The organism is Citrobacter sp. Cpo074 (assembly GCF_030332745.1).
Lineage (GTDB): Bacteria > Pseudomonadota > Gammaproteobacteria > Enterobacterales > Enterobacteriaceae > Citrobacter > Citrobacter portucalensis.
The window spans coordinates 1-57,671 of sequence record NZ_JAOWHG010000026.1 but is presented as its reverse complement, the minus strand read 5'-3'; the positions used below and the strand labels follow the sequence as shown (position 1 = coordinate 57,671).

Annotated in this window: 53 protein-coding genes and 1 rRNA gene (1 of these 54 running past the window's edge); 29 read left to right on the top strand and 25 right to left on the bottom strand. The window is 51.9% G+C overall.

Annotated elements, in window-relative coordinates; translation table 11 throughout:
• Positions 1-573 carry the final stretch of a cytosine permease gene (gene codB, locus OGX83_RS03960; RefSeq protein ID WP_032945130.1) on the top strand. It extends 678 nt beyond the left edge of the window, so only the last 573 of its 1,251 coding nucleotides appear in the window; the start codon falls outside the window, past its left edge; the stop codon is at positions 571-573.
• Entirely contained in the window at positions 563-1,843 is a 1,281-nt protein-coding gene (locus tag OGX83_RS03955; RefSeq protein WP_286587408.1) for a cytosine deaminase, read from the top strand. Before codB ends, OGX83_RS03955 begins: the two co-directional genes overlap by 11 nt.
• 58 nt (positions 1,844-1,901) lie before the next feature.
• Here OGX83_RS03955 and nanQ read toward each other — a convergent pair whose 3' ends face one another.
• From nanQ to nanR, 5 genes are all read right to left on the bottom strand, one after another.
• A complete protein-coding gene (nanQ, locus tag OGX83_RS03950) occupies positions 1,902-2,369 on the bottom strand; it encodes an N-acetylneuraminate anomerase (protein ID WP_057067638.1) in 468 nt (155 codons plus the stop codon).
• Positions 2,370-2,371: 2 nt separating this feature from the next.
• Positions 2,372-3,241: an N-acetylmannosamine kinase gene (nanK, locus tag OGX83_RS03945; protein ID WP_286587406.1), complete on the bottom strand. Its 870-nt coding sequence runs from the start codon at positions 3,239-3,241 to the stop codon at positions 2,372-2,374.
• 97 nt (positions 3,242-3,338) lie between these two features.
• The gene (gene nanT / locus OGX83_RS03940; RefSeq protein WP_048215451.1) at positions 3,339-4,829 is read right to left on the bottom strand and encodes a sialic acid transporter NanT; all 1,491 of its coding nucleotides are present in this window, start codon (positions 4,827-4,829) and stop codon (positions 3,339-3,341) included.
• A gap of 109 nt (positions 4,830-4,938) precedes the next feature.
• Positions 4,939-5,832 carry an N-acetylneuraminate lyase gene (gene nanA, locus OGX83_RS03935; protein WP_003828793.1) on the bottom strand — a complete coding sequence of 298 codons (894 nt, stop codon included), beginning with the start codon at positions 5,830-5,832 and terminating at the stop codon, positions 4,939-4,941.
• A 259-nt stretch (positions 5,833-6,091) separates the two neighbouring features.
• Positions 6,092-6,883: a transcriptional regulator NanR gene (gene nanR, locus OGX83_RS03930; RefSeq protein ID WP_008785946.1), complete on the bottom strand. Its 792-nt coding sequence runs from the start codon at positions 6,881-6,883 to the stop codon at positions 6,092-6,094.
• 359 nt (positions 6,884-7,242) lie between these two features.
• Here nanR and dcuC point away from each other — a divergent pair, with 359 nt between their 5' ends.
• Positions 7,243-8,610, top strand: a complete 1,368-nt coding sequence (gene dcuC / locus OGX83_RS03925; RefSeq protein WP_060683127.1) for an anaerobic C4-dicarboxylate transporter DcuC — start codon at positions 7,243-7,245, stop codon at positions 8,608-8,610.
• 55 nt (positions 8,611-8,665) lie between these two features.
• Here the strand turns inward: dcuC and sspB are convergent, their stop codons facing one another.
• The 5 genes from sspB to zapE all read right to left on the bottom strand — a co-directional run bounded on the left by sspB (position 8,666) and on the right by zapE (position 12,312).
• On the bottom strand, positions 8,666-9,169 hold the full coding sequence (gene sspB, locus OGX83_RS03920) for a ClpXP protease specificity-enhancing factor (protein WP_032945142.1): 504 nt from the start codon (positions 9,167-9,169) through the stop codon (positions 8,666-8,668).
• Positions 9,170-9,174: 5 nt separating this feature from the next.
• Positions 9,175-9,813, bottom strand: coding sequence for a stringent starvation protein SspA (sspA, locus tag OGX83_RS03915; RefSeq protein WP_003025132.1), 639 nt, complete (start codon positions 9,811-9,813; stop codon positions 9,175-9,177).
• Between the two features lie 316 nt (positions 9,814-10,129).
• Positions 10,130-10,522: a 30S ribosomal protein S9 gene (gene rpsI / locus OGX83_RS03910; RefSeq protein ID WP_003025138.1), complete on the bottom strand. Its 393-nt coding sequence runs from the start codon at positions 10,520-10,522 to the stop codon at positions 10,130-10,132.
• A gap of 15 nt (positions 10,523-10,537) precedes the next feature.
• Entirely contained in the window at positions 10,538-10,966 is a 429-nt protein-coding gene (rplM, locus tag OGX83_RS03905) for a 50S ribosomal protein L13 (protein WP_003025141.1), read from the bottom strand.
• 218 nt (positions 10,967-11,184) lie between these two features.
• Complete coding sequence (gene zapE / locus OGX83_RS03900; protein WP_032945144.1) at positions 11,185-12,312, bottom strand: cell division protein ZapE; 1,128 nt, start codon at positions 12,310-12,312, stop codon at positions 11,185-11,187.
• A 192-nt stretch (positions 12,313-12,504) separates the two neighbouring features.
• Here zapE and zapG point away from each other — a divergent pair, with 192 nt between their 5' ends.
• From zapG to degS, 3 genes are all read left to right on the top strand, one after another.
• On the top strand, positions 12,505-12,903 hold the full coding sequence (gene zapG / locus OGX83_RS03895) for a Z-ring associated protein ZapG (protein WP_003025147.1): 399 nt from the start codon (positions 12,505-12,507) through the stop codon (positions 12,901-12,903).
• A 168-nt stretch (positions 12,904-13,071) separates the two neighbouring features.
• Complete coding sequence (degQ, locus tag OGX83_RS03890; protein ID WP_008785951.1) at positions 13,072-14,439, top strand: serine endoprotease DegQ; 1,368 nt, start codon at positions 13,072-13,074, stop codon at positions 14,437-14,439.
• A gap of 89 nt (positions 14,440-14,528) precedes the next feature.
• Positions 14,529-15,596 carry an outer membrane-stress sensor serine endopeptidase DegS gene (gene degS, locus OGX83_RS03885; protein WP_008785952.1) on the top strand — a complete coding sequence of 356 codons (1,068 nt, stop codon included), beginning with the start codon at positions 14,529-14,531 and terminating at the stop codon, positions 15,594-15,596.
• 146 nt (positions 15,597-15,742) lie between these two features.
• Here the strand turns inward: degS and mdh are convergent, their stop codons facing one another.
• Complete coding sequence (gene mdh / locus OGX83_RS03880) at positions 15,743-16,678, bottom strand: malate dehydrogenase (RefSeq protein WP_008785953.1); 936 nt, start codon at positions 16,676-16,678, stop codon at positions 15,743-15,745.
• Positions 16,679-17,114: 436 nt separating this feature from the next.
• Here mdh and argR point away from each other — a divergent pair, with 436 nt between their 5' ends.
• Both argR and yhcN read left to right on the top strand, forming a co-directional pair.
• Positions 17,115-17,585 (top strand): transcriptional regulator ArgR, encoded by a 471-nt coding sequence (argR, locus tag OGX83_RS03875; protein WP_003025162.1) that lies wholly within the window; start codon positions 17,115-17,117, stop codon positions 17,583-17,585.
• Between the two features lie 377 nt (positions 17,586-17,962).
• Entirely contained in the window at positions 17,963-18,229 is a 267-nt protein-coding gene (gene yhcN, locus OGX83_RS03870; RefSeq protein WP_003828812.1) for a peroxide/acid stress response protein YhcN, read from the top strand.
• A 57-nt stretch (positions 18,230-18,286) separates the two neighbouring features.
• Here the strand turns inward: yhcN and OGX83_RS03865 are convergent, their stop codons facing one another.
• The 4 genes from OGX83_RS03865 to aaeX form a co-directional block, all read right to left on the bottom strand.
• A complete protein-coding gene (locus tag OGX83_RS03865) occupies positions 18,287-18,565 on the bottom strand; it encodes a barstar family protein (protein WP_286587404.1) in 279 nt (92 codons plus the stop codon).
• 119 nt (positions 18,566-18,684) lie between these two features.
• Positions 18,685-20,652: a p-hydroxybenzoic acid efflux pump subunit AaeB gene (aaeB, locus tag OGX83_RS03860; RefSeq protein WP_071444711.1), complete on the bottom strand. Its 1,968-nt coding sequence runs from the start codon at positions 20,650-20,652 to the stop codon at positions 18,685-18,687.
• A 5-nt stretch (positions 20,653-20,657) separates the two neighbouring features.
• Positions 20,658-21,590: a p-hydroxybenzoic acid efflux pump subunit AaeA gene (gene aaeA / locus OGX83_RS03855; protein WP_003828814.1), complete on the bottom strand. Its 933-nt coding sequence runs from the start codon at positions 21,588-21,590 to the stop codon at positions 20,658-20,660.
• A gap of 7 nt (positions 21,591-21,597) precedes the next feature.
• Positions 21,598-21,801, bottom strand: a complete 204-nt coding sequence (aaeX, locus tag OGX83_RS03850; RefSeq protein ID WP_003828816.1) for a p-hydroxybenzoic acid efflux pump operon protein AaeX — start codon at positions 21,799-21,801, stop codon at positions 21,598-21,600.
• A gap of 184 nt (positions 21,802-21,985) precedes the next feature.
• Between aaeX and aaeR the strand changes: the two genes are divergently transcribed.
• Positions 21,986-22,915, top strand: a complete 930-nt coding sequence (gene aaeR / locus OGX83_RS03845) for an HTH-type transcriptional activator AaeR (protein ID WP_008785957.1) — start codon at positions 21,986-21,988, stop codon at positions 22,913-22,915.
• 86 nt (positions 22,916-23,001) lie between these two features.
• On the opposite strand, the gene tldD is transcribed toward aaeR, so the two are convergent.
• From tldD to csrD, 8 genes are all read right to left on the bottom strand, one after another.
• A complete protein-coding gene (gene tldD, locus OGX83_RS03840) occupies positions 23,002-24,447 on the bottom strand; it encodes a metalloprotease TldD (RefSeq protein WP_286587437.1) in 1,446 nt (481 codons plus the stop codon).
• Between the two features lie 163 nt (positions 24,448-24,610).
• Positions 24,611-28,411, bottom strand: coding sequence for an AsmA2 domain-containing protein YhdP (yhdP, locus tag OGX83_RS03835; RefSeq protein ID WP_286587402.1), 3,801 nt, complete (start codon positions 28,409-28,411; stop codon positions 24,611-24,613).
• Positions 28,412-28,522: 111 nt separating this feature from the next.
• Complete coding sequence (gene rng, locus OGX83_RS03830; protein ID WP_003025190.1) at positions 28,523-29,992, bottom strand: ribonuclease G; 1,470 nt, start codon at positions 29,990-29,992, stop codon at positions 28,523-28,525.
• Positions 29,982-30,575, bottom strand: a complete 594-nt coding sequence (locus tag OGX83_RS03825; protein WP_153686708.1) for a Maf family protein — start codon at positions 30,573-30,575, stop codon at positions 29,982-29,984. The genes rng and OGX83_RS03825 overlap by 11 nt, the downstream gene beginning before the upstream one ends.
• Before the next feature lie 7 nt (positions 30,576-30,582).
• Entirely contained in the window at positions 30,583-31,071 is a 489-nt protein-coding gene (gene mreD, locus OGX83_RS03820) for a rod shape-determining protein MreD (protein ID WP_003025196.1), read from the bottom strand.
• Positions 31,072-32,094 carry a rod shape-determining protein MreC gene (mreC, locus tag OGX83_RS03815; protein ID WP_003828827.1) on the bottom strand — a complete coding sequence of 341 codons (1,023 nt, stop codon included), beginning with the start codon at positions 32,092-32,094 and terminating at the stop codon, positions 31,072-31,074.
• A gap of 66 nt (positions 32,095-32,160) precedes the next feature.
• Positions 32,161-33,204 (bottom strand): rod shape-determining protein MreB, encoded by a 1,044-nt coding sequence (mreB, locus tag OGX83_RS03810; protein ID WP_000913396.1) that lies wholly within the window; start codon positions 33,202-33,204, stop codon positions 32,161-32,163.
• 306 nt (positions 33,205-33,510) lie between these two features.
• Positions 33,511-35,451, bottom strand: a complete 1,941-nt coding sequence (gene csrD, locus OGX83_RS03805; RefSeq protein WP_048236872.1) for an RNase E specificity factor CsrD — start codon at positions 35,449-35,451, stop codon at positions 33,511-33,513.
• Positions 35,452-35,676: 225 nt separating this feature from the next.
• On the opposite strand from csrD, the gene acuI reads away from it, so the two are divergent.
• The 13 genes from acuI (at position 35,677) to OGX83_RS03740 (ending at position 46,993) form a co-directional block, all read left to right on the top strand.
• A complete protein-coding gene (gene acuI / locus OGX83_RS03800; RefSeq protein WP_286587399.1) occupies positions 35,677-36,651 on the top strand; it encodes an acrylyl-CoA reductase (NADPH) in 975 nt (324 codons plus the stop codon).
• A 119-nt stretch (positions 36,652-36,770) separates the two neighbouring features.
• Positions 36,771-37,775 (top strand): protein-methionine-sulfoxide reductase catalytic subunit MsrP, encoded by a 1,005-nt coding sequence (gene msrP, locus OGX83_RS03795; protein ID WP_286587396.1) that lies wholly within the window; start codon positions 36,771-36,773, stop codon positions 37,773-37,775.
• Positions 37,776-38,375, top strand: a complete 600-nt coding sequence (gene msrQ, locus OGX83_RS03790; RefSeq protein ID WP_032945157.1) for a protein-methionine-sulfoxide reductase heme-binding subunit MsrQ — start codon at positions 37,776-37,778, stop codon at positions 38,373-38,375.
• A gap of 392 nt (positions 38,376-38,767) precedes the next feature.
• Positions 38,768-39,238 carry an acetyl-CoA carboxylase biotin carboxyl carrier protein gene (gene accB, locus OGX83_RS03785; RefSeq protein WP_003025210.1) on the top strand — a complete coding sequence of 157 codons (471 nt, stop codon included), beginning with the start codon at positions 38,768-38,770 and terminating at the stop codon, positions 39,236-39,238.
• 10 nt (positions 39,239-39,248) lie between these two features.
• The gene (gene accC / locus OGX83_RS03780) at positions 39,249-40,598 is read left to right on the top strand and encodes an acetyl-CoA carboxylase biotin carboxylase subunit (RefSeq protein ID WP_003828838.1); all 1,350 of its coding nucleotides are present in this window, start codon (positions 39,249-39,251) and stop codon (positions 40,596-40,598) included.
• A 107-nt stretch (positions 40,599-40,705) separates the two neighbouring features.
• Positions 40,706-40,948, top strand: a complete 243-nt coding sequence (locus OGX83_RS03775) for a YhdT family protein (protein ID WP_003828839.1) — start codon at positions 40,706-40,708, stop codon at positions 40,946-40,948.
• Positions 40,938-42,389 (top strand): sodium/pantothenate symporter, encoded by a 1,452-nt coding sequence (gene panF / locus OGX83_RS03770; protein ID WP_020996361.1) that lies wholly within the window; start codon positions 40,938-40,940, stop codon positions 42,387-42,389. The genes OGX83_RS03775 and panF overlap by 11 nt, the downstream gene beginning before the upstream one ends.
• 11 nt (positions 42,390-42,400) lie before the next feature.
• Positions 42,401-43,282, top strand: a complete 882-nt coding sequence (gene prmA / locus OGX83_RS03765; RefSeq protein ID WP_003025221.1) for a 50S ribosomal protein L11 methyltransferase — start codon at positions 42,401-42,403, stop codon at positions 43,280-43,282.
• Positions 43,283-43,452: 170 nt separating this feature from the next.
• Positions 43,453-44,187 (top strand): carbonic anhydrase, encoded by a 735-nt coding sequence (locus OGX83_RS03760; RefSeq protein WP_233097447.1) that lies wholly within the window; start codon positions 43,453-43,455, stop codon positions 44,185-44,187.
• A gap of 298 nt (positions 44,188-44,485) precedes the next feature.
• Positions 44,486-45,451 (top strand): tRNA dihydrouridine synthase DusB, encoded by a 966-nt coding sequence (dusB, locus tag OGX83_RS03755; RefSeq protein WP_008785970.1) that lies wholly within the window; start codon positions 44,486-44,488, stop codon positions 45,449-45,451.
• Positions 45,452-45,476: 25 nt separating this feature from the next.
• A complete protein-coding gene (fis, locus tag OGX83_RS03750) occupies positions 45,477-45,773 on the top strand; it encodes a DNA-binding transcriptional regulator Fis (protein ID WP_000462905.1) in 297 nt (98 codons plus the stop codon).
• 88 nt (positions 45,774-45,861) lie between these two features.
• Positions 45,862-46,746 (top strand): adenine-specific DNA-methyltransferase, encoded by an 885-nt coding sequence (gene yhdJ, locus OGX83_RS03745; protein WP_032945161.1) that lies wholly within the window; start codon positions 45,862-45,864, stop codon positions 46,744-46,746.
• Positions 46,747-46,828: 82 nt separating this feature from the next.
• Positions 46,829-46,993, top strand: a complete 165-nt coding sequence (locus OGX83_RS03740) for a DUF2556 family protein (protein ID WP_003025279.1) — start codon at positions 46,829-46,831, stop codon at positions 46,991-46,993.
• A gap of 46 nt (positions 46,994-47,039) precedes the next feature.
• Here OGX83_RS03740 and envR read toward each other — a convergent pair whose 3' ends face one another.
• On the bottom strand, positions 47,040-47,696 hold the full coding sequence (gene envR / locus OGX83_RS03735; RefSeq protein ID WP_048225757.1) for an acrEF/envCD operon transcriptional regulator: 657 nt from the start codon (positions 47,694-47,696) through the stop codon (positions 47,040-47,042).
• Positions 47,697-48,108: 412 nt separating this feature from the next.
• Here envR and OGX83_RS03730 point away from each other — a divergent pair, with 412 nt between their 5' ends.
• From OGX83_RS03730 to OGX83_RS03700, 7 genes are all read left to right on the top strand, one after another.
• A complete protein-coding gene (locus OGX83_RS03730) occupies positions 48,109-49,269 on the top strand; it encodes an efflux RND transporter periplasmic adaptor subunit (protein WP_008785974.1) in 1,161 nt (386 codons plus the stop codon).
• An 11-nt stretch (positions 49,270-49,280) separates the two neighbouring features.
• Complete coding sequence (locus tag OGX83_RS03725; protein ID WP_008785975.1) at positions 49,281-52,394, top strand: efflux RND transporter permease subunit; 3,114 nt, start codon at positions 49,281-49,283, stop codon at positions 52,392-52,394.
• Positions 52,395-52,664: 270 nt separating this feature from the next.
• Complete coding sequence (locus tag OGX83_RS03720) at positions 52,665-52,886, top strand: lipoprotein (protein ID WP_003025292.1); 222 nt, start codon at positions 52,665-52,667, stop codon at positions 52,884-52,886.
• 460 nt (positions 52,887-53,346) lie between these two features.
• On the top strand, positions 53,347-54,372 hold the full coding sequence (locus OGX83_RS03715) for an amino acid ABC transporter substrate-binding protein (protein ID WP_008785976.1): 1,026 nt from the start codon (positions 53,347-53,349) through the stop codon (positions 54,370-54,372).
• A gap of 69 nt (positions 54,373-54,441) precedes the next feature.
• Positions 54,442-55,623, top strand: a complete 1,182-nt coding sequence (locus OGX83_RS03710; RefSeq protein ID WP_079934965.1) for an amino acid ABC transporter permease — start codon at positions 54,442-54,444, stop codon at positions 55,621-55,623.
• A gap of 9 nt (positions 55,624-55,632) precedes the next feature.
• Positions 55,633-56,736 (top strand): amino acid ABC transporter permease, encoded by a 1,104-nt coding sequence (locus OGX83_RS03705; RefSeq protein WP_191227193.1) that lies wholly within the window; start codon positions 55,633-55,635, stop codon positions 56,734-56,736.
• A gap of 7 nt (positions 56,737-56,743) precedes the next feature.
• Positions 56,744-57,502, top strand: a complete 759-nt coding sequence (locus tag OGX83_RS03700) for an amino acid ABC transporter ATP-binding protein (protein ID WP_286587393.1) — start codon at positions 56,744-56,746, stop codon at positions 57,500-57,502.
• 87 nt (positions 57,503-57,589) lie between these two features.
• On the opposite strand, the gene rrf is transcribed toward OGX83_RS03700, so the two are convergent.
• Positions 57,590-57,671, bottom strand: a 5S ribosomal RNA gene (gene rrf / locus OGX83_RS22840); the annotation flags it as partial.

Sequence of the window (57,671 nt, the reverse complement as noted above, 5' to 3'; positions counted from 1 at the left end):
ATCGCCATGGTGGCGTTTTTCCTTGGCAACTCCTTGATGTTCATCTTCGGCGCTGCGGGCGCGGCTGCGGTTGGACAGGCGGATATCTCTGACGTGATGATTGCCCAGGGACTGCTGCTGCCCGCAATCATCGTTCTTGGTCTGAATATCTGGACCACCAACGATAATGCGCTGTACGCATCGGGCCTGGGATTTGCCAATATTACCGGCCTTTCCAGCCGTACGCTGTCGGTGGCTAACGGTATTATTGGCACACTGTGCGCGCTGTGGCTTTACAATAACTTTGTCGGCTGGCTGACATTTCTGTCGGCAGCGATTCCCCCGATTGGCGGGGTGATCATCGCCGACTATTTGCTGAACCATCGCCGCTATGCCGACTTCAGCAAAGCGCAATTTATTTCCGTAAACTGGATAGCGATCCTGTCCGTTGCACTGGGCATCGCCGCAGGTCACTATATTCCCGGCATCGTGCCCGTCAATGCCGTACTCGGCGGCGTATTCAGCTATATCCTGCTGAATCCACTTTTCAATCGCAGCCTTGCTAAATCCCCGGAGGTCAGCCATGCAGAATAATAACATCACCATTCATCAGGCGCGTTTACAGGGACGTGAAGGGTTATGGCAAATCACGATTGAAAACGGGCGCTTTAGCCGTATTGAGCCTCAAGACGCAGCGACGTTACCACAGGGTGAAGTGCTTGATGCTGAAGGCGGTCTGGCTATCCCACCGTTCGTTGAGCCACATATCCATCTGGACACTACGCAAACCGCGGGCGAGCCGAGCTGGAATCAGTCTGGTACGCTGTTTGAGGGCATTGAACGCTGGGCTGAACGTAAGGCAATGCTCACTCACGAAGACGTCAAAGCGCGCGCCATGCAGACCCTGAAGTGGCAGATGGCCAACGGCATCCAGTATGTCCGTACCCACGTTGACGTTTCCGACCCTACGTTGACGGCGCTAAAAGCCATGCTGGAGGTGAAGCAAGAAGTCGCTCCGTGGGTAGAGCTACAGATTGTCGCGTTCCCGCAAGAAGGCATTCTTTCTTATCCCAACGGTGAAGCGCTCCTGGAGGAAGCCGTGCGTCTGGGCGCTGACGTCATTGGCGCGATCCCGCACTTTGAATTCACGCGTGAATATGGCGTAGAGTCGCTGCATAAGATTTTCGCTCTGGCGCAAAAATACGACAAACTTATCGACGTGCACTGTGACGAAATCGATGATGAGCAATCCCGCTTTGTTGAAACCGTTGCGGCGCTGGCGCATCGCTACAATATGGACGAGCGCGTGACCGCCAGCCATACCACGGCGATGCATTCCTACAACGGCGCGTATGCTTCCCGTCTTTTCCGCCTGTTGAAAATGTCCGGCATTAACTTTGTCGCAAATCCACTGGTGAATATTCACCTGCAAGGGCGCTTTGACACTTATCCTAAGCGTCGTGGTGTTACGCGCGTCAAAGAGATGCTGGAAGCGGAGATCAACGTCTGCTTCGGTCATGATGACGTCTTCGATCCGTGGTATCCGCTGGGCACTGCGAATATGCTGCAGGTGCTGCATATGGGATTACACGTGTGCCAGCTGATGGGATACGGACAAATTAACGATGGGTTGAACCTGGTCACCACCCACAGCGCGAAAACCCTGCATCTGCAGGACTATGGTCTGAACGTGGGGAATTCTGCGAATCTGGTGATTTTGCCTGCAGAAAATGGGTTTGACGCGGTTCGTCGCCAGACGCCTGCCCGTTATTCCATTCGTCATGGTCGAGTCATTGCCGAGACGGTCCCAAGCCAAACCACACTGCATCTGACGCAGCCAGAAACGGTGACGTTTAAGCGCTAGGACGTTACATTCCATGTCGGATGGCGTAAGCTTTGCCATCCGACACAGTCTCTCATTCTCAAGCTTGTAATAAGCTGGCGCGGACTTTGATCACCACCTTTTTGATGTCCATCGGGGTCTGCACCACACAACCCGGTTTATGCGGCTCGCCCGGCATAAAAATCACAAATTTTCCCGGCTTCAGTACCATAGCCTGTTCATCGGCAATCTGGCTGCACAGCTGATAATCATCCTCGATGTGCATCTCTTCGCAGTGACGAGCAGAATCGGTCATCCCGAACAGAATCCGTTCTTCGCCGGACAACAGCATCTGAATATCAATGTACTGCTGATGCAGCTCCGCTTTCTTATGCTCTGGGCTCTGCGTTGTAAATTGCATGACATTCATAAAAATATTCTCGCCCTGCAACGTGTAGCGCCCAGGCGTCTTCTCCTGCGGATTCGCCGCAATGGCAAGCGTTAACGCCTGCTGCAAGACCGGATGTAATCCGGCAGAAGGCAGTGAATTCAACGCATCTGATATCATCATCATTCTCCCTGGGCCAACAGCGCGGCCCCCAGTAATCCAGCGTCATGACGGTAATGCGCCGCCAGCAATTCCACGTGATAGGCCCAAGGCTCTTGTGCCAGATAATGTTCCACCAGCGCCAGATACCCTTCAGCCAGCCCAACGCTGCCGCCAATGACCACGCACTGACAATCAGTCGTGGCCTTCACATCGGCAACAAGCCTTGCCAAAGTACGCGCTGAGCGATGGATCAACCGGCTTGCCTGCTCATCCCCCTGCCCGGCACGGCTAAAAATAGTTTTGGCGTCGCATCCGGCAAGCGCGCCTTCGGCAGCAGCCGCTATTCCACGACCGGATGCGATCGCCTCAACGCAGCCCACACGCCCGCAGCCGCACATGGGTCCATGAGGATCGGCCAGCGTATGTCCCAGATGCCCAGCCAGACCGCCGACTCCGGTCAGCAGTTTCCCACCGCTGACGACTCCCCCGCCCACGCCTGTAGAGACGGTAATAAACACCAGATCGCGGTACTCACCACCAAGCGCATGGTACTCAGCCCACGCCGCTGCCTGTGCGTCATTGACGGCCAGCGTCGGCAGGCCGGTGATTTGTTCCAGCGTTTGTGTCAGCGGAAAATGCATCAACCCACCGAGGTTATGCGGATTCAGCGCCAGTAAAGCCCCCTCACGGATAATCCCCGTCGAGGCGATCGCCACCCGATTAGCACGCCCCTGTAGCGGTGCAACCAGTGTTTGTAACGCGGCGCGCAGCGCTTGCGGCGTTTTACTGGCAGGCGTCGGCAGTTCACGCCGCTCGCGGACTTGCAGATTGTTGTCTACCAGCGCGGCAGCCAATTTGGTGCCGCCAATATCAATCGCCAGTGTGGTCATGACGCCGCCTCATGCATCGTAGTGGCGCTCTGTAGCTCGAAGAACGACATATTCCTTCCCTTACGGCTATTGCCCGGTTCAGCACCGGGCAACTGGATTAACTTTTGGATTTCACCATGGTGCTTTTGTCACCGCCGAACGGCACGGCACCGCTAAACGGTCGACCATCAATGGCATCATGCGTACGCAACGCTTCAGGACGCAGCCAGCGCTGTACACGGGACGGCATATCAAGACCAATCAGCAGGATCACTACAAATGTCAGGCCGAAAGAGAGCGATCCCAGCGCGGTACCCAGATCCAGACGTTGGGCAATCAGTGCGCCGATGATCGGTGCCAAAGCCCCGCCCAGTGCGCCCACGTTATAGGTGAAGCCCAATCCCGCCGCACGCTGATCGGTATCGAAATAGCCGCCAATCAGTTTTGGTAAGATCCCGGAGATCCCCTGGCCGAGCATTTGTTGGAAAAACAGCAGCAAACCCAGTACCCAGACGTTTGAACCGCCTATCGCAAACACCGGAATAATCAGCAACTGCGAGGCCAACAGACTGCAGACATAAGCTTTACGCGTGCCCAGCCAGTCACCAAGAAAACCGCCGACGCAACAACCGACCGCCGCACCAAAGCCGCTAAAGAAGAGCACTCTGGCCACCGTGGAAGGATCGTACAGCAGTTCGGTTTTCAGATAGGTTGGCAACAGCGCCTGAATCGGCCACGAGTACAGGAAGGCGAATAGCACGACCACCATCAGCATCACGCCCGTCGGCCAGCGTTTCCCGCTGCTTTGCACCATAAAGCTAATGAAGATAAACGCGCATATCAGTCCAAGAACCGCCACGATAGCCGCATTTTGCAGGTTGCCAGCAAAGCAGAACCACAGCGCAGTTGCTGCGGCGAGCGTCATCAGAATATTAATTACCCGATGCTCGCCCCGGTAGAGAATGTCCACCATCGTGCGTACCGGCGCTTTGCCTTCGTGTTTCTCTTTCCAGTCTTCCGCTTCCGGAATATTTTTACGCAGCCAGAGGGCGAAGATAATTGGCAGGATGCCGATGAAGAACAGCGCGCGCCATCCCCAGACCGGGACCACCAGACTGTAGACCTGGGCGGCGATCACGGCACCAACGGAAAAGCCGGAAATCAGGAAACCACTGGCTTTGTTTCGCAGGTGTTTAGGCCAACTTTCAATAACATAGGTTGCGCTGGAGCCATACTCACCGGCCATTCCCATACCGATAACCAGGCGGGCGATAAACATGGTGGTGTAGCCCGGCGCGAAACCGCAGGCCAGCGTTCCCACAGAGAACAGAATGATGCTGGTGACCATTGCCAGGCGGCGTCCGTAGCGGTCGCCCATTGCCCCCAGCATTAACCCGCCAAACCAACGGGAGATAAAGGCGGCCGAGATCAGGCTGGCAGCCTGCACCGTCGTCAGTCCGAATTCGCCCTGCACTTCTGTCAGCACCAGAGCGATTAACACAAAATCGAAACCATCAAGCAAATATCCCAGCCAAGCGGCGGAAAATGCCCGCCATTGTGCCCGATTGAGATGGCGATACCACGGGATGCTTTGGGTAGAAGTACTCATTTTACTCTCCCGACGATTTTTGTTGTTGTGCCGGGTGGTGGCTTTGCCTTACCCGGCCTACGGTCGAAAATCCAGGCCGGGCAAGCGAAACGCCCCCGGCGACCCGTGATTACGCCTTTTCCGCCAGCAGTTGGTTTGCCAGCGCTTTCAGTTCCGGCAGATAGTGTTCATCTACCGGGGCAAAGGGTTTACGGCACAGTGGGACAGAAACCACATCCATATAGTGCAGTACCGTTTTCAGGCCGCGGAACACGCCAACCTTAATGAGCAGATCGATAACCTTATTGCACTCAGTTTGCAGCTTTTGCGCCGTGCGGATGTCACCTTCTTTGAGCGCTTTCACAATTCCCTGATAGCGCCACCCCATGATGTTGTAAGTGCTACCGATACCGCCATCTGCGCCCGCAAGCAGTCCGGAAGCGAAGATCTCGTCATAGCCGTTATAAAGCACCAGATCGGGATGAGCGCGGCGGATCTGTTCCATCTGATAGAGATCGCCTGAAGTTTGCTTCAGTGCGCCAACGCCTGGCAGCGTTACCAGCGTGTTGATCTGATCCAGCGTCAGTTTTACGCCGCTCAGCGCCGGAATGTTATAGACCACCATCGGTAAACCATCAGCGGAATCAATAATTGCGCGGTAGTGATCGCAATGTTCTTCAAAGCTGAACGGATAGTAAAACGGTGTAACGGCCGAAACGGCATCAAAGCCGTAACGATGCGCGGCGCTCGCCAGCTGCTGGCTCTCTTCAGTACTCACCGTGCCAACATGGGCGATCAGCGTCACCTTGCCTTTCGCCTCTTCGGCAACAATTTCCAGTACCTGCTCTCTTTCAACGCGGTTTTGGACAAAGGCCTCACCCGTTGAGCCACCGACATAGAGCCCGTCTACACCCTGACCAATGTTGAAACGCACCAGGCGGCGCAAACTCTCGATGTCCAGTCTCTGTTGGTTATCGAATGGGGTTAACAACGCTGGCATTACGCCTTTTAAATCTCTTGCCATAACGACCTCTGACGATGATTAGTGTTATCTAACTGCATACCTTTATACCTGTTATACCAGATCAAATAAGCAGCAATACAATACAGAACGCTTATAGTGCGATCTACTTCACTAAACACTTCATCCTTCGAGCCGCCTCTGCGTTAGCTGCGTTCGCTCACCCCTGTCACATAGTTATCTATGCTCCAGGGAACTCGCTCTCTTGCCGCCTTGATGCAACTTGAATGATTTTGTGTTTAAACGATCGTCGGGATCGCGATCACTTACGCAACTTTTTACTTTTGCTGAAGGCATGCCAGGTCGCGGAAACGCTATTGAGGTGTTCTTGCAGTGCGCGGTCAGCTTCTTCAGGATCGCGCTGGCGAATTGCGTCGACAATCGCGATATGCTGCTGATAACTCACGTTGTTGTGCTCATACAACTCTTGATCGGCGACGGTCGGACGGGCGGCAATCAGCCAGTCTAACAGCGCAACATGGATAGCCATAAAGATAGGATTGCCCGGGATCTCAGCCAGTACACGGTGAAAATCAACGTCCGAGCGGATGAACAACGTATTGTCATCGAGCGACTGGCTGTTGATCTCCAGTGCTTTAGCCAGTCTGTCGATTTGCTCATCTGTCGCATGTTCGGCGGCGTATCGAACCAGGCTGGATTCAAAGAACAGTCGCAACTGCTCGAAGTGGGCAATGCCGCCGGGATGTGCGAGGAAATCTTTCGCCATGCCAGACAGCTCGCTGATGATGGTATCAGCAGAAGGACGCGAAACGCGGGCGCGCTCGCCGTTGTTGATTTGAACCAGACCTTTGCGTTTTAACGCGGCCAGCGCTTCTCGTACAGAAGGACGGCCCACGTTAAAGAAGGCCATCAGCTCCCGCTCAGACGGCAACTGTTCGCCCTCGCCAAATTCCCGACGACGAATCATCTGCTCCAGTTCTTCTTCAACCATTTCAGACAGTTTTTTACGCGCCAACGGGCGATTGCGTAAGCTACGGCCAATGGTGGATGGAGAGTCTTCAGCTTGCGAATCAAATGCGTTCATAGGGTCCATTCAGCTAAGTCGTGGTGACAAACAACAGCGGGTTTATCCTAACACAGGATCGAAAGCAGGGTGAAATGATGGACGATCTGATCCGGCTGGCCTATTGATAATATACGTAACAGCAATATTATTTTAAGCGAGTATCTTCTGCCTCATTTTAATTGAATGGAGTTAAATAGCTTCATGAAAATTATGAATATGAACGTGATAATTTATCATAACCTTCTATTTTATAACGATAAATAATTACATCATCGAATTAAAAATAAGATATTCACTCCATAAAAAATGCCCAGAAAAATATAACATCCGTTTTGACAACAGCGTTATTACCGGATTTATCTTCTTCTCTGGCATGGAGTGAAACAATGTTCGGCATCATTATCTCTGTCATCGTTTTATTAACGATGGGTTACCTGATCCTCAAAAACTACAAACCGCAGGTCGTGCTGGCCGCCGCCGGGATCTTCCTGATGATCTGCGGCGTCTGGCTGGGCTACGGCGCGTTGGTCGCTAACGACAAAAGCAGTGGCTATCTGCTGGTCGATATTTACAACGAAATTTTGCGTATGCTCTCCAACCGCGCGGCCGGACTGGGGTTATCAATCATGGCGGTGGGCGGTTATGCCCGTTATATGGACAGAATGGGGGCCAGCAGAGCGATGGTTAGCCTGTTAAGCCGCCCGCTCAAGCTAATCCGTTCACCCTATGTAGTGCTTGCCGCCACCTATGTGATTGGTCAGATCATGGCGCAATTCATTACCAGCGCATCCGGGTTAGGTATGTTGCTGATGGTGACGCTGTTCCCAACGCTGGTTAGCCTTGGCGTGAGCCGTTTATCCGCTGTTGCGGTCATTGCCACTTCGATGTCGATTGAATGGGGCATTCTGGAAACCAACTCTATTTTTGCCGCGCAGGTCGCGGGCATGAAAATCGCCACCTATTTCTTTCAATACCAGTTGCCCGTCGCGTCGTGTGTCATTGTCGCCGTCGCCATTGCGCATTTTTTCGTTCAGCGTCAATTTGATAAAAAAGCCGCACCGGAAAGTAACGGATTTGCGGAACAAAAGACGCTGGAAAACGTACCCCCGCTCTATTACGCCATTTTGCCGGTGATGCCGCTGATCCTGATGCTGGGCTCGCTTGCCCTTGCACAAATGGGGCTAATGAAAGCAGAGTTGAATCTGGTGGTGGTAATGTTGATGAGCATGACGCTGACTATGTTTGTTGAATTCCTGCATAAACATAATCTGCGCGAAACGATGGATGATGTGCAGGCTTTTTTTGACGGCATGGGGACACAGTTTGCCAACGTTGTCACCCTGGTGGTCGCCGGTGAAATCTTTGCGAAAGGGTTGACGACTATCGGGACTGTCGATGCCGTAATAAAAGGCGCAGAGCATTCCGGTCTTGGCGGTATCGGCGTGATGATCATCATGGCGGTGGTCATCGCCGCCTGCGCAATCGTCATGGGGTCAGGCAACGCGCCGTTTATGTCTTTTGCCAGCCTCATTCCGGATATTGCCGCCGGGCTGCATATTCCTGCGGTAGTAATGATTATGCCGATGCATTTTGCCACTACGCTTGCCCGCGCGGTGTCACCCATAACCGCTGTAATTGTCGTGACATCGGGTATTGCCGGCGTATCGCCCTTTGAAGTGGTAAAACGTACAGCAATCCCGATGGCAGTAGGATTTGTGGTGAATATGGTAGCCACCATCGCGCTGTTTTATTGATACCAAAGCCAGAAAACAGAACAGGCCCCAAAGGGCCTGTTTTTCATTTCACTACTTATTTCACTACGCGCAGCGCTGGACGCCCACCGCGAGGCGGTGGCGGAGTATCATCCGGATCGTTGTCGTCGCCATTATCAGGTTTATCGCCATCAATGACCGACATGACCGTTTCACTCTCAAAACCAGACGTGTCGTTGTCGTCATCATTTAAGCTGGCAACATCTTCGTCGTAGGCGGCTTCCGGTTCAAACATCGTACCGGCGCCATTTTCACGTGCATAAATTGCCAGAACGGCAGCCAACGGCACAGACACCTGACGCGGCACACCACCGAAGCGCGCGTTAAAGCGCACTTCATCGTTAGCCAGTTCCAGGTTGCCCACCGCACGCGGTGCAATATTCAGAACAATTTGCCCGTCACGCGCATATTCCATTGGAACCTGCACGTCCTGGAGCGTCACATCCACCACCAGATGCGGCGTGAGCTGGTTGTCCAGCAACCACTCATAGAACGCGCGCAGCAGATACGGACGGCGTGGTGTTAGCTGTGGCAAATCCATACAGGTTAACCCCGGCCCAGACGCATTTCACGTTCAGGCTCAGTCAGAGAAGCCAGGAAAGAGTCACGTTCGAAGACGCGAGTCATGTACCCTTTCAGTTCTTTCGAACCTGCACCGTTGAATTCAATACCCAGCTGCGGTAAACGCCACAGCAGCGGCGCCAGGTAGCAGTCTACCAGGCTGAACTCATCGCTCAGGAAGTAAGGTTTCTGGCCAAATACTGGCGCGATTGCCAGCAGTTCTTCGCGCAGACGCTTACGCGCGACTTCGGCTTCAGAAGCAGAACCGTTCACGATGACGTTCATCAGCGTGTACCAGTCTTTTTCAATACGCTGCATGTACAGGCGGCTTTCACCACGCGCAACCGGGTAAACCGGCATCAGCGGCGGATGCGGGAAGCGCTCATCCAGGTATTCCATAATGATGCGAGATTCCCACAGGGTCAGCTCACGATCCACCAGTGTCGGTACGCTCTGATTCGGGTTGAGGTCGATCAGATCCTGAGGTGGATTGTCCTTCTCCACATGCTCAATCTCGAAACTAACACCTTTCTCAGCCAGCACAATGCGGACCTGATGGCTATAGATGTCAGTAGGACCAGAAAACAGCGTCATTACCGAACGTTTGTTGGCAGCGACAGCCATGAAAACCTCCAGGTATATTCAGAATTTTTACTGCTACCAGCCACTCAGTGGCCAGCCAGAAGTGATGTCACCCAGACTCGGGAAAGTCATTACTGTTCAAAATACAAACAAAAAATGAACGATACCGGACATTTGGGCAGAAAATTGGATGATAGTTTACCAGATTTTGTGACCTTTGTGGTGAGTCGATTCTTGAAATGGGGAAAAAGAGGTGGCAATCAGCGGATTACCGTGGATCTGAGGCGAGAAATAACGATAAAAAAACCCGCCGAAGCGGGTTTTTTCGCAAATTGTCGTCTGCCGAAGCAGAGTACAATTAACGTTTGGAGAACTGAGGACGACGACGTGCTTTACGCAGACCGACTTTCTTACGTTCAACCTGACGAGCATCACGAGTAACGAAGCCAGCTTTACGCAGTTCGCCACGCAGGGATTCGTCGTACTCCATCAGAGCGCGGGTGATACCGTGACGGATCGCACCAGCCTGACCAGAGATACCACCACCTTTAACAGTGATGTACAGATCCAGTTTCTCAACCATGTCGACCAGTTCCAGCGGCTGACGAACTACCATGCGGGCAGTTTCACGACCGAAGTACTGTTCCAGAGAACGTTGGTTGATTACGATTTTACCACTGCCCGGTTTGATGAAAACGCGAGCTGCGGAACTTTTGCGGCGACCAGTGCCGTAGTATTGATTTTCAGCCATTGCCTATAATCCCGATTAGATGTCAAGAACTTGCGGTTGCTGTGCCGCGTGGTTGTGCTCGTTGCCAGCGTAAACTTTCAGTTTACGGAACATAGCACGACCCAGCGGGCCTTTTGGCAGCATGCCTTTAACCGCGATTTCAAGCACACGCTCAGGACGGCGAGCAATCATCTCTTCAAAGGTCGCTTGTTTGATACCACCGATGTGGCCGGTGTGGTGATAGTACACTTTGTCAGTACGCTTGTTGCCGGTTACAGCAACTTTGTCAGCGTTCAGAACGATGATGTAATCACCGGTATCTACGTGCGGAGTGTATTCCGCTTTGTGCTTACCGCGCAGGCGCAGAGCCAGTTCGGAAGCCAGACGGCCCAGAGTTTTACCGGTCGCGTCAACAACATACCAGTCGCGTTTTACGGTTTCTGGTTTAGCTGTAAAAGTTTTCATTAAAAGCTTACCCAAATAAATAAGTTACACGTTGGTGAACACCCAAACGTTTTGTCAGTTGAGGTTCACACGACATTGTCCAGCAAACCTACCCCTTCGAATAGCCTATGCCGGCGCATAGAAAGTTTTGGGAAAAAAACTCTCTCGTAACGTGGGGTCGCAAGATTATAGAGAAGTCAGGGTCAAAGATCGACCCCTTTATGTGATTTGCGGCAGGTTTAACCGGCTAAATGTTCCCGCTTCAGATACTCTTCGCTTTGCATCTCCTGCAAACGCGACAAACAACGCTGAAATTCAAACTTCAGACGCTCGCCCTGATAAATTTCATAGAGGGGTGATGCCGCACTGACCACCAGCTTGACGTGGCGTTCGTAGAACTCATCCACCAATGCGATAAAGCGTCGCGCTTCACTCTCCATCAGCGGGGTCATGACCGGCACATCAGACAACAGCACCGTGTGAAACAGACGCGACAGCGCAATGTAGTCATGCTGACTCCGGGCATCGACGCAGAGCGTGGTAAACGACACCGCCAGCGTTTGGTTTTCGACGGCCAGCGTCTGCATCGGACGATGATTGATCTCCAGCGTTGGCGCATGTTCACCTTTGGTTCCCGCTAATGCCAGCCAAAGCTTATCCATCTGCTGGCGGGTTTCCTCATTCAATGGCGACAACCACAAATGCGCCTGCGTTAAGGTGCGCAGACGATAATCGACGCCGGCATCGACATTCATGATGTCGCAATGCTGTTTGATGGCATCAATGGCAGGAAGAAAACGCGTGCGTTGCAAACCGTTGCGATACAGCTCATCTGGCGGAATATTGGAGGTCGCCACCAGCGTAATACCGCGGGCAAATAGCGCTTTCATCAGGCCGCCGAGCAGCATGGCGTCGGTGATATCGGAAACAAAAAATTCGTCAAAGCACAGCACGTCCGTTTCGGCCTTAAAGCGGTCGGCGATGATTTCCAGCGGATCGCTCTGCCCCTGTAAAGCAGTAAGCTCTTCATGGACGCGCAGCATAAAACGGTGGAAGTGCAAACGCTGTTTACGTTCGCCCGGCAGGCTATGGTAGAACAGATCCATCAGCCAGGTTTTTCCGCGCCCAACTCCGCCCCACATATATAAACCACGCACCGGCGCGTTGATCGGTGACTCACGCTTGCCCAGCAATTTACCAAAACGCGCCATCAGTCCACTCTCCTGCGGCGCAGGACGTGCTGGCGTTGTAAGCGCCTGGAAAATTGTTTCCAGTCGATTCACGGCTTCGAGTTGTACGTTGTCGGGTTGATGACTGCCGTCGTTGAGGGCTTGCTGGTAACGCGATGTAGGGGAAAAGCTTTGCATGATGTTATTGTTATTCCTTGAGAATCGATGTGCCGTCGCTCACGGTTGACGAAAAAAAGGCCGTTCTACATTACGTGATATAAACACGGGATTCCACTTCTACGGGATTAGCGGTTATAGTGGCATAATCAGGCGCAGGCATGGAGCCTAAAGCCAACACCCTACGGAAACACAAGACAACGGGAGATGTTCATGACCTGGGAATATGCGCTAATTGGGTTAGTCGTCGGTATCATTATTGGTGCTGTAGCCATGCGTTTTGGTAATCGTAAATTACGCCAACAGCAGGCATTGCAGTACGAACTGGAAAAAAATAAAGCTGAGCTGGAAGAGTACCGCGAAGAGCTGGTGAGCCACTTTGCCCGCAGCGCTGAATTGCTGGATAACATGGCGGACGATTATCGTCAGATTTACCAGCACATGGCGAAAAGCTCCAGCAACCTGCTGCCGGGTATGTCGCCGGAAAACAACCCGTTCCGTAACCGTCTGGCAGAGTCTGAAGCAGGCAACGATCAGGCGCCGGTTCAGATGCCACGTGACTATTCTGAAGGGGCATCCGGCCTGCTGCGTAGCGGCGCAAAGCGCGACTAACCGCACATCGTTAAGAAATTTATTGGGCGCAGCAATTGCGCCCTCCGCTTCTCTTCCTGTCCCAGCTATTATTTAGTCGTTAGCCGCATTGTGACCTAACCGAAAATTCAATAACATCAACCTGTTTTGAATCATCTTCCGTTTACTCAAGGTACGAGAGCAGGATCCATGAAAAAACAAACCCAGCTGTTGAGTGCATTAGCGTTAAGTGTCGGGTTAACTCTCTCGGCGCCATTCCCGGCCGCAGCGTCTATCCCCGGCCAGGTTCCCGGTCAGGCTGCGCTTCCCAGCCTCGCTCCGATGCTGGAGAAAGTGTTACCTGCCGTGGTGAGCGTAAGGGTTGAAGGTACCGCCACTCAGGGGCAGAAAGTCCCGGAAGAGTTCAAAAAGTTTTTTGGTGATGAACTTCCCGATCAACCGTCACAACCCTTTGAAGGGCTGGGCTCAGGGGTCATCATTGACGCAGCCAAAGGCTACGTTCTGACCAATAACCACGTTATTAATCAGGCGCAAAAAATCAGCGTTCAGCTTAATGATGGCCGAGAGTTCGACGCTAAGCTTATCGGCAGCGACGATCAGAGCGATATCGCACTGCTACAAATTCAGCACCCCAGCAACCTGACGCAAATTGCCATTGCTGACTCCGATAAACTCCGCGTGGGTGATTTCGCGGTGGCTGTGGGTAACCCGTTCGGTTTGGGTCAAACAGCCACCTCCGGCATTGTATCTGCCTTGGGTCGCAGTGGGTTGAACCTGGAAGGTCTGGAAAACTTTATTCAGACTGACGCCTCTATCAACCGCGGTAACTCCGGCGGCGCATTGCTCAACCTGAACGGTGAGCTGATCGGTATTAACACCGCGATTCTGGCCCCCGGCGGCGGCAGCATCGGGATTGGTTTTGCAATCCCGAGCAACATGGCGCGCACGCTGGCACAGCAGCTGATGCAGTTTGGTGAAATCAAACGCGGTCTGTTGGGTATCAAAGGCACCGAAATGACCTCGGATATCGCCAAAGCGTTCAAACTGGACGTACAGCGTGGCGCGTTTGTCAGTGAGGTTCTGCCTAACTCCGGCTCCGCAAAAGCGGGAGTGAAATCTGGTGACGTCATTACCAGCCTCAACGGTAAACCGCTCAACAGCTTCGCCGAGCTGCGTTCACGCATTGCAACAACTGAACCTGGGACCAAGGTCAAACTGGGCCTGCTGCGTAACGGTAAACCGCTCGAGGTTGAAGTCACCCTCGATACCAGCACATCATCGTCCGCCAGCGCAGAGATGATTGCGCCTGCGTTGCAAGGGGCCACGCTCAGCGACGGTCAGTTAAAAGACGGCACCAAAGGCATCAGAATTGATAACGTAGAAAAAAGCAGCCCTGCAGCACAGGCCGGTCTGCATAAAGATGACGTTATCATTGGCGTTAACCGCGATCGCGTAAACTCAATCGCCGAAATGCGAAAAGTGCTGGAAGCGAAACCGTCGATCATTGCTCTGCAGGTGGTGCGCGGTAACGAGAGTATTTACCTGCTCCTGCGTTAACGCATGCAACCGGACATCAGCCCCTCGTGTGATGTCCGGTAAACTCGTGATATGCTGCTGCCGTTCCCTTTATTAATGACGCCGCCATCATGTTTGTGAAGCTTTTACGTTCGGTCGCGATTGGTTTAATCGTCGGCGCCATCCTGCTGGCCGCGATGCCCTCTCTGCGAAAAATTAATACGCTTACCGCACCGCAGTTCGACAGTGCAGATGAAACGCCCGCTAGCTATAACCCGGCGGTTCGCCGCGCAGCGCCTGCCGTTGTGAACGTTTATAACCGCAGTATGAACAGTACCGCGCACAACCAGCTTGAGATCCGCACGCTCGGCTCAGGCGTTATCATGGATCAGCGCGGCTATATCATTACCAATAAGCACGTCATTAACGATGCCGACCAAATCATCGTCGCATTGCAGGACGGCCGCGTATTTGAAGCGCTGCTTGTGGGGTCTGATACGTTAACCGACCTTGCGGTGCTGAAAATCAACGCCACTGGCGGGCTGCCAACAATCCCAATTAATAACAAACGCGTGCCGCACATTGGTGACGTGGTACTCGCCATCGGTAACCCGTACAACCTTGGGCAAACCATCACTCAGGGGATCATCAGCGCCACCGGTCGAATTGGCCTGAACCCGACAGGACGGCAAAACTTCCTGCAAACAGATGCTTCCATCAACCACGGAAACTCCGGCGGTGCGCTGGTCAACTCACTGGGTGAATTGATGGGGATTAACACCCTGTCATTTGATAAGAGCAACGATGGCGAAACCCCGGAAGGGATCGGCTTTGCCATTCCGTTTCAGTTGGCGACCAAAATCATGGATAAGCTGATTCGTGACGGGCGCGTGATTCGTGGCTACATCGGCATCAGCGGTCGCGAAATTGCACCACTGCACGCTCAGGGCGGCGGGATGGATCAAATTCAGGGGATTGTGGTTAACGAAGTTTCCCCGGATGGTCCGGCAGCACAGGCAGGCATTCAGGTTAACGATCTGATTATCTCGGTCAATAACAAACCGGCGGTGTCTGCGCTGGAAACGATGGACCAGGTGGCAGAGATTCGACCAGGTTCAGTTATCTCCGTTGTCGTGATGCGTGATGACAAACAGTTGACGCTGCAGGTAACGATCCAGGAATACCCAGCCACCAATTAACGTCACGTCTGGCGGCCTACTGACCATAAAAAAACCGGAGCATGTTGGCTCCGGTTTTTATTAGGCGATATCGTAGAGAGTTAGTACGTAATGCCTGATGGCGCTACGCTTATCAGGCCTACAAATACACGCAGGCCTCTCTCGCGTTACTTAACGAACTCTTCGCCCAGAGTAATATCTTTTTTCAGCGTATCCAGCATGCCTTCCAGCGAGCTTTGTTCAAACGCGCTCAGCTTGCCGATAGACTGACGCTCTTCTACGCCGTTTTTACCCAGCAGCAGCGGCTGAGAGAAGAAACGAGCATACTGGCCGTCGCCTTCAACGTAAGCACATTCAACCACACCTTTTTCGCCGCTCAATGCGCGAACCAGGGACAGGCCGAAACGTGCAGCAGCCTGACCCATAGACAGGGTTGCAGAACCACCACCGGCTTTGGCTTCCACAACTTCAGTACCCGCATTCTGGATACGTTTAGTCAGGTCAGCTGCTTCTTGTTCGGTGAAGCTTACGCCAGGAATTTGTGACAGCAGTGGCAGGATGGTCACGCCAGAATGGCCGCCAATAACCGGAACTTCAACGTCGCCTGGTTGTTTGCCTTTCAGTTCCGCAACAAAGGTGTTGGAGCGGATGATGTCCAGCGTGGTCACGCCAAACAGTTTGTTCTTATCGTATACGCCTGCTTTTTTCAGCACTTCTGCAGCGATAGCAACGGTAGTATTCACCGGGTTGGTGATGATACCGATACACGCTTTCGGGCAGGTTTTAGCAACTTGCTGCACCAGGTTCTTCACGATTCCGGCGTTGACGTTGAACAGGTCGGAACGATCCATACCCGGTTTACGTGCGACACCCGCAGAGATCAGTACCACATCAGCACCTTCCAGTGCAGGGGTAGCATCTTCGCCGCTGAAGCCTTTGATTTTCACAGCAGTAGGGATATGGCTCAAATCAACGGCCACACCAGGTGTTACTGGAGCGATGTCGTACAGGGAGAGTTCTGAACCTGAAGGCAGTTGGGTTTTTAACAGTAATGCTAGCGCCTGACCGATACCACCAGCAGCGCCGAGGACTGCAACTTTCATCCTAAACTCCTTATTATATTGATAAGCAAAATGTCTATTGCTCCGCGGCGGCGACCTTAATTCACAAATCCAATGAATACAACAACCACGCGTCAAGAATGCGTAGTCACGCAAATTTGGCTTTTATGCATTTAACTTACGTAAAATAAAACCTAAGTTACGTAATTCAAAACCACCCACACAGTAGAGCAACTTTCCAACAGGTGCTGACAATATACCCTACCCGCCTCTCAAAACAACATCAATTTGATAACATTTAATTTACTTTTAACCTTATTTGCGAGCCGTGACACAGGCATGTTTCTTGATAACGAAATTTGATAAAATTCCGCTCTTTCATAACATTATTTCAGCCTTGAACAAGGCAGGCTGTTTGCATAAAAATTCATCTGTATGCACAATAATGTTGTTTCTACCGCCATATTACGGGTGACTTATGCGAAGCTCGGCAAAACAAGAAGAATTAGTAAAGGCGTTTAAAGCGCTACTTAAAGAAGAAAAGTTCAGCTCTCAAGGCGAAATCGTCCTCGCGTTGCAGGATCAGGGCTTTGATAATATCAATCAGTCCAAGGTTTCACGCATGCTGACCAAATTTGGCGCCGTGCGTACCCGCAATGCGAAAATGGAAATGGTGTACTGCCTTCCGGCTGAGCTGGGCGTACCCACGACCTCCAGCCCGCTGAAAAATCTGGTGTTGGATATCGACTATAACGATGCGGTCGTGGTTATTCATACCAGCCCTGGCGCTGCTCAGTTGATTGCACGTCTGCTGGACTCATTGGGGAAAGCGGAAGGTATCCTGGGTACGATTGCCGGTGACGATACCATCTTCACCACCCCAGCTAAGGGTTTTACGGTAAAAGATCTGTACGAAGCCATTCTGGAACTGTTCGAACAAGAACTGTAATACCGCCTCCCCGTCGCCTCGCGGCGGGGGAAAACACTCTCTTTTCATCCCCCTCCTTCTCTTTTCCACTGCTATTGATTTAACAAATGGTGCGTTTAACCATCAAAACACATTCACATGGTGAATATGCAGCCTTAAAAACGCACATTTTGCAAAATAAAGCATCTACATGATTTAATTAAATTTATTTTGTATAAGCTGTTTGAAATGCTCTTTTTAATTCCATTGAGTTATAAAAAATCATTTTCTTAACACTCAAAACCCAGCGAAACAATTAGCGTGGTATTAATTTATTGGGTGATTAGTGTATACTTGATTTTGTGATGAGGGTCACGAAACACAGACCCCCAATAAAAGAATTCGACGAGGTAAATATCATGAAAATCAAAACTACTATTGCAACCTTAAGCCTTCTTTCTGTTCTCTCCTTCGGTGCAAGCGCCGCGGTTACTCAGGTGAACTCACAAGAAGCACAGAATCTGCAATCCATCGGTAGCGTCTCCGTCTCTCAGATCGGTAGTTCACCAATGGACATGCGTCAGGCCATCGCCGCTAAAGCTGAAAAAGCAGGCGCCAGCAGCTATCGCGTCACCGAACTCCGTGAAGGTGCTCACTGGCACGCTACTGCAGAACTCTACAAATAAACCCTCGTCGTCTAAGTCCGACGACTTGCCCCCGCCTGCCGGGGGCTTTTTTATGTCTTACATTGAGTGACGAACGTTAAAACGCAACTGCCCTTCCAGCTCTTCTTCCGCTTCATCGAACAGTAAAATCAACGCGCCGTATCGCCTGCGCAGCTTGTCCGGTAAATGGACAAATTCAATCTCCAGCGGCAGCGGCAAGACTTCCCCGATCACCACCTCCCACAGAGAATCCAAATCAACAACCTTTTCCCGGGCCAGACCGAATGTGCGCGTGAACTCGCGGTAGAAATCGACCTGATCTTCTATCTCGTCAAAATCAAATGTATAGATATTCATCTATAGCCACCATCCCGACGCCAGCTACTCTACAGACCGCCAATATCCAGGGGTCTCTCGCATTTTCAGGTAAGTATAGCCATAAAAAAACCGACGCTTTTAGCGTCGGTTTACAACTCTTAATTACTGACCAGCGCATGCTGGTATTTGTGCAGCATCCCACTGAGTCGTTTTACCGGCTCGGTCACCTGCGGCGGTGCTTGCCAGATAATTAATTTCTCCTGGTAGACCTCAAGCTCCTCCAGTAACTGGCTAAAGTAGCGTCGGCGCTTGTCGTCATTTCCTGCTGAAATTACGTGATCGGCAGTACGACGAAGCTGGCGATGGAATGCGGATAGATCCTCGTTTACCGGTACCGGTGCATCACGCAGGCGCTGGTGCGCGATGATCATCGTCAGCGCCAGGCGAAACTTCGCCAGATCGCCGGGAAACTTGTTCATCAGTAAAAACAGCTGCTGATAAAGTGCCGGAAGATGATTTTCTTTACGACGGACTACATTGGTGGTCATTGCTGAAACCGCCGCCGAAACAAACTGGTTGAGCAATACGCGGCCTGTTCTGTCACGAGAGTTATCACGCACCAGCAGAATGACGATAAACGCCAACACGCAGCCAACAATCTGCCCCAGCGCACTATCAAGGAACTGGCTAAAGTGGAAGGTCATCGGGTTATCCAGCACAATGATATTAATGGTGCTGGCCAGCGCCCCCATCGATCCCAGGCGTCGTTTCTGTACCTCAATCCCCAGAAAGAATCCCAGCACCGCCAGGCTCAGGCACAGTAACAGCATACTTTGTTGCGTATTAGGGATAATCACCAGGAAATAGAGCGCTCCGAGCGGTAACGCTGCCAACGTCCCATAGATAAAGTCTATCGCCACCATGCGAGGATTTGGCAAACGCATTGCCAACGAGGTGACGACCGCAATCATCACCATTGCACCGCTGCCGGAGGTCCATCCGGTCCATAGCCAGAATAAGGTCCCCAGCACACAAGAAAGCGTGGTACGCCAGAAGTTAACCATCGCATGATGACGCTCGGCAGACTCCACTTTCACCACCGGTTCACCTTGCAGGATCTCTTCTTCCGTAGCGCTAATCTTGGTATTACTCACCACACCACGTTTGAGCAGCAGGTAGCGCGTCGCCGCACCTGCCCAGCTATAAATCGTTACCGGTGTTTCACGTTCGCCAGTCCAGACAATAACCCGACGCATCCGCTTCAACTGTTTATGGACATCCTGCACCGTTTCAACCGGCGTATCGAACAACTCGCGGAAGGTGTCGGTGATAAGTTCCGGGCGGGTATTTTGAATAAGGTAAGTTTCACAGGACTGAGTAATGAGCGTGAGCGACAGCGTGTTCAATGCCTTAAGCCTGCGGTTAGCACGCCCCCAGCGTGAAGACTCCATATTCAGGTTACTGCGCATACCTTCCAGCGCTGCCGTACGACGGACTAAATCGCCCCAGGCTTTATCCACAACCTCGCTGTCGCCGTGCTTAATGCACAACTGCATCAGTTGATATTGCGCCACCAGCAGGCTGTCCAGCTCAACATCAATCTCTTGTTTTATCGAACGGGGAGAGAAAAGTAGATCGGCCACAATGGCACAGACAATCCCCATCACAATTTCACTGCAACGTTCGAGCGCAAATTGCGGCGTCAGCAGCGGTTCGGCCTGAATGGTAATGACGATGATCAGCGCCGTATAGCCCGAAAGCCCCCAGGCATAGGAGTTCTCGATCTTCACCAGTGACGAGATCCAGGTACAAAATCCGGCCCAGATACAGCACACCAGGATCATCAATAACGGAGCGCGGATCATACTGATGATAATGATCAGTCCGGCAATACAACCGATAAATGTCCCGACAATACGCAGCATGCCGCGATAGCGAATAGCCCCTGAATAGGGTTCCCCACCGGCAGCAAAGGCCGGGCCTGCCGCCACAATGGCTGCAGTCAGCACCGCCCAACGCGGAGTCTCAAGTTGGAAGTGAAAACCAACGAACAGCGCTAGTACAATCGCGCACGCCAGTTTTACCGCAAAGCGGATATGCTGATTGGCAATGGAGAAAATACCCATCGCGATTAACCAAACTCGCGCAGGCGGTGCGCCATTTTACGGAAGAAGGACTCCTGGCTTGCATCACGGTCCTGCTTACCGGTAATGACAACGGTAGCCGTTGTCCCGGCAGGCCACAGAGTTCCCTGCTGCTCATCAAGGCGGATTCGTACCGGTACACGCTGCGCCAGGCGCACCCATTCCAGATTTGAATCAATGGTCGCCATACCTTTTGCATCCTGCGTACTGCTGGCATTTGTTACCCCCGCCGCCACGCTATCAACGGTGCCTTTTAAGACATTATTACTGCCCAACGGGGTGATCTCAGCGCGATAACCAGGGCGAACGCCTTCTAGTTTGGTTTCTTCCATATAAGCCAGCACATAGAAAGAATGCTGTTTGACCAGTGCCACCGCTGTGGAACCACGCGTAATAAATTCGCCGCTATAAACGTTCAGGTTAGTGACCCAACCGTCTGCTGGTGCGCGAATGACGGTACGTTCCAGATCTAATTTTGCCAGGTCGCGGGTCGCTTGTGCTTTCGCAAGCTGGTGTAATACGGTTTGCAGGACGTTGTTTGACTGGTCAATCTCTTCACGAGACATGGCCTGCACGCCAAGGCGGTTACGACGGCCAGCCTCCTGGCGTTTTTCCTGGGCCAGAACCTGATAATAAGAAACATCAGCTTCGGCCTGCTCAAGGGCTTTCTTATAGCGTGGCTGATCGATGGTGAACAGAATCTGATCCTTTTTCACCAGTTGGTTATCATGGACGTTAACGTTGGAAATAAGACCCGCAACATCCGGCGCAATAGCGACAACTTCCGCGCTGAAACGCGCATCACGTGTCCATGGCGACTCGGTGTAATACACCCATGCGCGAAAAATAGCGATGAAGGCCAGAATGACCAGTACGAGAGTCGTGGCCGTACGGGAGAGTTTTTTTGTTAGTGTTTTCACTTCAACCTCAAACGAACAGGCGCGTTATTAAATAGAACAGGCAGCAATACAGCGCGGTGTTAAACAGAGCCGGATGCCAGACAAAATCATAGATGCCGGTTGGAACCAGCATCCGGCGCACCAGCCAGAAAATCGCCAGTGACAAAAGTAATTCGAAAAAAATCGGTGGGAAGGACAAACCAAACACCACGATAACGGGAAACAGACTCATGTTGACCTTGGTAACTTAAGAGAGTGCAGGTGATAGATTTTCTAGCGTATGTCACCGCAGAGAAGGGCAAGGATGAGCCAGGCGAGAGCGACATAGCTGTTATTTGAATAATAATATATTAACGTAACTGTTATGCTGTTATCTATATTATGTGATCTAAATCACTTTTAAGCCAGAGTGAACAATGGAACGATTAAAACGTATGTCGGTGTTCGCCAAAGTCGTCGAACTGGGCTCCTTCACCGCCGCCGCAAGACAGCTACAAATGAGCGTTTCATCGATAAGCCAGACGGTCTCCAAACTGGAAGATGAGCTACAGGTTAAGCTGCTAAACCGCAGTACACGCAGCATTGGGCTGACCGAAGCCGGTAAAATTTACTACCAGGGCTGCCGGAGAATGCTGCACGAAGCGCAGGATGTTCACGAGCAGCTTTATGCCTTTAACAACACGCCCATCGGCACACTGCGCATTGGTTGTTCTTCAACCATGGCACAAAATGTCCTCGCCGGATTGACCGCGACCATGCTGAAGGAATACCCCGGTCTGACGGTAAATCTGGTAACAGGCATCCCGGCACCGGATTTAATCGCCGATGGTCTGGACGTGGTTATCCGCGTCGGTGCGTTGCAGGACTCCAGTCTGTTCTCGCGTCGCCTGGGTGCCATGCCGATGGTAGTCTGCGCGGCTAAAAGCTATCTCGCACAGTTTGGTGCCCCGGAGAAACCCGCCGATCTCAGCAACCACTCGTGGCTGGAATACAGCGTGCGCCCGGATAATGAATTCGAGCTTATCGCTCCGGAAGGAATTTCCACCCGTCTGATACCAGAGGGGCGTTTTGTGACTAACGATCCGATGACATTGGTGCGCTGGCTGGCTGCGGGTGCGGGCATTGCCTATGTGCCGCTGATGTGGGTGATCAATGAGATCAATCGTGGCGAAGTGGAGATCCTGCTCCCCCGCTACCAGTCGGATCCGCGTCCGGTCTATGCGCTGTATACCGAAAAAGACAAACTGCCGCTCAAGGTCCAGGTGGTGATTAACTATCTGACGGAGTATTTTGTTGATGTAGCGCAGCTTTTTCAGGGGATGTACGGCCGGGGAAAAGAGAAATAAAAAGAGTATTGGCCGGATAAGGCGTTGACGCCGCGTCCGGAAAGATGCCCGATAGCGCTGGTGCTTATCGGGCATACATCATGATGTTATGCAGTACCACCCACCGTCAGGTTATCCACCTTCAGCGTCGGCTGGCCCACGCCCACCGGCAGGCTCTGCCCTTCTTTACCGCACACACCAACCCCGTTATCCAGCTTCAGGTCGTTACCTACCATTGAAATTTGCTGCATCGCTTCGATACCAGACCCAATCAGCGTCGCGCCTTTCACCGGTTTGGTTACTTTACCGTTTTCAATCAGATACGCTTCAGACGTCGAGAACACGAATTTCCCGGAGGTGATATCCACCTGGCCGCCGCCGAAGTTAGGCGCATAAATGCCGTATTCAACGGATTCGATGATTTCCTGCGGCGTGGATTTCCCCGGCAGCATGTAGGTGTTGGTCATGCGTGGCATCGGCAGGTGCGCGTAAGATTCACGGCGACCGTTACCCGTTGGCGCGACGCCCATCAGGCGCGCGTTCAGTTTGTCCTGCATGTAGCCTTTCAGAATACCGTTTTCGATCAGCACGTTGTACTGACCCGGTGTGCCTTCATCATCAATAGCCACAGAGCCACGACGGTCCGCCATTGTGCCATCATCCACAACGGTACACAGTTCCGACGCCACCAGCTCACCCATGTGACCGCTGAATACCGAGGTACCACGGCGGTTAAAGTCACCTTCCAGACCATGACCGACCGCTTCATGCAGCAGAACGCCAGGCCAGCCAGCGCCGAGTACTACCGGCAGCGTACCAGCAGGCGCTGCTACCGCGGACAAATTAACTAACGCCATGCGTACGGCTTCTTTCGCCCAAGCGTCAGCACGGACTTCACCATCAAGGCCGCCAAGGAAATAGTCATAGCCAAAACGACCGCCACCACCGCTGGCACCGCGCTCGCGCTTACCGTCCTCTTCGACCTGTACGCTTACGGACAGGCGTACCAGCGGACGAACGTCAGCGGCCAACGTACCGTCGGTCGCGGCTACCAGGATCAGTTCATAAACACCGGTCAGGCTGGCGGTTACTTCCTGGACGCGTTTGTCGGCGGCACGGGCCACGCTATCAACGCGACGCAGAATATCCAGTTTCTCTTCGCGGCTCATGCTCTGTAATGGATCAACCGAAGTGTAAAGCGCCTGATGCTCAACCGCTCCCAGCGTTTTTACTTTGCCGTCACCGCTGTCACGCACGATAGTACGGGCAGCATGAGCACTTTGCTCCAACGCCAGCAGGCTGATCTGGTCTGCATAGGCAAACCCTGTTTTTTCGCCGCTGATGGCGCGCACGCCAACACCCTGATCGATATTGTAAGAGCCGTCTTTAATGATGCGGTCTTCTAAAACCCAGGATTCGTGATAGCTCGACTGAAAGTAGAGATCGCCGTAGTCAAGACGGCGTTCGGCCAGTTGGCCCAGAATGGCGAACAGATCCTGATGTTTCAGGCCATTCACCGCTAGCAATTGTTCACTTACCAGGTTCAGACTCATCGTTTTGGTACTCATTAGTTTCTGTTGTAGGCCTGATAAAACGCGCCAGCGTCGCCATCAGGCACTTCAATGCCGGATGGCGGCGTGAACGCCTTTTCCGGCCTACGGACTGCGGTAGAAGATCACTGTACTGAGATTGGGGCAATTACTCGCCCCCGTCAAATCATTGCTGGCTTTCTTTGCGCGGCTGACGCAGAACTTCGTTAATCTGCGGTTTATCGACCGGACCGGTGATGCGATAGCGCAGAATCGAAACTTTGCTCCATAATGGCCCCAGAACCTTACTGGCAGCAAATACCGCCGCGCCGACAATCGGGTTGACAGCAAACGCAGCGGCAACCCCTACGGTGGCAGAAATTTCAGGCGCGACAATGGCTTCCATATCCAGCTCCCGACGGACCAGGTTCACTGAGCCTTTCATCGCAATGTCTGCCTCCAGACCATCCACCAGCGTGTCGTCGGTATGCATCACACCATCTTTGATCCACGCCGTGCTGCGAATCGAGTCGAAATAGAAACCTTCACTGAAGGTATCGCTAAAATCAAAACGCAGTTTACGTAGCAACGCATCAAAGCTCAGCAGTCGCAACAGTTGCCCCGCATGCCCGGTACTGAGTTCGGTAAGCTCACCTTTGCCCAACCGGGTACGCAAAATCCCATTCAGCGATGCTTCGTCCGGATCCCACGGCGGGTTACGCCAGTGCAGGTCATACTCCACGTTGAACGAAGAATTACGAATCGGGGTCGATACGCCAAAGAAACTGGCAGCGGAGTCAATTTTACTGCCGCTCAGTTTACCCTTCAGTGACGTTCGCTCTTTGCCCGGCGCATTCACCCACACGCCATCGGTGGTCAGTCTGGCAAAGCCCGTATCCAACAGACCGTTGCTCAACGTTAGCGTGTCGCCTTTAATTGCTACATCGGCATCAATGCGCCCATATTTCTGTCCCCACATCCAGCACTCGGCACAGCGTAACTGAAGGTCCGGCCAGCCGCGGAAGCTGAAGTTGTCCACGGCGGAAAACGGCGAGGCTGATGTGTTGCCCGGTGACGCTTTCGCCGCGCTAGGGTTGTAATAAAGATACTTAATATTGGCCAGCCATGGTGCATTATTGCGCATCGCCAGCGTGGCGTTAATTTCACGACCCTGCGCCTGTACGATGGAGCCATTGCTCGCAGGCTCAGACACAATACTCAAATTATTCCACTGCTGACCGCCCAGGGATAACGATGGCGTACGCACGGTGATGCGTTGTGGGAAGTTGGCATTAGTGCCAACGTTATCCGCTGCGCCTTTTTGGAACAACGCCAGCCATTGCGCGCCATCCATAGGGGGAAGATTAAGCTCAATGCCTTGCTGATCGGGTAACGCGGGCACAGTACGGCTTTCCGACGTCCAGATAGCGCGGTCAAGCGTCAGTTTCTGATTCAGCAACCAGCGGCTGTTAAAGTGGTTCTTACTGCCAGCATTACCGGTCAGTTCAAAGCTGCGCAGATTGCCGTTAGCCTTAACGTTTACCGGCAACGCTTCACCGGGCGCCTTATTCAGCGGAGCCGGTAAGTGACTACTTACATTCTTCAGGTCACCCTTAAGCTCAATGTCGTAGGTCGGCCCGGCATGATACGGAAGATCGATACCCACTTTGCCATTCCACGCCATGCTGCCACTTAACGCATCGTTGAGCTGCGCCGGTAAAATCCCCATGCGGGTTGGCTGCCAGTCGCCTTGCAGATTCACGGCTACCTGATAGGCTTTCGCCCCTTCGGTGGTGGAGAAGTCGACGTTCAGCGGCTGATTAAACCAGTTCGCCGTCATCGGCTCGCTCTTCAGATCGCCGTTGATAAAGCTGAATTTACCATTCAAATTCTTCAGCGAGCTGTCGAGTGGTTTAATAAACAGACTGTTATTACGCAGGTTGACGTCGCCTTTGGCGGTAACCAGCGAGCCGTCTAGCGGAATATCAAGATGTAAGCGAGCATTCACATCGCCGTCAATTTGCAACTGTTCCAGCGTGGCACCGAGAGAATCCTTCAACGGAGTCTCATCAAAATAAGGTCCAACCGCCTTGCCTGGCCCGTTGATATCGGCATCAATCAGCAGCTTTTCTTTTGCATAGTCGGGAATATTGGCCGTCAGGTTACTGGCCTTCACACCGCCTAAATTGACACTATCCGTCTTCATCCACAGGCCATCGTTAATGAAGTTTAGTTCGATATTAAGATCGGTTAGCGCAGGCCAGTCGGGCTGGAAAGCAAATTTCGCATTGCGTAGCGGCACCAGGACCTGAAACTGCCCTTCATTGTGCAGATACGGGAACAGACTCGGGTTACCGCCATACACCAGCGTGGCGTTATCCGCCTCGCCGCCTTGAATAGCGCCGCTGAGGTAGTCAACCAGATCCTTACCCATCAGGTTTTCCGGGAAATAACGCCAGGCCTGGGAGCCATCGTCGGTACTGATACCGGCCAGAATGCCCAACCATGGCTCATCATCAGCCGGTTGCAGATAGCGAAAACCACCGCGCGCATGTACCGCTTTCGCTTTAACATCAATGTTGCGCCCGTCTAACTGGAAGCCTTTATCATTCTTCAGCCAGCTTAGCGTCGCCACGCCGTTCTCTATTTCCAGCGGCGCACGGAAGACGGTTTCATACGGCATTTTTGCTTGTTTCATGGAGGCGGTGAGCGCCCCATTTTCAACGCTGCCCGCAAGCGTACCGGAGAAATGTTCTGCCCCCGGCAGCAGCTTCCACTGTTTCCAGGCCAAATCGGTCCACGAGGACAGGAAGCGGGTTTTTTCTGTCGCCTGTAACGGGATATCCAGCGCAAGCACATCTATTTTGCCGCTGGGTTGCGTGGCCCGCCAGATATCACCCAGCGCAGGCGATAGCCTGGACGCCATCGGACGCAGTCCTTCTAACCCAGCCAGTTCCAGATTACTGGCGCGAATGCGTAGCTCATCACTGCGTTTGTTATTCTCGCCACCGACTTCCTGCTCAGGGATCCAGGCCAGCGTTAATGCCCCGCTCGGCCAGGGCTTATCATCCATGGTGATACGCGTATCGGGAATAGAGAATTGCCAGCCCGGCTCTTCACGGCTGATGTGCGCCGTCAGATTATCGACGGAGAGCGTGTGCGTACGATTTTCACCCAGCCAACTAGCTCCGCCTTTTTTCAGCCAGACATCGCCACCAGAAACGACGCCTTTGCTGATCGTCATCCATGCTTCCAGGCTAAAACGCGCGGTTTGTAGCGCGACATTATCCTGCATCCATTTGCCCAGCCATGGTTTGACGTCAATGTCGTCTGCCTGCAGCCAGACCCGACCGTTATTCAACAGCCCTTCGTCATCACGCAGATCCATACGCACCTGCATAATGCCGTGCTGTCCGGTCAGGCTGGAGAGACTGACCTGCCCCTCGGCGCGATGCCGATTTTTACCATTCAACCAGGTAAGCTGGGGGATCGCCAGTTCAGCACGTTGACCTGAGAGGGTTATAAAGCTGATATGGCTGTCGCGTAGATCGAAATGATCAAACTGACGCAGGAAGAGATCGCTGAGATGGCCGGTTTCAATCCCATCTCCGCCTTCGCTGCGCTGGATAGGCGTATTGGTGCGCAACTGCAGTTGCCAGAAGGTGAGATCGCGAAACTGCCAGCGCATGTGCAGCAAACTTTGCCAGACATCCAGCGCCAGCGTGACGCGTTTTACCGAAAATTCTCCCCCATCTTTCAGCTGCGCATGGATATTGCGCGCTTCAAGCGTAGGACCGAAATTTTGCCAGTTGGCAGAAAGCTGGCTAGCGGAAACAGGCAGACCTGTGGCGGATTCAATCTTGCCAAGAATGGCCGGACGCCAGCTATCAAGATGAGGTAACGCAAGGCGCAGTCCACTGACCAGCAGCGCTGCGATGACAACGAATGCGGCTCCAGTGAGCAGTAAAATCCCCGGCAATCGCCTCACGCGCCTCTCCTTGTCTACCAAAAAATATGACTCACACCCCTTGAGTGAATATTGCCGGATAACGGCGCTTGCGCCTTATCCGGCCTACATGCGCGGGTGCCACTACACGATTTACATCATGACGACGTCGAACTGCTCCTGGTTATACAGCGGTTCGATTTGTACTTTGACCTGTTTGCCGACAAAGATCTCAACTTCCGCCAGCGCATGTGACTCTTCACCTTTCAGGGTTTCAGCCACTGCCGGAGAGGCATAAACCAGGAAACGGTCAGAGTCATATGCATGGTGTACGCGCACGATTTCGCGCATGATTTCATAGCATACGGTTTCCACCGTTTTCACCGTACCACGCCCATGGCAGGTCGGACACTCGTTGCACAGTACATGTTCCACGCTTTCACGTGTGCGTTTGCGCGTCATCTCCACCAGGCCCAGCTGTGAAAAACCGTTAATGCTGGTTTTTACGCGATCCTTGCTCAGAGCCTGCTCCAGGGAGTGCAGCACCCGGCGACGGTGATCTTCATTATTCATGTCGATAAAATCGATAATGATAATACCGCCGAGGTTACGCAGACGCAGCTGACGAGCAATGGCCTGCGTTGCTTCAATATTAGTATTAAAGATAGTGTCGTCGAGATTACGATGCCCAACAAACGCGCCGGTGTTGATATCCACGGTGGTCATCGCTTCGGTTTGATCGATGATCAGATAGCCGCCGGACTTCAGCTCAACTTTGCGTTCCAGCGCGCGCTGGATTTCATTCTCAACGTCAAAGAGATCAAAAATAGGCTGGCGCCCGCTGTAATGTTCCAGCTTGCTGGTCATCTCGGGGATATATTCCGCCGTAAATTCCAGTAACGCCTCATAGGTCAGACGGGAGTCGACGCGGATGCGGTCAAGCTGCGCATCGGCAAAGTCACGCAACACGCGCTGTGCCAGGGCCAATTCACCGTACATCTGGTAGCGCGTTTGCGGGCGCTTTTTACGCTCCATGACTTTCGTCCAGACGCGCTTCAGGTAGGCAGCATCCGAGGCCAGATCCTCTTCACATACGCCTTCTGCCGCCGTGCGAATGATGAAGCCACCCTGCTCATCGCAGTAATCCGCCACCACTTTTTTCAGGCGTTCGCGTTCGGTTTCGCTTTCGATACGTTGGGATACGCCAACGTGCGAAGCCCCCGGCATAAAGACGAGATAACGGGAAGGAAGCGTGATGTCCGTCGTCAGGCGTGCGCCTTTAGTTCCCAACGGATCTTTTACCACCTGCACCATCAGATCCTGCCCCTGGCGCACCAGTTCAGAGATGTCGCGTACGGTGAACTGTTTTTGTTCTTCACCCGCCACGCATTCGGTGTGCGGCATGATGTCAGAAGCGTGAAGAAATGCGGCTTTATCCAGTCCAATATCTACAAAAGCCGCCTGCATACCCGGAAGTACACGACTTACACGACCTTTGTAGATATTGCCTACGATTCCGCGTCGCGCCTCACGTTCAATATGAATTTCCTGCAGAATACCACCATCAATGTAAGCCACCCGAGTTTCCGATGGCGTTACGTTTACCAACAATTCAGCCGTCATGTTTATCCCTTTTCTCACGCAGTGCGTTAAAATTGGTCAGCAACTCATACGTTTCTACCAGCGGTAAGCCGACTACGGCGTGATAGCTGCCATTTATCTTCCTGACAAAACAGCCACCCAACCCTTGAATACCGTATGCACCTGCTTTATCCATTGGTTCACCGCTGGCAACATAGCCCGCGATGTCCTCATCGGTTAGTGCTCTGAACGTCACTTCCGTCACAACCAGGCAGTCCAGACTGTGCTGGCGATCGGCCAGTGCCACGGCCGTCATAACTTGATGCGTTTTGCCCGACAGTTTGCGCAGCATTGCTGCGGCATGGTCGGCGTCGTGAGGTTTTTCCAGCACTTCGCCATTAAGGATAACGATGGTATCCGCACCCAATACCGGCAAATCGCGCAGGGCCAGCGCTACGCCAGTCTGCGCTTTTTCGCGCGCCAGACGGGAAACGTACTGCTGCGCGCTTTCCTGCGGGTGCCGCTGTTCTTCAATCCCAGGGACCAGTCGTTCAAACGTAACACCAAGCTGAGCGAGCAACTCCTGACGACGTGGAGAACCTGAAGCAAGATACAGAGTATTCATATCAACCTTATTGCACCGCAAACTGCTGACGGACTTTACGCATCAGTAAGAATAGCCATGGCCAAAGCACACCATTCACTACACTACTCCAGAACACTTCAGGTCTGAAAGAGACGTTGATCACTAAAAACTCGGCCCAGAAAACAATAATATCCACGACCAGTGATAACAACATGACCACCAGCGCCTGTTGCCAGAGCGCGAGGTTTCGGAATAGCTGGAATTTCAACGCGACCAGATAAGCAATGATACTCATCGACAATGCGCGCACGCCAAGCGTGGAGCCGCTGATGAGATCCAGTATGGCACCCACCACAAATCCCGTGCCCACATTTACGCGATGCGGCAGTGCCAGGATCCAATACAACAAGATGAGCAGCACCCAGTTTGGCCGGAAAACCAGAATGTCATCCGGCCAGGGCATGACTTGCAGCAACAGTGCAATAAGGAACGAGAGCCAAATCACCCAACGTCCCTGGCTACGATAGCTTGCCACTTACTGTCCTCCCGGCTTACGCGGAGCAGGTTGTGGCGGCGTGGTATCTGCGGGCGCTGGAGCCACGCCTGTTGCAGGTGCAGGCATTGGCGCAGGCGGTCCCATGGTATCTGGTGCAGGCAGAACTTGCGGCATCATCTGCATCAGACGTTCATTAGCAACGCGGTGCACTTCTTCCGGCGTCATCGGGTTTGCGCCATTACGATCGGCACCCCACAACAGCAGCAGATAGCGCAGACGCTGCAGACCCGCAGTCGGGCGAGCCTGAATCACGGTATAAGCACGCTGAGTGTCCAGCTTAACGGAAGAAACAACAGCAACCGGATAACCTTCAGGGAAACGTCCACCCAGACCCGAGGTGACCAGCACATCGCCAACGCGAATGTCGGTGTTAGCCGGCAGGTGTTCGAGCTGAAGATCGTCGGTGCAACCGTTACCCGCAGCGATCACGCGGATATCGTTACGCAGTACCTGAATGGGCAGCGCATGCGTCGCATCGCAAATCAGCAGCACGCGGCTGGTCAATTTAGCCACCGCCACGACCTGACCTACTACGCCTTTGTCGCTAATAACCGGCTGGCCTTCGTAGACGCCGTTAACGCTCCCTTTGTCGATCACAACCTGATCGCTGTAAGGGTCATTAACCGTTGAGATGACCTGCGTCACCATCTTTTGTTCGTCCTGACGCAATGGCGATCCCAGCAGCTCACGCAAACGCGCGTTCTCCTGTTTGTATTGCCCCAGCATCAGCAGTTCGCTGTTTTTCAGCAGCAGTTCCTGACGCAACGCCCGGTTTTCAAGTTCGAGTTGGTCACGCGAAGCCAGCGTTTGCGACACGCCGTCGAGTAATTCACGAGGACCATTTGAGATAAAGTAGAAAGGACTGACGGCGGTATCCATGTACGTTCGGATTTGACTAAACGTACCCAGGCGGCTGTCGGCAATAATAACGCCGAGCGCCACCAGCACCGCCAGAATAAGGCGAATCTGTAGCGACGGGCCACGGCTAAAAATTGGCTTCATAGTCTATGCGTATTCTCGTATCAGAGCGGAAGGGCAACCCGCGGGGGCTACCCAACCTGCATCCGATTACTCTTCGCTGAACAGGTCGCCGCCGTGCATGTCGATCATTTCCAGCGCCTTGCCGCCGCCGCGCGCCACGCAGGTCAGCGGATCTTCAGCAACAACAACTGGAATACCGGTTTCTTCCATTAACAGACGGTCAAGGTTACGCAGCAGCGCACCGCCACCGGTCAGCACCATACCGCGTTCGGAGATGTCAGATGCCAGTTCCGGCGGGCACTGTTCCAGTGCAACCATTACTGCGCTCACGATACCGGTCAGTGGTTCCTGCAGGGCTTCCAGAATCTCGTTAGAGTTCAGGGTAAAGCCGCGCGGAACGCCTTCAGCCAGGTTACGGCCGCGAACTTCGATTTCGCGCACTTCGTCGCCCGGATAAGCGGAACCGATCTCGTGTTTAATACGTTCTGCGGTCGCTTCACCGATCAGAGAACCGTAGTTACGACGAACATAATTAATGATGGCTTCATCGAAGCGGTCGCCGCCAATACGGACAGAAGAGGAGTAAACCACGCCGTTCAGAGAGATAACGGCAACTTCAGTGGTACCACCACCGATATCCACAACCATTGAACCGGTTGCTTCAGAAACTGGCAGACCCGCACCGATCGCGGCCGCCATCGGCTCTTCGATCAGGAAGACTTCACGAGCACCTGCGCCCTGAGCGGATTCACGGATCGCACGGCGTTCAACCTGAGTTGCTCCAACCGGTACACACACCAGTACGCGCGGGCTTGGGCGCATGAAGCTATTGCTGTGCACTTGCTTGATAAAGTGCTGGAGCATTTTTTCAGTCACGAAGAAGTCAGCGATAACGCCGTCTTTCATTGGGCGAATTGCAGCGATATTGCCCGGCGTACGACCCAGCATCTGCTTCGCATCATGACCTACTGCAGCCACGCTTTTCGGCGAACCGGCACGATCCTGACGAATGGCCACAACAGAAGGCTCATTCAATACGATGCCTTGTCCTTTTACATAAATAAGGGTATTCGCGGTACCCAGGTCAATGGACAGGTCATTGGAAAACATGCCACGAAATTTTTTCAACATACTAAGGGATAATCCTGAAAGCTGGGGCGGAAAACAAAATCCGCTTACTTTACCAACCACACGCAGCAGCGACAAGGCGCAAAAATCATCTGCTACGGTGAAAATTAGTGCAGTTCGTTTCCTTTGTTACAAAACCGGCCTGAGTCCATCAGGGCTGAATAAATCAGCAGCACTCCTCGCTTTTGTTTGCAACCTGTCAAAGGTCATTCACCTGCATGTTTGCTGTTACAACCTGGCGAGCAGGCAAGCACACCCCCAGAAGGCACAGCGCGCGTTATTCTACGTGAAAACAAATTAAACGGCAGGTTAAACCGAGTATCTTTGCGAATATTTTTTCACGTTAGTGTCAAGTGGTTGTGATGCGGCAAAAAAATCCCCTTGCCCACCCGCAACTCCGCGTTCTGTCAGCGTATGCCACTCACTACGCGAACGTACGCCCGTGGCGTAAACCTGCGTGGGTGTTCCCGAACAGGCCTCCACCAGGCTTTGAACCAGAAGCTGATTTTCCGTTCGCTTATCAATGTTCCTCACCAGACTTGGATGTAGCTTCAATAACTCAACGTTAAGCTCTTTGATCCAACTGGTGCTCACCAGTGTTAACCCCGCCTGCGTAACGGCAATACGCACGCCCAGCGCATTCATCAATCTGATGACGGGCTGTAACCGGCTGATATGTTGACAGACATCTGCCTCAGCAAGTTCAATAATTATGCGTTTGCGTAATGATTTTTCGCACTGCATCAGCGTATCACGCAGCCAGCGCTGAAAACGTGGACGAATAAGCGATTCAACCGTTGTCTGCATCGCCAGATTTTCCTGCGGCCAGTAGCCCAAAAGCAGGATCAGACGGCTTATCTGCAAACGGTCATATTCTTCTGCCAGACCAAATTGCAGGACCATCGGCATATATTCCGCCGAAATGACCTCTTCGTTGCCATCAAAAATACGGCACATCAACTCCCGATGGTGCACCCGGCCTTCACGCGTTACTGCAGGCTTTTGATAAATTCTCGGCCCGCCCCGGCTGAGCATCTGTTCGATCAGCGTTCGCCAGCGTACGTTGCCCCGACCTTTTTCCGGCAGCGAGTCATCATAGACCGACCAGCTATTTCCTCCCTGCAATACCGAATTCCGGGTGGCGGCTTCAGCATGATCCATCACTTGCTCCGGCGACTGACCGCTGCGGCAAACGCAAATGCCAATATGAACCATATCGGCACGATCGATCATTTTATTAGCCGGAAGTGCATCTACCGCTTTTAATAATTGCCCGGCGATACTTTCCGCCTCTTTCAGCGTACGGTGCGGCAGCAGGATAGCAAAATCGCTACGGTGGTAGCGCGCCAGCAACGCGCCCGGATAGCGCGTCATAAAAGTCGACAACAAATTGATCAGCGTCGAGATTTGTTCTTCCGCGAGGGTGATTCCCCAGCTATCACGCAGCAGCGTAAAGTCCGGCAGGCGCACCATCATCACAACGCCATGCGAGCCTACTTTTTCCTGATCTTCCAGCAGCGTGGCCAGTTGGTTATCAAAGAACAAGCGGTTGCTTAGCCCGGTTTTTGTATCCTGCGCGACATAGGAACGAATCAGCGTATCCAGGCGGCTGCGTTGCTCGCGGGCATTTTGAATTTCAGTCAGCAGCATATCGAGCGCACTACTGGTACGCGCAGGCCATTCATAGACCGTTCCCCGCACGTTCGGTCCACGTTCGCCGTTCAGAATACGTGTGGAACGAATCTCCAGCAGCTCCTGACCCGAAAGCTGACGCTGAAGCCAGCGCACAGACAAAAAGAGCATCAGAATAATGAAAGCAATGGCTATCGTGAGCGGCGCGGTGGTCAGTAGCGAATGGAAATAGTTACCCATCGGATCCTGATAAACCAGACGCAATGACATACCCGGATGCTTGACCAACGGTACGGTAATCTCGCGGTAGAGATTGTTTGTCCCTGCCGGTCGGTAGCTGCTGGTGCGTGAGTGGTCATACACCACGTTTCCGCCCTGCAACAGTTCGATGCGCACGATATCAACAGAAACCATCAGTTCATCGATTTGCGGGGTTAACGCAACGACATCTCTGGAGACCAGATGCGTATCAATCGCCGTCGCGACCGCATGAACGCGCGTGGTGAACTTATATTGAATAGCGTTGTAGAAACTCAGCGAACAGCCGATCAGAGTCACGAAGATCGTTAACCCAGTAAGCAGCGTGACAAAAGCTGAAAATTTCGTCGTTAATCGCATCCTTGTGTTAACTCCGACAGTTATGAAACAGGCCTGAAAGTGATAAATCGACTCTAAAATGCAAAACTGACCGCAAAATCCGCCAATTTATACAAACTGTGAGGGCATACTACCAAATCAGGTATATCTGGCAATTTATTGCGCAGAATCGGCATCATGTTTTGATTAGCGAGTATAGTCTTCATTATTAATTTTCCAATCCACTATACGAATTGAGGACAGGTTATGCAGGCTTTGATCTTAGAACAGCAGGACGGAAAAACCCTCGCATCCGTTCAACCCCTCGACGAAAATCAGCTACCGGAAGGCGATGTAACGGTGGATGTCCACTGGTCAAGCCTGAACTATAAAGACGCCCTGGCTATCACCGGCAAGGGAAAAATCATTCGTAATTTTCCGATGATTCCTGGTATCGATTTCGCTGGTACCGTGCGTGCAAGCGAAGATCCCCGTTTTCATGCGGGTCAGGAGGTTTTACTGACCGGTTGGGGCGTAGGTGAAAATCATTGGGGTGGACTGGCAGAACGCGCACGCGTGAAAGGCGACTGGCTGGTTGCGCTGCCAAAAGGGCTGGATGGACGTAAAGCCATGGTCATCGGTACCGCTGGCTTTACCGCCATGCTTTGCGTCATGGCGCTTGAAGATGCAGGAATTCGTCCGCAAGACGGTGAGATTGTCGTCACTGGTGCCAGCGGAGGCGTGGGCAGCACAGCCGTTGCGTTACTGCATAAGCTGGGTTATCAGGTTGCGGCGGTTTCGGGTCGTGAAAGCACCCACGCCTACCTGAAAAGCCTGGGCGCTAATCGTATTCTTGGCCGCGATGAATTTGCTGAATCTCGCCCGCTGGAAAAACAGCTGTGGGCTGGCGCGGTGGATACCGTTGGCGACAAAGTTCTGGCGAAAGTCCTCGCGCAGATGAACTACGGCGGCTGTGTTGCCGCCTGCGGCCTGGCGGGCGGTTTCGCTCTGCCAACAACCGTGATGCCATTCATTCTGCGTAACGTTCGTTTGCAAGGAGTGGACTCGGTGATGACCCCGCCGGCACGCCGTGCAGAAGCCTGGGCGCGTCTGGTTAAGGATCTGCCGGAATCTTTCTATGCTCAGGCGGCAACGGAAATTACGCTGGCGGATGCGCCGAAGTTCGCCGATGCCATCATCAATAACCAGGTGCAAGGCCGTACGCTGGTGAAGGTGAAGTAACAGACCCTGGCGCAGAAATTTACACTTAATTAACGAAATTTCGCGGCACATCTACAGACTCCCTGCCATATTAACTACGCGTCCCCTGTCAGTTATGACGCGTAAGCCGGGAGTCTGTTATGAAGAAATTACGTCCATTTACAGAAGCCGACGTCACTGACGAGTCGGCTTTTTTTATGCAGCGTCGCCAGGTGCTGAAAGCATTAGGGATCAGCGCAGCCGCGTTGTCTTTACCCCACTCTGCGCAGGCTGACCTTCTGAGTTGGTTTAAGGGTAATGACCGCCCGCCCGCGCCCGCGGGAAAGCCGCTTGATTTCAGCAAGCCCGCCGCCTGGCAAAATTCGCTTCCTTTAACCCCAGCGGATAAAGTTTCTGGCTACAACAACTTCTATGAATTCGGTCTCGACAAAGCGGATCCGGCAGCCAACGCAGGTAGCCTGAAAACCGATCCGTGGACATTAAAAATCAGTGGTGAGGTCGCCAAACCACTCACTCTCGATCACGATACCTTGACCACCCGTTTCCCGCTGGAGCAACGGATTTACCGCATGCGCTGCGTGGAAGCCTGGTCAATGGTCGTGCCGTGGATTGGCTTTCCGTTACATAAACTGTTGGCGCAGGTAGAACCCACCAGCAATGCGAAGTATGTCGCGTTCGAAACGCTGTACGCACCGGAGGAAATGCCAGGACAAAAAGATCGCTTTATTGGCGGCGGGCTGAAGTATCCCTATGTTGAAGGGTTGCGCCTGGATGAAGCGATGCACCCACTCACACTGCTTACCGTGGGGGTTTATGGTAAGGCCCTTCCGCCACAAAATGGCGCGCCCATTCGCTTAATTGTGCCGTGGAAATATGGATTTAAAGGCATTAAGTCGATCGTGAGTATCAAACTCACGCGCGAACGCCCTCCGACAACCTGGAATCTGGCCGCGCCCAATGAATACGGATTTTATGCCAACGTGAATCCGCATGTCGATCATCCCCGCTGGTCCCAGGCCACTGAGCGTTTTATTGGCTCAGGCGGTATTCTGGACGTACAGCGTCAGCCCACCCTGATGTTTAACGGCTATGCCGAAGAGGTTGCGTCACTGTATCGCGGACTCAATTTGCAGGAGAATTTTTAAGTGCGTCTGACCGCAAAGCACATTACCGGGCTAAAAGTTTGCCTGCATCTTGCCGGTTTTTTGCCGTTTATCTGGCTATTTTGGGCGATAAATCACGGCGGCCTGAGCGCCGATCCGGTCAAAGATATCCAGCACTTTACCGGTAGGACAGCTCTGAAATTCTTGCTGGCGACCTTGCTGGTCTCTCCACTCGCGCGCTACGCTAAACAGCCATTATTGATACGCACACGTCGCCTGTTAGGGCTATGGTGTTTCGCCTGGGCAACGCTGCATTTAACCAGCTACGCGTTACTGGAACTGGGCATTAATAATCTGGCGTTGTTAGGGCGGGAATTAATTACGCGACCTTATTTAACCTTGGGCATTGTCAGTTGGGTCATATTATTCGCCCTCACCTTAACGTCCACGCAGGCTGCACAGCGAAAGCTGGGTAAAAACTGGCAGTATTTGCACAACTTCGTCTATCTTGTGGCGATCCTGGCACCCATACATTATCTGTGGTCGGTAAAAATTATCTCCCCTCAACCGATTATTTATGCAGCGCTCGCTGCGGTGCTGTTAGCGTGCCGTTACAAGAAGTTTCGCCAGTGGTGGCGGTAGTTTCACGATATGTGCAGTGCGTTGCAAAACACGGACGATCCGATTTTCTTTACATGTTAACGGTTGATTATCTTCCCTGATAAGACCAGTATTTAGCTGCCAATTGCTACGAAATAGTTATAATGTGCGACTTTGCTATCCCCGGTAGCGTTTTTAAGGCGCTGAAAGGGTGACAATCGCATATTGAAGGTATATTTTGTCTTTTACCCGAAAATGGCAGAAGATAGCCGCACAATGACTAACAAGTCTGGCAATCTCACTTAATGGCAGCAGCACCCAGTGCAGCGCCTGAGATGCGTGGCATCTTGTCACTCACTGTTATAAAAATGCTATACAGACGGCGGTAAAACGCCTGTCACAATCTCACTAAACAAAGAGTACGGAACCCACTCATGGATATTCGTAAGATTAAAAAACTGATCGAGCTGGTTGAAGAATCAGGCATCTCCGAACTGGAAATTTCTGAAGGCGAAGAATCTGTACGCATCAGCCGTGCAGCGCCAGCTGCAAGTTTTCCGATGATGCAACAGGCTTATGCTGCACCAGTGATGCAGCAACCAGCTCTGTCTAACGCTGTCGCACAAACTGCCTCTCCAAGTATGGAAGCTCCGGCAGCAGCGGAAATCAGTGGTCACATCGTACGCTCCCCAATGGTTGGTACGTTCTACCGCACCCCGAGCCCGGATGCTAAAGCGTTCATCGAAATCGGACAGAAAGTGAATGCGGGCGATACCCTGTGCATCGTTGAAGCCATGAAAATGATGAACCAGATCGAAGCCGACAAATCCGGCGTAGTTAAAGCGATCCTGGTAGAAAGTGGTCAACCGGTAGAATTTGACGAGCCGCTGGTCGTCATCGAATAACGAGGCGAACATGTTGGATAAAATTGTTATCGCCAACCGCGGCGAGATTGCCCTGCGTATTCTTCGTGCCTGTAAAGAACTGGGCATCAAGACTGTCGCTGTGCATTCAAGTGCGGATCGCGATTTAAAACACGTATTGCTGGCGGATGAGACGGTCTGTATCGGCCCGGCTCCGTCCGTAAAAAGCTATCTGAACATCCCGGCTATCATCAGCGCCGCTGAAATCACCGGCGCGGTGGCAATTCACCCGGGCTATGGCTTCCTCTCTGAGAACGCCAATTTTGCTGAGCAGGTAGAGCGTTCTGGCTTTATCTTCATCGGCCCGAAAGCCGACACCATCCGCCTGATGGGCGACAAAGTGTCCGCAATCACCGCGATGAAGAAAGCGGGCGTACCGACAGTCCCAGGCTCTGACGGTCCGCTGGGCGATGACATGGACGCTAACCGCGCTCATGCTAAACGCATCGGCTACCCGGTTATCATCAAAGCCTCCGGCGGCGGCGGCGGTCGCGGTATGCGCGTCGTGCGCAGCGATGCCGAACTGGCACAATCCATCTCCATGACCAAAGCGGAAGCAAAAGCCGCTTTCAATAACGACATGGTCTACATGGAGAAATACCTGGAAAACCCACGCCACATTGAAATTCAGGTGCTGGCTGACGGTCAGGGTAACGCGATTTATCTGGCAGAACGTGACTGCTCCATGCAGCGTCGTCACCAGAAAGTTGTCGAAGAAGCACCAGCGCCGGGCATTACCCCGGAACTGCGTCGCTACATCGGCGAGCGTTGCGCCAAAGCGTGTGTTGATATCGGCTATCGCGGGGCGGGTACTTTCGAGTTCCTGTTCGAAAACGGCGAGTTCTACTTCATTGAGATGAACACCCGTATTCAGGTTGAACACCCGGTAACCGAAATGATCACCGGCGTTGATCTGATCAAAGAGCAGCTGCGCATCGCAGCGGGTCAACCGCTGTCCATCAAGCAGGACGAAGTTGTGGTTAAAGGCCATGCGGTAGAATGCCGTATCAACGCCGAAGACCCGAACACCTTCCTGCCAAGCCCGGGTAAAATCACGCGTTTCCACGCGCCGGGTGGCTTTGGTGTGCGTTGGGAGTCTCATATTTACGCAGGCTACACCGTACCTCCGTACTATGACTCAATGATCGGTAAGCTGATCTGCTATGGCGAAAACCGCGACGTCGCTATCGCCCGTATGAAAAACGCATTGCAGGAACTGATCATCGACGGTATCAAAACCAACGTTGACCTGCAGATCCGTATCATGAATGACGAGCACTTCCAGCACGGTGGAACCAATATCCACTACCTGGAGAAAAAACTCGGACTTCAGGAAAAGTAAGCGTGCGTTAACCGAAAAGGCCGGAAATTCCGGCCTTTTGTTTTTCTCCCCTCCCGCACGTGCCATAAGGTACAATCCCCGCTTTCTTTATCCACAAGGGACAAAAAATGGACGCTCGTTTTGTTCAGGCCCATAAAGAGGCGCGCTGGGCGCTGTGGCTAACCCTTTTATATCTGGTCACATGGTTAGTGGCCGCTTACTTACCAGATTCAACGCTGGGTTTTACCGGCTTACCGCACTGGTTCGAAATGGCCTGCCTGCTAACGCCGCTGGTTTTTATCGTGCTGTGCTGGGCGATGGTGAAGTTTATCTATCGCGACATTCCGTTGGAGGATGACGATGCAGCTTGAAGTTATTTTTCCGCTGGTCGCCTATCTTCTGGTGGTCTTCGGTCTCTCAGTTTATGCCATGCGCAAGAGATCGACCGGTACCTTCCTGAATGAATATTTCCTCGGCAGCCGCTCCATGGGCGGCGTCGTGTTAGCGATGACGCTAACGGCAACCTACATTAGCGCCAGCTCGTTTATTGGCGGTCCTGGTGCCGCTTACAAATACGGACTGGGATGGGTGCTGCTAGCGATGATCCAGTTGCCCGCCGTATGGCTCTCATTGGGGATTCTTGGTAAGAAATTCGCCATTCTGGCACGCCGTTATAATGCGGTTACCCTCAACGATATGCTATTTGCACGCTACCAGAGCCGCCTGCTGGTATGGCTGGCAAGCCTCAGCCTGTTGGTCGCGTTTGTCGGGGCAATGACCGTACAGTTTATTGGCGGCGCACGTTTGCTGGAAACCGCAGCAGGTATCCCCTACGAAACCGGCCTGCTGATTTTTGGCGTCAGCATCGCGTTATACACGGCGTTCGGCGGCTTTCGCGCTAGCGTGTTGAACGACACCATGCAGGGCATGGTGATGCTGATTGGTACTATCGTTTTGCTGGTCGGCGTTGTTCATGCTGCCGGTGGCCTCAGCAATGCGGTGGTAACCCTGCAGACTATCGATCCTAAACTGGTTTCGCCGCAGGGCGCTGATGACATTTTGTCACCCACGTTTATGACCTCATTCTGGGTGCTGGTATGCTTTGGCGTGATTGGCCTGCCGCATACGGCGGTACGCTGTATCTCTTATAAAGACAGTAAAGCGGTACACCGCGGCATTATCATCGGCACCATCGTGGTGGCGATCCTGATGTTTGGTATGCATCTGGCGGGCGCCCTGGGACGGGCGGTAATCCCTGACCTGACGGTACCGGATCTGGTAATCCCTACGCTGATGGTCAAAGTCCTGCCGCCGGTCGCTGCCGGGATTTTCCTCGCCGCGCCTATGGCTGCGATTATGTCGACGATCAATGCCCAATTGCTGCAAAGTTCCGCTACGATCATTAAGGATTTGTACCTGAACCTTCGCCCGGAACAGCTGGAAAACGAAACCCGGCTGAAACGCATGTCGGCAGTGATTACCCTGCTGCTGGGCGCGTTACTGTTGCTGGCCGCCTGGAAACCGCCAGAGATGATTATCTGGCTTAATCTGCTGGCGTTTGGCGGACTGGAAGCCGTCTTCCTGTGGCCGCTGGTGCTGGGCCTCTATTGGGAGCGGGCAAACGCGTCAGGCGCATTGAGCGCGATGATTGTCGGCGGCGTGCTTTATGCTCTACTCGCTACCTTTAACGTTCAGTTCCTGGGCTTCCATCCGATCGTGCCCTCGTTACTGATAAGCTTGCTGGCTTTCCTGATAGGCAACCGTTTCGGTTCCGCCGTCCCGCAAGCCGCCATATTGACTACTGATAAATAAAGAGTTTTGCCATGCCATGGATCCAACTGAAACTGAACACGACCGGTGCCAACGCTGAAGAGTTGAGCGATGCGCTGATGGAAGCGGGCTCCGTTTCCATTACTTTCCAGGATACGCATGATACGCCGGTATTTGAACCTCTGCCGGGCGAGACTCGCCTGTGGGGTGATACCGACGTTATCGGCTTGTTCGATGCAGAAACCGACATGAAAGAAGTAGTTGCTATCCTGGAACAGCATCCGCTGCTGGGTGAAGGCTTCGCGCATAAAATCGAACAGCTCGAAGACAAAGACTGGGAACGCGAATGGATGGATAACTTCCACCCGATGCGCTTTGGTGAACGTCTGTGGATTTGCCCAAGCTGGCGCGATGTCCCGGATGAGAATGCTGTCAACGTGATGCTGGACCCGGGTCTGGCGTTTGGTACAGGCACGCACCCCACTACCTCTCTGTGCCTGCAATGGCTGGACGGTCTTGATCTTAACGGTAAAACGGTTATCGACTTTGGCTGCGGCTCCGGCATTCTTGCCATTGCGGCGCTGAAGCTGGGTGCGGCGAAAGCCATTGGCGTGGATATCGATCCGCAAGCGATTCAGGCCAGCCGTGATAACGCCCAGCGTAATGGTGTTTCTGAGCGTCTGGAGCTTTATCTGCCGAAAGACCAGCCAGAGGCGATGAAAGCCGACGTGGTGGTCGCCAACATCCTTGCTGGCCCATTACGTGAACTGGCTCCGTTAATCAGCGTACTGCCCGTTGAGGGCGGTTTGCTGGGGCTTTCTGGTATTCTTGCCAGCCAGGCGGAAAGCGTCTGTGAAGCCTATGCCGATCTCTTTACGCTCGATCCGGTTATCGAGAAAGAAGAGTGGTGTCGCATTACCGGCCAGAAAAAATAATCCCTTCCGGCGTGGTTATCTGACCACGCCATTTTCAGACAATTGACCAGCATACCGACACTTTCCTCAGCGATATAATAATCAATTGATTTTGTTATTTTTTATATTGATTCTCGTTGAGTAAACGTATGCGTTTCAACTGTTTTACAACAACTTTGCTGGCAGCATGCATGATGCCACTGACCACGCTGGCCGTACCATGGGGATATACCGAAGAAAACGGCCCCGCACGGTGGGGAGAAATCAGCAAAGCGTATGCAACGTGCCAGACAGGCATAAACCAATCCCCCATAGACATCCAGACCACCACAACCAGTAAACTCGGTCTCCCCGCGCTGAACATGCAGTACGTCGATGGCCCAACTAGATTTCGGAGCATTAACCATACGTTGCAAGCAACGATGAGTAGCTACGCATCTAATTCTATTGAAATTGATGAAACGCTTTATTATTTAAAACAATTTGATTTTCATGCCCCGAGCGAACATACCCTCAACGGTAAAACCTATCCGCTGGAGCTGCAGCTGGTCCACAAAAATCAATCCGGAGACATCGCTATCGTGGCGGTTATGTTTGATATCGGCGAACCAAACCAGGCGATTCAAAATTTGTGGGAGTCCTTTCCAACCATGGAGGACAGCAGCATGGCCATCTTCTCGCCGGTCGATATCCACCAGCTTTTACCCGACAATAAAACCTACTGGCGCTACCGTGGTTCGTTAACAACGCCTCCCTGCACCGAAGGCGTCACCTGGACTATCCTGAAAACGCCTGTTGCTCTTTCTGCCGAACAGATGGATAAATTCCACTACATTGTTGGGACGGCAAACAATCGCCCGCTGCAGCCGTTGAATGAACGCAAGATTACGGACAGCTATTCTGGGGATACCGAGATCCTGTACTAAAATGAGGTAGCGATCACACAATGACGAGGTAATTTGCTGATTAATTCAGCAGAATATCTTGTCAGTACCGTCTGCAGCTGAAGAAAAAATGAGAAGTTACGCAAAATTATATGTGTATATAAAATCGACACATTTTTATAATGCGATGATTTATATGATTAAATATTTTCATGCGTTCACATTTACGGCAATTCATTGATCCACCTCAGTGGATTGGTCAAAGTTTGGCCTTTCATCTCGTGCGAAAAATGCGTAATATACGCCGCCTTGCAGTCACAGTATGGTCATTTCTTAACTCATGCGCATCGGACAATACCAGCTCAGAAATCGCCTGATCGCAGCACCTATGGCTGGCATCACTGACAGACCATTCAGGACGCTGTGCTATGAGATGGGAGCAGGATTGACAGTATCCGAGATGATGTCTTCTAACCCGCAGGTTTGGGAAAGTGACAAGTCTCGTTTACGGATGGTGCACGTTGATGAGCCAGGAATTCGCACGGTGCAAATTGCCGGTAGCGACCCTGTTGAGATGGCCGATGCCGCACGTATTAACGTGGAAAGCGGCGCCCAGATTATTGATATCAATATGGGGTGTCCGGCTAAAAAAGTGAATCGCAAGCTCGCAGGTTCAGCCCTCTTGCAGTACCCGGATTTAGTGAAATCGATACTAACCGAGGTCGTCAATGCAGTGGACGTTCCTGTCACACTCAAGATTCGCACCGGCTGGGCTCCGGAACACCGTAACTGCGTAGAGATTGCCCAACTGGCTGAAGACTGTGGCATTCAGGCTCTGACCATTCATGGACGCACCCGCGCCTGTTTGTTCAATGGAGATGCTGAGTACGACAGTATTCGGGCAGTTAAGCAGAAAGTTTCCATTCCGATTATCGCGAATGGCGACATTACTGACCCGCATAAAGCCAGAGCTGTACTCGACTATACGGGGGCGGATGCCCTGATGATAGGACGTGCAGCTCAGGGAAGACCCTGGATCTTTCGGGAAATCCAGCATTATCTGGACACTGGGGAGCTGCTGCCCCCGCTGCCTCTGGCAGAGGTGAAGCGCTTGCTTTGTGCGCACATTCGGGAACTGCACGACTTTTATGGTCAGGCAAAAGGGTACCGAATTGCGCGTAAACACGTATCCTGGTATCTCCAGGAACACGCTCCGGATGACCAGTTTCGGCGCACATTCAACGCCATTGAAGATTCCAGCGAACAGCTGGCGGCGTTGGAGGCATACTTCGAAAATTTTGCGTAAACAGAAATAAAGAGCTGACAGAACTATGTTCGAACAACGCGTAAATTCTGACGTACTGACCGTTTCTACCGTTAACTCTCAGGACCAGGTAACTCAAAAGCCCCTGCGTGACTCGGTTAAACAGGCACTGAAGAACTATTTTGCTCAATTGAATGGTCAGGATGTGAATGATCTCTATGAGCTGGTACTGGCTGAAGTAGAACAGCCCCTGTTGGACATGGTGATGCAATACACCCGCGGTAACCAGACCCGTGCTGCCCTGATGATGGGCATCAACCGTGGTACGCTGCGTAAAAAACTGAAAAAATACGGCATGAACTGATACTAATCAGTTAAATGTTTGTTTTAAAAGGCGCTACTCGGCATGGGGAAGCGCCTTTTTTATTGACGTCACACGGGAGGCTTTGGCGATGAACGCGAGATGTGAACCTGTCTATTTTGGCGATGAATCTAAAAAGATAATCCTGGGTGACGCGCTAACTGAACTGAAAAAACTGCCGTCTGAAAGCGTTGAACTCATTTTTGCTGACCCTCCTTATAACATCGGGAAAGACTTTGACGGGATGGTTGAATCCTGGGACGAAGAGACCTTTCTGGCGTGGTTGTTTGAGTGCATCGACGAGTGCCATCGCATCCTCAAACCACACGGCACCATGTACATCATGAACAGTACGGAGAACATGCCGTACATTGACCTCAAATGCCGCCCGCTTTTTACCATCAAGAGTCGTATCGTGTGGTCATACGATAGCTCAGGGGTACAGGCCAAAAATTACTTTGGTTCGATGTATGAACCGATCCTGATGATGGTCAAAGATCAGAAAAACTACACATTTAATCGTGACGATATTCTGGTTGAAGCCAAAACTGGCGCTAAACGCGCGCTAATAGACTACAGAAAAAACCCGCCGCAGCCCTACAATCAGAAAAAAGTGCCGGGCAATGTCTGGGAGTTCCCACGCGTACGCTATCTGATGGACGAATACGAAAACCACCCCACCCAGAAACCCAAAGCCCTCCTGGAGCGTATAATTCTGGCGTCCTCGAACCCAGATGACAAGGTACTCGATCCGTTCGCCGGCAGCTTCACCACCGGAGCTACCGCCGTGGAATTGGGTCGCAAGTTTGTCGGGATTGAGATCAATACTGAATACGTAAAAATGGGGCTCAGAAGACTGAGTATCGGTTCTCATTTTTCAGAAATTGAGCTTGCCAAGGTGAAAAAACGTAAGACAAAAAACCTGTCTAAAAAGAGTCGATTGACGGCAAAGAGTGGCGATCTTTCAACAAAGTAAAGGCATTGTAAGTCTGCTTTTCAGCTTAAAAATTTCGTGTATATTCCCTGCACACTTGGGCATGAATACACAGGGTTTAGGAATGATTCGCAAGTATTGGTGGCTGGTTGTTTTTGCGGTCTTCGTTTTTCTTTTTGATGCGCTGCTCATCCAATGGATAGAGCTGATGACAACAGAGCACGACAAGTGCCGGAATATGAACTCAGTGAATCCCCTTAAGCTGGTCAACTGCGTCGACCTCGAATAGCACCTCAGATAACACTTCGACAGCCGTCAGCCTCTGGCGGTAAAAACTATCCGACCTGGTTTTCACTCTGCATTAATTGCATGACGCTACCGTCTGGGCTTAACATTTTTAGTACATTATCAACTAATACTGGAGCTTGCCCATATAGATCATAACTCACTGGATTCATTAACCAGTTTTTTATAATTCCGCTAAAACTACCGTGCAGAATAATGATGATGACATCTAAATCAAGAGTGGTGGCAATCAGATTGTCATCTACACACTTTTGCAGGGAATCACGAATGCTTTGATGACTGATACCTATTTTATCGCGAATAGCCTGCTCAGATATCATATCGTTATGAAATTCACACTTATGATATAAAATCTGCATTAATGCCTGCTGACGAGGGTTCTCTGCAATATATTGTAACCCCACCACAAACTTTTCTCGCAATCGCTGTAAAGGGTTATCACCCCAACGACCAATTAACTTGTCCTGAATAAGATCGCGTAAAGGTGGTTGTTGTAACCATAGCTCATTAAACAATTGAGTTTTATTTTCGAAATGCCAATAGAGCGCGCCACGCGTCACGCTGGCGGCATCCGCAATGTCGTTTAGCGTCGTATTGCTTACGCCACGTGCGGCAAACTGTACAATTGCCGTTTCTATCAGGTGCTGCCGCGTTTTAAGGGCATCAGCTTTCGTTTTTCTGGCCATGGTTCCGACTGTCTGAGGTAGAGTAGAGAATGATTAACTTTCTTATCTAATATTTGCGATACGGAACAAATGTATCACTTAGAATTTATTTAAACGAGTTCTAAAAAATATTATTACGGACTTTGCACACGAATAAACAAAACGAATACCAACAACAAATATATTCATAAACCAAATGTTTATTTCAATTTGTGTTTATGAGAATCATAGTATTGCTATTAACACCACAATGAAACAGCTGTCGATTAATCTTTTTTTGCTTTTACGTGCCGTGTATCGTGCCCATAAATAAGTATTGCTTACATCGCAAGCTAATAATTTGTAGGATAGCCAACTATTATTTTTCTTGTGCGCGTTATCGCCCCTGCGTTACCCGGTTAATAACGAGCGTTCGGTTTTTTAAGGAATAGAAATGACGAAAAATGCCAGGTTTTCACTCCTGCCCTCATTCATCATCGTCTCCGCTGCATTACTCGCCGGTTGTAACGATCAGGGAGAAACACAAGCTCATCCCGCAGAACCGCAGGTGACTGTCCATGTCGTCGAAAAGGCTCCTTTAGCCGTAACGACCGAATTACCCGGGCGCACAACGGCATTCCGAATTGCAGAAGTTCGTCCCCAGGTCAGCGGGATAGTGCTTAAACGGAATTTCACTGAGGGAAGCGATATTGAAGCCGGACAGTCACTTTATCAGATCGATCCCGCGACTTATCAGGCTGACTATGACAGCGCCAAAGGTGAACTGGCGAAGAGTGAAGCGGCGGCTGCAATCGCGCATTTAACGGTAAAACGCTATGTGCCGTTGGTTGGCACCAAGTACATCAGCCAGCAAGAGTACGATCAGGCAATTGCTGATGCTCGTCAGGCCGATGCCTCCGTGATCGCGGCAAAAGCGGCGGTCGAAAGCGCGCGTATCAATCTGGCCTATACCAAAGTGACATCGCCAATTAGCGGACGCATCGGTAAATCTAACGTCACCGAAGGTGCATTAGTCACGAATGGCCAAGCTACAGAGCTTGCTACCGTTCAACAGCTCGATCCCATTTACGTCGACGTGACACAGTCCAGTAACGACTTTATGCGCCTCAAACAGTCCGTTGAACAAGGGAGTCTGCATAAAGACAGCGCCAGCAGTACTGTCGAACTGGTGATGGAAAATGGTCAGTCATACCCGCTAAAAGGTTCTTTGCAGTTTTCTGATGTGACGGTTGATGAAAGCACCGGCTCAATCACCCTCAGAGCCGTGTTCCCTAACCCACAGCACACGCTGTTGCCGGGCATGTTTGTGCGCGCACGCATTGATGAAGGCGTCCAGCCGAATGCCATTCTCGTTCCGCAGCAGGGGGTAACGCGTACTCCTCGCGGTGATGCCACCGTAATGGTCGTTAACGACAAGAGTCAGGTTGAGTCTCGCGCAGTCGTTGCCGCACAAGCTATTGGTGACAAGTGGCTCATCAGCGAAGGCCTGCAACCGGGTGACAAAGTTATCGTGAGCGGCTTACAGAAAGCACGTCCAGGCGTTCAGGTTAAAGCAACCGCCGATACCGAAACCCCTGCCACGAAAGCCCAATAAGGTAACCGGACATGGCTAACTTTTTTATCAGGCGTCCTATCTTTGCCTGGGTATTGGCTATCATTCTGATGATGGCGGGTGCTCTGGCAATCATGCAACTGCCCGTGGCACAGTACCCAACCATTGCGCCTCCTGCGGTCGCCATTTCTGCCACCTACCCTGGTGCAGATGCACAGACGGTTCAGGATACAGTCACACAGGTTATCGAACAGAATATGAATGGTATCGATAACCTGATGTATATGTCCTCCACCAGCGACTCGGCCGGGAGTGTGACTATTACACTGACTTTCCAGTCCGGTACCGATCCCGATATCGCGCAAGTGCAGGTGCAAAATAAACTGCAGCTCGCCACTCCGCTACTGCCGCAAGAAGTTCAGCAGCAAGGGATCAGCGTCGAGAAATCCAGCAGCAGCTTTTTGATGGTTGCGGGTTTTGTTTCTGACAACCCACAAACCACACAGGATGACATTTCCGACTACGTCGCTTCGAACGTTAAAGACTCAATCAGCCGTCTGAATGGCGTGGGTGACGTGCAGCTGTTTGGTGCACAGTACGCCATGCGCATCTGGCTGGATGCAAACTTATTGAACAAATATCAGCTCACGCCGGTTGATGTGATCAATCAGTTGAAGGTACAGAACGATCAGATTGCCGCAGGTCAGTTAGGGGGGACGCCTGCATTACCTAACCAGCAGCTTAACGCTTCTATCATTGCGCAAACGCGACTGAAAGACCCTGAAGAGTTCGGCAAAGTGACTTTACGCGTGAACAGCGATGGTTCGGTTGTTCACCTGAAAGACGTCGCACGTATCGAGTTAGGCGGGGAAAACTACAACGTCGTGGCGCGTATTAACGGTAAGCCTGCATCCGGCCTTGGGATCAAGCTGGCAACCGGGGCAAACGCGCTGGATACCGCGAACGCGATTAAAGCCAAGCTGGTTGAACTGCAACCATTCTTCCCGCAGGGAATGAAGGTGGTCTACCCGTACGACACGACGCCATTTGTGACCATCTCCATTCATGAAGTGGTAAAAACACTGTTTGAAGCGATCGTGCTGGTGTTCCTGGTCATGTATTTGTTCCTGCAAAACATCCGGGCAACGCTCATTCCGACCATCGCCGTACCTGTCGTATTGTTGGGCACATTTGCCGTGCTTGCTGCGTTTGGCTACTCAATAAACACCCTGACGATGTTCGGCATGGTGCTCGCCATCGGTCTATTGGTCGATGATGCGATAGTGGTGGTGGAAAACGTGGAACGCGTGATGATGGAGGATCATCTGCCGCCCAAAGAGGCGACGGAAAAATCCATGTCACAAATACAGGGAGCACTGGTTGGTATCGCCATGGTGCTGTCTGCGGTATTTATCCCGATGGCCTTCTTTGGCGGTTCAACCGGGGCTATCTATCGGCAGTTTTCCATCACCATCGTTTCCGCCATGGCGCTTTCAGTACTGGTCGCGCTGATCCTGACTCCCGCACTTTGTGCAACGTTGCTGAAGCCGGTATCAGCTGAACATCACGAGAAAAGAAGCGGTTTCTTTGGCTGGTTCAACGCCAAATTCGATCACAGCGTCAATCATTACACCAATAGCGTCAGCGGTATTGTGCGTAAAACTGGGCGTTACCTGGTCGTCTACCTGATAATCGTCATCGGGATGGCGGTGCTGTTTATGCGCCTGCCAACCTCCTTCCTGCCAGAGGAAGATCAGGGCGTCTTCCTGACGATGATTCAACTTCCTGCAGGCGCCACGCAAGAACGCACCCAGAAGGTGCTGGATCAGGTCACCCACTACTACCTGAACAATGAAAAAGCCAACGTTGAAAGCGTCTTTACGGTTAACGGCTTTAGCTTCAGCGGCCAGGGGCAAAACTCAGGGATGGCGTTCGTCAGCCTCAAGCCCTGGGAAGAACGTAGCGGTAACGAAAATAACGTTGAATCAATTATCGCCCGCGCTACCCGAGCGTTTAGTCAGATTCGTGATGGTCTGGTGTTCCCTTTCAACATGCCAGCCATCGTTGAACTGGGTACCGCGACGGGCTTCGACTTCGAGCTGATTGACCAGGGCGGGTTGGGGCATGCTGCGCTAACCCAGGCACGTAACCAACTGCTGGGCATGGTTGCCAAACACCCTGACCTGCTGGTTCGTGTGCGTCCAAACGGGCTCGAGGATACCGCACAGTTCAAGCTGGATGTCGATCAGGAGAAAGCGCAAGCGCTTGGTGTCTCACTGTCTGATATCAACGAAACCATCTCAGCTGCGCTGGGCGGCTATTACGTCAATGACTTCATTGACCGTGGTCGCGTGAAAAAAGTGTACGTACAAGCCGATGCCAAATTCCGTATGTTACCGGAGGACATCAATAATCTGTATGTCCGTAGCGCCAATGGCGAAATGGTTCCGTTCTCCACGTTCAGTTCCGCACACTGGATCTACGGCTCACCGCGCCTGGAGCGCTATAACGGTATGCCTTCTATGGAACTGCTGGGAGAAGCAGCGCCTGGCAGAAGTACCGGTGAAGCAATGGCGCTAATGGAAAGCCTGGCGGAAAAACTGCCAAACGGTATTGGTCATGACTGGACGGGGATGTCCTATCAGGAACGACTGTCGGGTAACCAGGCTCCTGCGCTGTATGCCATCTCACTAATCGTTGTCTTCCTTTGCCTTGCCGCATTGTATGAAAGCTGGTCTATTCCTTTCTCGGTGATGCTGGTTGTACCGCTCGGTGTTGTGGGCGCATTGTTAGCAGCATCACTGCGTGGGATGAATAACGATGTGTATTTCCAGGTTGGCTTACTAACCACAATCGGCCTCTCGGCTAAGAACGCCATCCTGATCGTCGAGTTTGCCAAAGACCTGATGGATAAAGAAGGCAAGGGGTTGATTGAAGCGACGCTGGAGGCATCGCGCATGCGTCTTCGTCCTATCCTGATGACATCCCTGGCCTTTATTCTGGGGGTTATGCCTCTGGTTATCAGTCACGGTGCAGGTAGTGGTGCGCAGAATGCGGTCGGTACCGGTGTTATGGGAGGAATGCTGACCGCAACATTGTTGGCTATCTTCTTCGTCCCCGTCTTCTTTGTTGTCGTAAGACGGCGATTTAGTCGGCACAACGATTAATTTGTAAAATAAAGGCGTCTACGGACGCCTTTTTCACCTACGATGCTCCTCTTTATTTATTAGTAAGATAGCCATTTATTTCATTTAAACTATCCCTCTAAACTCGCCTGCAGCCTTTCTTTTTATCCATTATTTTTACAATCCACATGAATTGAGATTATTCCTCATGTCAGTCCTTTTTTAAGAAGTGGTAAAATAATCGCCGAGTTCGCAGATGGCTTAGCGTTTGTCTTTGCTTAATTAGCGAAACGCTTATTTTGAGGTAACACCATGAAAAGATTAATATCCGTTGCACTGCTTACCGCATTCCTGGCTGGCTGTGCACACGATTCTCCTTGCGTACCTGTATACGACGATCAGGGACGCCTGGTTCATACCAATACCTGTATGAAAGGCACCACCCAGGATAACTGGGAAACAGCCGGAGCCATCGCCGGTGGTGCTGCAGCCGTTGCCGGACTGACGCTTGGGATTGTCGCCCTGACCAAATAAATCATATTAAAAGCGCGGTTATTACCGCGCTTTTAGCAATAAGCATAAAATCTACATATAAGACAAAACGTTGCTTAATAGAACCTGACATGTAATAAAATTATTATAGATTTCACTCACACATCTGCGATTTGAAATTAGCATTTTTTCTGATTTTCGTAACACCACATTTTCTTTTCATTATTCTCACGCCATTAATATTAACGCCAGAAATCGTTATCACGCGTCCTGTCTGATTTTTAAATTTTTTGCGCCGAAATGTGGCTTACGTTTCAATTTTGCACCACTTCAGGGCGCTGCATTTATTTTTTCCTGTCTACACTCTGCATATTGCGTCGAATAATCAGGCGCAAAAAACTGGCACTACCTTTGCTTAAAAGAGTATGGCCAAAGCCACAGACAGGTAAAAGACGTTTTCAGAACGTTTCCATAACAATAATTCCTCCACACAGGATGCTCTATGAAAAAGATGATAATCGCCAGCCTGGCTGCGGCCGGTGTGCTGCTTGCTGTTGCAAATCAGGCACATGCCGGCGCAACACTTGATGCCGTAAAGAAAAAAGGGTTTGTGCAATGTGGGATCAGCGACGGCTTGCCTGGCTTTTCTTACGCCGATGCAAGCGGCAAGTTCTCGGGTATTGATGTTGATGTATGTCGTGGCGTTGCCTCCGCCGTATTTGGCGATGATAGCAAAGTAAAATATACCCCGCTCACCGCCAAGGAACGCTTTACCGCATTACAGTCTGGTGAAGTCGACATGCTCTCTCGTAATACCACGTGGACCTCTTCTCGTGATGCCGGTATGGGCATGTCCTTCACTGGTGTAACGTATTACGACGGCATTGGTTTTCTTACCCACAATAAAGCAGGCCTGAAGAGCGCTAAAGAGCTGGATGGTGCAACGGTCTGTATTCAGGCGGGAACCGATACCGAACTAAACGTGGCCGACTACTTTAAAGCCAACAAGATGAAGTACACCCCCGTCACCTTTGACCGTTCGGATGAATCAGCCAAAGCTCTGGAATCTGGACGTTGCGATACGCTGGCTTCCGACCAGTCTCAGCTGTATGCCCTACGCATCAAGCTGAGCAATCCTGCGGAATGGATCGTCCTGCCAGAAGTTATTTCTAAAGAACCGCTGGGACCTGTCGTACGTCGCGGGGACGATGAGTGGTTCTCCATTGTTCGCTGGACACTGTTCGCCATGCTAAATGCGGAAGAAATGGGTGTTAACTCGAAAAACGTCGATGAAAAAGCGGCTAATCCAGCAACACCGGATATGGCACACCTGTTGGGTAAAGAAGGGGATTATGGCAAGGATCTGAAGCTTGATAACAAATGGGCCTACAACATTATCAAGCAAGTTGGTAACTATTCGGAGATCTTTGAACGTAACGTTGGATCGGAAAGTCCGCTGAAGATCAAACGTGGACAGAACAACCTCTGGAATAACGGTGGCATTCAGTATGCGCCACCGGTGCGCTAATGCGTAGTGATGTAACGGGCGCCGCAACTGCGGCGCTCAGCCCAGAGTCATAGTTACTGAGGTTTTCTTATGTTCCATCGCCGCTCAACCGTAAAAGGATCGTTATCCTTTTCTAACCCTGCGGTCCGCGCCTGGTTATTTCAAATACTCGCCGTCATTGCGGTTATCAGCATTGCGGTCTATCTCATTCATAACACGATAAATAACCTGAACAATAGCGGTATTACCTCGGGGTTTTCTTTTCTCGATCGCAGCGCCGGATTTGGCATTGTCCAGCATCTGATCGATTACGAGCAAGGCGATACGTATGGTCGTGTCTTTGTGGTCGGCCTGCTCAATACGCTGTTAGTTTCAGCACTGTGCATTGTTTTCGCATCAATTCTCGGTTTCTTTCTCGGGCTGGCACGCCTGTCAGATAACTGGTTATTGCGAAAGCTCTCGACGATCTACATCGAAACGTTCCGCAATATACCGCCGCTGCTGCAGATCTTCTTCTGGTATTTCGCCGTATTACGTAATCTGCCCGGCCCACGCCAGGCCGTTAACGCGCTGGATTTGATGTTCCTGAGTAACCGGGGGCTCTATATTCCGTCCCCGCAAATGGGAGAAGGTTTTTTTGCCTTTTGTACCGCTGTCGTTATCGCTATCGTCGTCACCATCGGATTATTTCGCTTCAACAGAATGCATCAGACCAAAACCGGTCAGCTACGTCGGACCTGGCCCACGGCTCTGGCGTTGATCGTACTTTTACCGGTGATTTCACAGTGGATGTTTGGCGCTGCGCTTCACTGGGATATTCCCGCGCTCCGTGGTTTTAACTTCCGTGGCGGTATGGTGCTTATTCCTGAACTGGCGGCACTGACTCTGGCGCTTTCGGTATATACCTCGGCATTTATTGCAGAAATTATTCGGGCGGGCATTCAGGCCGTTCCTTACGGCCAACATGAAGCCGCACGCTCGCTGGGTCTGCCAAATCCGGTGACGCTACGCCAGGTAATCATTCCACAGGCGCTACGCGTCATCATACCCCCACTGACCAGCCAGTACCTGAATATCGTCAAGAACTCTTCTCTTGCAGCCGCCATTGGCTACCCGGACATGGTTTCACTGTTTGCCGGCACGGTACTCAATCAAACAGGGCAAGCCATTGAAACGATCGCCATCACCATGTCGGTATACCTGATCATCAGTCTGAGTATTTCTTTGCTGATGAATATTTATAACCGCCGTATTGCACTGATTGAGCGCTAAGGAGCCATGATGACAAAAGCACTGCTGTCTCACCCCTCGCGCCAGCGCAGCAATCCGGCAAGCCGCTGTCTACTCTGGGTGCGTAAAAACCTGTTCTCCAGTTGGTCAAATAGCCTGCTCACCCTGCTATGCGTATGGCTGATTTGGTCATTTCTCCCGCCACTGTTGAACTGGGTATTCTTTCAGGCCAACTGGGTCGGTTCTACCCGGGCAGACTGTACCAAAGCCGGAGCCTGCTGGGTGTTCATCCATGAACGCTTCGGGCAATTCATGTATGGGCTTTATCCACACGATCAGCGTTGGCGCGTAAATCTGGCCCTGATAATTGGTCTGGCTTCTATTGTTCCGATGTTCTGGAAAACCATTCCCCACCGTGGCCGTTATATCGCTATCTGGGCAGTCATATATCCGATTGTCGTCTGGTGGCTGATGTACGGTGGTTTTTTCGGACTTGAACGCGTAGAAACCCGGCAGTGGGGCGGATTAACACTGACGCTTATTATTGCATCCGTGGGGATTGCAGGCGCGCTTCCATGGGGCATTTTACTGGCGTTGGGACGTCGTTCCCATATGCCAGTCGTGCGGGTTTTATCCGTCATTTTCATTGAGTTCTGGCGCGGTGTACCGTTGATTACTGTTCTGTTTATGTCCTCGGTCATGCTTCCTCTGTTTATGTCCGAAGGAACCAGTATCGACAAGCTTATCCGGGCGCTGGTCGGCGTTATTCTTTTCCAGTCGGCCTATGTCGCAGAAGTGGTTCGCGGAGGGTTACAGGCCCTACCGAAAGGTCAGTATGAGGCCGCTGAATCACTGGCGCTAGGGTACTGGAAAACTCAGGGGCTGGTCATTCTTCCGCAAGCCCTCAAGCTGGTTATCCCGGGTCTGGTTAACACGATTATCGCCCTGTTCAAGGATACCAGCCTGGTCATCATCATCGGTCTGTTTGATCTCTTCAGTAGCGTGCAGCAGGCAACTGTGGACCCTGCGTGGCTGGGTATGTCGACAGAAGGATATGTTTTCGCTGCACTGATTTACTGGATCTTCTGTTTCAGTATGTCGCGTTACAGCCAGCATCTGGAAAAACGTTTTAACACCGGGCGTACACCGCACTGAGGAATTTATGAGCCAATTATTAATGCCGTCTACCGACGCGATGATTACGCTGGAAAACGTCAACAAATGGTACGGACAGTTTCATGTCCTGAAAAACATCAACCTGAAGGTAAAACAGGGAGAGCGCATCGTATTATGCGGGCCTTCCGGTTCGGGTAAATCGACAACTATCCGCTGTATTAACCATCTGGAAGAACATCAGCAAGGACGCATAGTAGTGGATGGGATTGAGCTCAATGAAGACATCCGCAATATTGAGCGCGTCCGACAAGAAGTTGGCATGGTCTTTCAGCACTTTAATCTCTTTCCTCATTTAACTGTCTTGCAAAACTGCACGCTGGCGCCTATCTGGGTGCAAAAGATGCCGAAAAATGAGGCTGAAGTACTGGCAATGCACTACCTTGAGCGGGTCCGCATTGCCGAACATGCACATAAATATCCCGGGCAAATCTCTGGTGGACAACAACAGCGCGTGGCCATTGCACGCTCGCTGTGTATGAAACCCAAAATCATGTTATTTGATGAACCCACATCAGCGTTGGATCCTGAAATGGTAAAAGAAGTGCTGGATACCATGATAGGCCTGGCGCAATCGGGCATGACCATGCTATGTGTAACCCATGAAATGGGCTTTGCCCGCACAGTAGCTGACCGGGTGATCTTTATGGATCTTGGCGAGATTGTGGAACAGGCACCACCGGATGAGTTTTTTGCTCACCCCAAATCGGAACGCACTCGCGCGTTTTTATCGCAGGTTATTCATTAAATATATATGCCGGATAAAGTTCCGGTGGATTTCCGCGTATAAATGCAAAAAGGCCATCCTTTCGGATGGCCTTTTCACTTATTTGATGTCTGGCAGTTCCCTACTCTCGCATGGGGAGACCCCACACTACCATCGGCGCTACGGCGTTTCACTTCTGAGTTCGGCATGG

Coding starts and splice junctions, on each gene's coding strand:
- OGX83_RS03955 (WP_286587408.1), top strand. CDS start 563: ATGCAGAATAATAACATCACCATTCATCAGGCGCGTTTACAGGGACGT.
- nanQ (WP_057067638.1), bottom strand. CDS start 2,369: ATGATATCAGATGCGTTGAATTCACTGCCTTCTGCCGGATTACATCCG.
- nanK (WP_286587406.1), bottom strand. CDS start 3,241: ATGACCACACTGGCGATTGATATTGGCGGCACCAAATTGGCTGCCGCG.
- nanT (WP_048215451.1), bottom strand. CDS start 4,829: ATGAGTACTTCTACCCAAAGCATCCCGTGGTATCGCCATCTCAATCGG.
- nanA (WP_003828793.1), bottom strand. CDS start 5,832: ATGGCAAGAGATTTAAAAGGCGTAATGCCAGCGTTGTTAACCCCATTC.
- nanR (WP_008785946.1), bottom strand. CDS start 6,883: ATGGACCCTATGAACGCATTTGATTCGCAAGCTGAAGACTCTCCATCC.
- dcuC (WP_060683127.1), top strand. CDS start 7,243: ATGTTCGGCATCATTATCTCTGTCATCGTTTTATTAACGATGGGTTAC.
- sspB (WP_032945142.1), bottom strand. CDS start 9,169: ATGGATTTGCCACAGCTAACACCACGCCGTCCGTATCTGCTGCGCGCG.
- sspA (WP_003025132.1), bottom strand. CDS start 9,813: ATGGCTGTCGCTGCCAACAAACGTTCGGTAATGACGCTGTTTTCTGGT.
- rpsI (WP_003025138.1), bottom strand. CDS start 10,522: ATGGCTGAAAATCAATACTACGGCACTGGTCGCCGCAAAAGTTCCGCA.
- rplM (WP_003025141.1), bottom strand. CDS start 10,966: ATGAAAACTTTTACAGCTAAACCAGAAACCGTAAAACGCGACTGGTAT.
- zapE (WP_032945144.1), bottom strand. CDS start 12,312: ATGCAAAGCTTTTCCCCTACATCGCGTTACCAGCAAGCCCTCAACGAC.
- zapG (WP_003025147.1), top strand. CDS start 12,505: ATGACCTGGGAATATGCGCTAATTGGGTTAGTCGTCGGTATCATTATT.
- degQ (WP_008785951.1), top strand. CDS start 13,072: ATGAAAAAACAAACCCAGCTGTTGAGTGCATTAGCGTTAAGTGTCGGG.
- degS (WP_008785952.1), top strand. CDS start 14,529: ATGTTTGTGAAGCTTTTACGTTCGGTCGCGATTGGTTTAATCGTCGGC.
- mdh (WP_008785953.1), bottom strand. CDS start 16,678: ATGAAAGTTGCAGTCCTCGGCGCTGCTGGTGGTATCGGTCAGGCGCTA.
- argR (WP_003025162.1), top strand. CDS start 17,115: ATGCGAAGCTCGGCAAAACAAGAAGAATTAGTAAAGGCGTTTAAAGCG.
- yhcN (WP_003828812.1), top strand. CDS start 17,963: ATGAAAATCAAAACTACTATTGCAACCTTAAGCCTTCTTTCTGTTCTC.
- OGX83_RS03865 (WP_286587404.1), bottom strand. CDS start 18,565: ATGAATATCTATACATTTGATTTTGACGAGATAGAAGATCAGGTCGAT.
- aaeB (WP_071444711.1), bottom strand. CDS start 20,652: ATGGGTATTTTCTCCATTGCCAATCAGCATATCCGCTTTGCGGTAAAA.
- aaeX (WP_003828816.1), bottom strand. CDS start 21,801: ATGAGTCTGTTTCCCGTTATCGTGGTGTTTGGTTTGTCCTTCCCACCG.
- aaeR (WP_008785957.1), top strand. CDS start 21,986: ATGGAACGATTAAAACGTATGTCGGTGTTCGCCAAAGTCGTCGAACTG.
- tldD (WP_286587437.1), bottom strand. CDS start 24,447: ATGAGTCTGAACCTGGTAAGTGAACAATTGCTAGCGGTGAATGGCCTG.
- rng (WP_003025190.1), bottom strand. CDS start 29,992: ATGACGGCTGAATTGTTGGTAAACGTAACGCCATCGGAAACTCGGGTG.
- OGX83_RS03825 (WP_153686708.1), bottom strand. CDS start 30,575: ATGAATACTCTGTATCTTGCTTCAGGTTCTCCACGTCGTCAGGAGTTG.
- mreC (WP_003828827.1), bottom strand. CDS start 32,094: ATGAAGCCAATTTTTAGCCGTGGCCCGTCGCTACAGATTCGCCTTATT.
- mreB (WP_000913396.1), bottom strand. CDS start 33,204: ATGTTGAAAAAATTTCGTGGCATGTTTTCCAATGACCTGTCCATTGAC.
- csrD (WP_048236872.1), bottom strand. CDS start 35,451: ATGCGATTAACGACGAAATTTTCAGCTTTTGTCACGCTGCTTACTGGG.
- acuI (WP_286587399.1), top strand. CDS start 35,677: ATGCAGGCTTTGATCTTAGAACAGCAGGACGGAAAAACCCTCGCATCC.
- msrP (WP_286587396.1), top strand. CDS start 36,771: ATGAAGAAATTACGTCCATTTACAGAAGCCGACGTCACTGACGAGTCG.
- accB (WP_003025210.1), top strand. CDS start 38,768: ATGGATATTCGTAAGATTAAAAAACTGATCGAGCTGGTTGAAGAATCA.
- accC (WP_003828838.1), top strand. CDS start 39,249: ATGTTGGATAAAATTGTTATCGCCAACCGCGGCGAGATTGCCCTGCGT.
- OGX83_RS03775 (WP_003828839.1), top strand. CDS start 40,706: ATGGACGCTCGTTTTGTTCAGGCCCATAAAGAGGCGCGCTGGGCGCTG.
- panF (WP_020996361.1), top strand. CDS start 40,938: ATGCAGCTTGAAGTTATTTTTCCGCTGGTCGCCTATCTTCTGGTGGTC.
- prmA (WP_003025221.1), top strand. CDS start 42,401: ATGCCATGGATCCAACTGAAACTGAACACGACCGGTGCCAACGCTGAA.
- OGX83_RS03760 (WP_233097447.1), top strand. CDS start 43,453: ATGATGCCACTGACCACGCTGGCCGTACCATGGGGATATACCGAAGAA.
- dusB (WP_008785970.1), top strand. CDS start 44,486: ATGCGCATCGGACAATACCAGCTCAGAAATCGCCTGATCGCAGCACCT.
- fis (WP_000462905.1), top strand. CDS start 45,477: ATGTTCGAACAACGCGTAAATTCTGACGTACTGACCGTTTCTACCGTT.
- yhdJ (WP_032945161.1), top strand. CDS start 45,862: ATGAACGCGAGATGTGAACCTGTCTATTTTGGCGATGAATCTAAAAAG.
- OGX83_RS03740 (WP_003025279.1), top strand. CDS start 46,829: ATGATTCGCAAGTATTGGTGGCTGGTTGTTTTTGCGGTCTTCGTTTTT.
- envR (WP_048225757.1), bottom strand. CDS start 47,696: ATGGCCAGAAAAACGAAAGCTGATGCCCTTAAAACGCGGCAGCACCTG.
- OGX83_RS03730 (WP_008785974.1), top strand. CDS start 48,109: ATGACGAAAAATGCCAGGTTTTCACTCCTGCCCTCATTCATCATCGTC.
- OGX83_RS03725 (WP_008785975.1), top strand. CDS start 49,281: ATGGCTAACTTTTTTATCAGGCGTCCTATCTTTGCCTGGGTATTGGCT.
- OGX83_RS03720 (WP_003025292.1), top strand. CDS start 52,665: ATGAAAAGATTAATATCCGTTGCACTGCTTACCGCATTCCTGGCTGGC.
- OGX83_RS03715 (WP_008785976.1), top strand. CDS start 53,347: ATGAAAAAGATGATAATCGCCAGCCTGGCTGCGGCCGGTGTGCTGCTT.
- OGX83_RS03710 (WP_079934965.1), top strand. CDS start 54,442: ATGTTCCATCGCCGCTCAACCGTAAAAGGATCGTTATCCTTTTCTAAC.
- OGX83_RS03705 (WP_191227193.1), top strand. CDS start 55,633: ATGACAAAAGCACTGCTGTCTCACCCCTCGCGCCAGCGCAGCAATCCG.
- OGX83_RS03700 (WP_286587393.1), top strand. CDS start 56,744: ATGAGCCAATTATTAATGCCGTCTACCGACGCGATGATTACGCTGGAA.